The sequence below is a fragment of the Paenibacillus sp. 102 genome, assembly GCF_039549175.1.
GTDB lineage: Bacteria > Bacillota > Bacilli > Bacillales > Bacillaceae_G > Bacillus_A.
Window position 1 is genome coordinate 1 of the sequence record NZ_JBCGHT010000023.1, and the last position, 57330, is coordinate 57330.

Below are 57330 nucleotides of genomic sequence, written 5' to 3' on the forward strand. Positions count from 1 at the left end.
GAAAATCTCATCGTTATGAGAAAAAGACAGTCTTTGATATTTTGGGTGTTGTTTATGAGTATACCACTTCTACTCATCAGGTAGCATAGTAAAAAAATTGAAACCCGTCAGGGTTTATTTGATATGCTCACTTTTATAAAATCTATAAAAGATAATAATAAACTATATGAAAAGACCGCATTTTGTATGAAAATATACCTTAAGTTGATGGATGTGGGGTAGTACCACATGCCCATCAACCTTTTATTATGAAGTAACACCTGAACGTATTATATTATTGTTTTTTATTAACAGACATAAAAATGATTAATTTGTTTTATTGATAATTTACAAACGACATTATAAAATGTTTGTATATATATAAACTAAAGTGAATTACGTTTTATTTTATCGAAAGAGATAGGAAGTATTAATAACAATAAAATAATGGATATATCACCTACAAAGAGCTGCAAAAAGAATGGAACCAGTACGGAAAAGATACTTTCGTAAAAAAATTCAAAAAATAAGAATTATTTGTTCTTGAAGAAAAGTGACTAGAAAAGTTACAACCATATGGAGAATAAGGTTATACCAAAAAAGTCTTAAAAGGGGGACAAAATTATGGAGCAAAGAAAGTTTTCAGTAACACCTCAAGATCGAATGAATTATTTATTAGGTCTTTATTCTGCAGATCAACAAATTAATGTAGTTCTTTATTTTCCTGTAGGAATATCAAAGAAAATACTTGAACAATCAGTAAGGATAACGTTACAATTGCAGCCGGTTTTGAACAGCCGGTTTGTAGAAAATGATATTCCTTACTGGGAGGAACATTCATCTGCCACTAACTTACCTATTTGCCTTTTTGCAGAAGGAAGTAATCAAGAACTTGAAATAATGGCAATAGATTTTATTAAGGAACCTGGTGATCGTATTCAGGGGCCTATGGTTCAAACAAAATTATTACGAGGCACTACAACAGATATGTTAGTTGTGAAATTATCTCATCTATGTTCAGATGGTGCAGGGGTCAAGGAATATATTAATTTGCTTGGAGCAATTTATACTCAACTTTCCTTGGGACAATCTAAGAATCAAATTATAAAGGAATTTGGTGAGGGAAATGAGAGTTTTCGAGATCAATCACATGTATTCAAATATGCTGGAATATCGAACATAAAAAGCGCGTATCGTCCTAACCAAGAACAACAGGCATCGTTATGGTCTTTTCCATCTCAACCTAACAAAAATAAATCCCCTCAAATGTCCGTACGGCGGTTGAGCCATGAGCAATCTTTACGTCTAACCCAATGGACAAAAGCACAACAGGCTACCTTAAATGATGTAATCATGACTGCATACTTCCGAGCTTTATCACATTTCACTGTGTATGCAGAACCTCGCACCGCAGAAAAAATGATCGGTTTAACAATTGATTTACGTCGATATCTGCCTAATTATACAACTGGTGCTATTTGCAACTTATCCGGCATGGAAATGCCAGTGATTAAAATGGAGGATGATGAATCATTTAATCAGACTCTCGTTCGAATTAAACAATCAATGGATAAAATAAAGTCTCAAAATCCGGGTCTTTCTTCGGCAGCAGGAATGGAGCTACTGGCAGGTATGAAGCTATCTGTGGTGAAGGAAATGTATAATCAGCAATACGAACAGGCTTTACAGATGGGGATGGCGTTGCCATTACTGACAAATTTCGGGGTGATCGCTGATGAACCTATTCAGTTTGGTGAAGTTCAAGCTGAGGACGGGTATATGACATCACCCATTATGTATGCGCCATTCTTTTCAATGGGTGCAAGCTTTTATAATGGAAGACTTACATTTACGATTGGCTATCATACACCGGATACATCAAAAGAAAAGGTAGACAAATTTTTAGAAAGTGTTGTTAATCAACTATCATAAATAAAAGAGAATATAGCGCAAAAATTTCTAGCGGAATTGTATTTTAGGGGCTCGTCCCTATGTCCATCAAGCTAATATTTTGAAGTATCCCTAAAACGAAAATTTTATATCACTACAACAGTTATTTATGAGAATTTAGGTCATTTTTTTCGTTTTAGGGTATTCGCTTTTCTTAGCTTGATGTTGATGTAACGGAACCTCAAGTATGTAGAAATTTAAAAAAGTCCCTTAATAATACTTAAAGGGACTTTGCTCACACAAATGATCTGCACATCAATTCATTTTTGATATACAGATCATTTGTATGATAATTTTTATAAAAAATTACGGAATAATGAACTTACATAAATGCTTTTAAAAGTTCTTGAACTAATGGAAGTGCTCCACCTACAAATTTTAAAACTGCCATTGCGATTTCCATATTATATCCTCCTCTTTTGTTGTTGCTAAGATGTGATTTATCTTTATGTCTTTATTATAGTAAGCGCTTACATTTATAACAATACATTTCTATATGCAATATTGCATATTTATATATTTAGACAAAAATTAGGCCTCTATTAGTCATTCCTTAATGGTACTATAGCGAGGTGAGAGTCTTCAAGGGTTCTCCTTAATAGGAGGAAACGATATGGAAAGAGTGCTGCAAGTGATTGATAGTAATTTGAAACTCAAGAGCTGGGTTAAACAGGTACTAGCTGTAGGCGGAATGTTAGGGGTCTGCTACTTGATGTTATATGTTTACAGTTTCTTAGTTGTTATGTAAATACTATACAACTACACTAGTGGAGTCTTGCCTACAGTGGTAAGGCTCTTTTGTTGTACCTGAGGTGAACAAACTATTCACAATATCTCTCAGGCTTTTCAGGCTGATGGGCATGTGGTTCTACTCCGTAAACTTCTATGTAAAAGTTTACTTTCAATTAAACGAAAAAGAGTCTTATTAATTTAGGAGTACGGCAACATGCCCATCAACTTAAGAATTTTATAACGCCCCAAAACGAAAAAATGTACATTTTTTCGTTTTGGGGTATTTGCTTTTCTATTAACTGAATTTGAAAAATATCTGATTCCTTTATACCTAGAACTCTCATTTCATCTTTAAAAGTTCGCCAGGACGCAGCTTTAATGGATTTTGTACTTTTATCCCTTAATGTGTACACTCTTATGTACTGTATTTCCTGTTTCTCATTTCTTCCCACGTTGTCTTCCTTCGTTATTTTTGATTGATGTAATCATAATATCTTTTTAACGAAAGTTTAGATTTAAATCCTACTTGTTTTAAAATTTCTTCCTCTGAAACATGATGCTCAATAAGTCTTAAAATGAACGTGTTCCGTAAGTGTTGCGCTGAGATCCCTTTACGTAAATTTGCTCGAGCAACTTCAAGTCGAATCATTTTTTGAACAGCAATCTCTGTTAGGGCTTTCGGTGCATCGTTTTCATATGACCAATGATAGGTATTCCGAGTAAAATCGAAGGCTACGAATAAGGGCTCATTACTATGGTATTTGGGACGAACAGGTTCAGGAATGACCTTGTAATAGTTAAACAATCGTTTTTTATCATCTTCAGTTAAAAGGATTGTTCTTTCTATACCTGCTTTTTTTGATACTGAGATTGTATTGGTTTCAAAATGAACGTGCTTCATCTGTAAACTTACAAGTTCCTGTAAGGATAATCCATTATTAATGAGTAAATGTACAATAGAAATGTTGCGATCCATAAGTACGGAACGAACAGAACGTTGTTTTTCCGATAATTCTTCTAATGAAGTTAAAATAAACTTTAACCTTTTTTCTTCCTCTATTGAGATAAAGTCTCTATCACGTAACGCACGATTGGGTTGAATACTAAATTGCATCTCTTCTAACGGATTTGGCAGTTGTAAATACTGATACATTCTATTTAAGACAATATAGACACGATGCATTGTTTTATCAGAATACTGTCGTTGCTGTTTTAAATCATAGAAATACGCTTCATAATCCTTTGTACCAAGCGTCGTCCATATATTGCATGTAGGGAGTTTTTTAGATTTTTGCAACCAATGACCAAAGTCTTCAATATCATAAACATATCGTTTAATTGTGGAAGGCTTGCGTCCTTTATTTAATAAGAAAGAAGAAAAGTGTTGTACAGTATCTTGAAATTCTGTTGTTGGCATAAGCTTATCATCCTAATTTTTCTTTTAGTATATCAAATTTCACACATATTCCACCTACCCATTGGTCCCCCAAGAAAATATATAAATACAAAAGATAAGACCAGGAACTCGGTCTTATCTATGGCATAAGGAGAAACAATTAGGGTGATAACCTTCACTTTTTTATCATAATACATTAACTGTTAATTTTGAATATTATATCTAAAAATAGTAGTAATATCCATATTGAGAAATTTATCACTAATTTGTTTGTACAGTATCAAAAGGTACACCTTTTGGTAGGGTGGTTTTTGAGTAGAAAACATGGTACTAAAAGGTATGAAAATAATTTTAGGTTTATACCGAAATCAAAACACACCTTTAGGTACACATTAGCTATAAGAATTTAATGATCAATTTTACAAATTATAAAAAGTCATGAACTTAGTTTTACTTTCTATTATATACAAGTTGTTAGGGACGATATCATAGGCTAAAGATTGTTCCAAATATTCACTTAGAAATTTCTGATAAGTTAAAAAATATAACAACAAAACGTTTAAAATATGATAAAATACAATTACATTTGAAAAAGAGTAGTGGGTTCAAGTTGTTATTTACATGAACTCCAAAGAAAAAAGCCAAATTTTAGATAGATTTGGCTTTTTTCTTTTTATGCATTTGTAGCTAAAAATAGCATGGTCTTTAAATCCTTGTTAGGGGCAAGAATTTAAAGAAGAGTTTAGCTTAATTATGATTTTACATAAATTGCATATTATAGTAAATTGATATTGTTTATGCTAAATATTGTAAATATTCAGTAATTTAATTCTTATATTATTTATGCGCAAAGTCATAATTAGTGAGTTTTAAAAAAGATACAAAATGTTAAAATAATAAAACCCAGTGATATCAGTACGTGTGCATGATATCACTGGGTTTATATTTGGATATTTAACGGTGTGTTTTACAAATTGTAAAAAGATGTAAACTTAGTTTTACTTTTTACTTACGAACCGTCTAAAAAGTGAACAATCGTTTGTAAAAGTATACCTTTTTAAACGGTTGATTCATATCTCTGAAACATTGAAACATCAAGTTTATAAAGATGATACTAACCATTTTATAAACGTTTATATTTAACGAATACCTTTATAAACAAAATGGTATAATTGTGGTAACAAATGTAAGGAGAATATCAAACGTGACGAATATTTATGGATATATACGTGTTAGTACAAGAGATCAAAATGAACAACGCCAATTACATAAGATGATGGAACGAGGAGTGGAAGCTCACCGTATTTTTGTCGATAAAGCAAGTGGACGACATTTTGATCGTCCTCAGTATCAATTATTACGAAAAATATTGAGTACAAGTGATATTGTTTACATAGATGCTTTAGATCGTATGGGGCGTAACTATGATGAAGTAATTTCGGAGTGGAAATACATCACCAGGGAATTACAAGCTGATATTGTTGTTTTAGAAAATGAAACACTGTTTGATAGTCGAAAGTTTCGTGAGATGGGGGATATGGGCCGTTTAATGGAAGATCAATTCTTATCTTTGCTGTCCTATGTTGCAGATCAAGAACGTAAAAAAATTCGTCAGCGACAAGCTGAAGGGATTGCGGTAGCCAAATCTCAAGGAAAACATTTAGGTCGTCCTCAAGTGAACCTTTCGACCCTAAGTAAACAACAAATAAATACAATAGAAGAAACTCATTCAAAATGGAAGAGTGGGAAAATAACTGCTGTTATGTTTATGGAAATATTAGAGCTAAAGAAAAACACATTCTATAAAATAATGAAAGAATACGAAGATAAATTGAATTGAGTTGGCCAATGTCTAGTTCTTTTTTATATGTAACAATAACCTTGGAAAATAAAAAAGAAACCTGTTAAAGTAGAGGGATTTTTAAAGGCGGGTATTCAAATTGTTAATCGCTCACACAAACCTATAGGAGGGTAAACAAAACATGAAAACCGCGAGAATGTTTTCAATACTTGTTTATTTATTAAACAAAGATATAGTTTCTGCTGAAGAATTAGCCAATAAATTTGAAGTAAGTAAAAGAACAATTTATAGAGATATAGACGTTTTATCATCAATCGGTATTCCTATTATTTCTTATTTAGGAAAAAATGGTGGTTTTACTTTAATTGATAACTATCAATTAGATAAATTTACATTTAGTGAAGAAGAAAAGAAATTTTTACTAGAAAGTTTAACATTAAAGAATGAACTGTTTGATAATAATCAATTAGCAATTTTACAAAAAAAAATAGAGTTATTGAAAGAAAATAAAGAGGAGTCTCATTCTAACATCACAATATCATCATCTACATTACATCGAGAAACAATAGAAGAAGAAACAAAAATAAAGATTAAAGAAATCCTTTTTATAATGGGTGAAGGAAATAAAATCCGTATTTCTTATGTAGCACAAACAGCAAATATAATGAGCCGAATTATTCAACCTATAAAATTAAATTTTATGAATGGTAGTTGGTATTTAGAAGCCTTTTGTGAATCCAGACAAGCTTTGAGATTATTTAAATTGACTAGGATAAGAAATATGGAAGTAATATATGACAATACTAGAACTATTTATTCTGTGAAAAATGAACATCCAACGAATAAGGTACTTAAATTAGAAAAGATTGTATTGTTGTTTTCAAAAAATCAACTGGGTAAATTATACGATTTTTTTACTGAGGATGAAATAAAGGTACTTGAGGATGGGAACTTAAAAGTAACTTTTCATTATGATATCAATAAAAATTTACTGCCATTTTTATTGATGTTTGGCAGGCATGTAAAAATACTAGCCCCACTATGGCTTAAAAATGAATATAGAAATGAAATTGAATTTATTTATAAAAGCTGACAGGCTGTTGTCATATTATGAGTGCTATACTTTCCATATTAACTAATAGGAGGAAGTTTACATGAATATAGCAGTTACTGAAAAACGTATTTATGGAAAAAAATAAGAACAAATAATCAAAATACAGATGCGCTAATTAGTCTATGGGAAGAGATTCTTCGTTTAAATTTAAAAAGTGATGTATATGCTGTTTATAATAATTATGAAAGTGATTTTACAGGTGATTATGATTTGCATATTGGTACTGAAGAGAAAGTTATTGATGAAAGTCGTGTCATCATTCCAGCAGGCAACTATCATGTTGTAGAAGTAGATCATACTGATTCACAGGGTGTTTTTAATGCTTGGGTGGATATCTGGAAAAGTGATATAAAAAGAGCATATAAAACTGATTTTCAATTTCACTCTAAAGATGGTGGTATAAGGATATTTCTGTCGGTTGAATAATTAATAGTAAGCTGACTAACTAAAATGGAGGATTTGAACAGATGGATGAGAAAAATCGAGGCTTTTCAGATGCTGATCTCAACGGTCAAAATTCCTGGGTTTCCTCTGTCACAATTCATAGTGACCTTCTTGCCACTAAGGATCTTGTCTATAACCCATGGGGATTCGAGTGCTCTCAACCACGAATAGAAGCACAAAACGCTGGATATGGAGCCTATGTATTTAATTTAAACGCTCTTTCCATTAGATTTCGTGTTGCTAAAATCACTCCTACAAAGGTTGGGCAATTTGTGACTTTGTGGGAGCGAATTGGGGATGGACCGATTCAGCCATATGACATATCAGATCCAGTCGATTTGTTTGTTATTAGCACCCGTAAAGGGAACAACTTTGGGCAATTTGTTTTTCCAAAAGCCGTTCTATGTAATCAAGATATAGTATCCAATAAAGGGAAAGGCGGTAAACGAGCGATACGAGTTTATCCGCCTTGGGATAAGCCTACGAGCCGTCAGGCTCAAAAAACGCAGATATGGCAACTAGAATATTTTTTAGAAATACCTGTAAATACACCAATAGACTGTGTTCGTGCTCAAACGTTCTACAGTCTAAATCATTCGTATAAACTAGCTCACAAGCTAAACTAACAATCGATTCCTTAACTTTCAAGGAGCACGTGAACGATTCCATAAATAAAATTTTTAAGCTATCGTGGTGTATATAAATTTTGTTGTTTCTTTTAACAGTGCGAAATCTCTAAATCCGAGTGTTCACAAGGTGTTGGAGAGTAATGATTGTTAAAATAAGAAAGAAAACTTATATAGAATGAGAAAAAACTTGGTTTTCTATATGGATATGACGAATGTACAACTGGTTGTGTGATAGAAGATTCTAAATTAGGATTGAAGAAAAAGTTGTATAATAAGATAGATTTTAGAATGTTGTGTATGGTTGAAAGAATATCCAGCATGATAAGATAGCGTATACACTGTTTTTAGGAAATATGCATAAGATTTTTTAGGGAAGAAAAAGGAGTAGGATTAATGAATAAGTTTAAAATTCTTATTATTGAAGATGAAGAACGACTACGAAATGAACTTTGTGATTATTTGCAACATTTTGGTTATGAAGTAGACGCTGTTACAAATTTTCGGGATGTTCTTTCCTATATTAAAGTCTCTGACCCTCATCTTATTTTACTCGACATTAATTTACCCTATTTAGATGGGTACACCTTAAATCGTGAGATTAGGAAATTTTCTGATATACCGATTATCATTGTTACTAGTCGAGACAATGAAATAGATGAATTAATGAGTATGAATTTAGGAGCAGACGACTTTGTCACAAAGCCTTACAATCTGCAAATCTTAATCGCTAGGATAGAGAAATTATTAAAAAGAACCTACACGAATTACAGTTCAAATATTCTTGTGTATAGAGGAATGAAGTTTGATGTGGCTAAGGGGAATATTCAATATGGAGGGGAAGAACAAGTATTAACAAAGAATGAATTGAAAATTTTGCACTATTTACTGCAACATCAAGGAACTATTATCTCTCGTGAAAAATTGATGGAGTATTTATGGTCATCGGATTTATTTGTTGATGATAACGCACTTTCCGTCAATATGACGCGACTCCGCAAGAAGATTGAGCAGATGGGGATGGAAAACCCTATCGAGACAAGAAGAGGGCTTGGGTATTTATTGCCATGAGCTTAATGTCCTTTCTCCGAGAAAAAATAGTGTTCCTTCTTTGTAATTTTCTTCTATTCTTTATTTTTAGTATCATCCTTTGGAAAATTCGAATTCACGGAGGTATGATCTTCGTCGTATTCATCGTGTGGTTCTTCCCTCTCCTTCTTTCCTATTCATTAGATTATATAAAGAAGAGAAAATATTATCAGAGCTTAGTTCATTATCATCATTCATTAGATAAGAAGTATTTGCTTCCAGAGTTAATGGAACAGCCCACATTTTTAGAAGGTAGAATTGTCCAAGATGTACTCGAGGGTGCGAACAAGCAAATGCACGAACACGTCAATTGTTATAAACGAGAACAAAAAGCCTATCAGGAATATATTGAAACATGGGTGCATGAAATCAAAACACCCATTGCTTCTGCAAAATTGATTTTACATAATAGAAATTTAGATGAGGGAATACTAGAAGAACTCGATAAGACGGAACTTTTTATAGAGCAGGTTCTTTACTTTGCAAGAAGTAGCTATGTCAGTGAAGATTATTTAATTCGTGAGTTTCCATTAAAGGATGTTGTGACGAAAGTAGCAAAAAGGAATGCGAAGAGCTTTATCTATAAGAAAATTAAGTTAAATTTAGGGAATATTAACGAAATCGTATTTAGTGACACAAAATGGGTTGAATTTATTCTAAACCAAATTGTTACTAACGCCATTAAATATAGTAAACAAGAAGAAAGTGAGATTAAAATTTATACAACACATAATGAAAATAATATCGTATTAAGCATCAAAGATAATGGAATAGGGATACAAGAGAGAGACCTTCCGCGTGTATTTGAAAAAGGGTTCACTGGTGAAAGTGGTCGACTCTATAGCAAGTCAACAGGAATGGGTTTATATTTATGCAAGCGATTGGCGGAGAAGCTTCATCTAGGTCTACGTATAGAATCGGAATTAGATATTGGGACCACTGTGCACTTAGTTTTCCCTAAAAGTAAAGTTTTGTTAATGGAATCGTGATAACACGATTCCATTTTTTTAGAATTTTTTTATTAAATAGAAATCTTTCGAAACTGTAAGGTTCATGAAACCTAATGCAATATGAGATTTTCACTACTAATTATACAATGACATCATAAGAAATTTAGCAGAGAGATTTTTTAATCATGACTATCTAGCCTTATGTAAAACTGCATACTTTGATGTGAAAGGTCCACTGTTATCAGAGGATATAGTACAAAAGGCTTTGGTAAAATCCTTATATAAATACGACTCTATTGTTTTTAAAAGTAGCTTACAGTCTTTTGGGTTCTCTGTTTGGTTAATTATTTATAAGGGGTGTTTTACGTAGTTCCAGAGTGAAGCATGAGGTAGTATGGGAAGAATGGTTTTATACTGCGATTTGTTTAGAGATGAATAAAGGAGAGAGAATGTATGACTTCAATATTAAAAGTAGATCATATCGAAAAATATTTTGGAAATAAAGGAAATGTAACAAAAGCAATAAATGATATTTCATTTAAGGTAGAAAAGGGGGAATTCGTTGGGATTATGGGACCTTCCGGAAGTGGGAAGACAACCTTACTCAACTGTATTTCTACCATTGATAAAGTAACAACCGGTAAGATTATTATCAATAGTCAGGATATTACAACTTTAAAGGCAAAACATTTGGAGAAATTTCGCCGCGATGAATTAGGCTTTATTTTTCAGGATTTTAACCTGTTGGATACATTAACGGCATTTGAAAATATTGCACTTGCCCTTACAATTCAAGGAGCTAAACCTGATGTAATTTCATCAACAGTAAACGAAATTGCATCAAAACTAGAGATTACTTCTGTATTAAATAAGTTTCCATATGAAATGTCTGGAGGACAAAAACAGCGTGTCGCTTCTGCTCGTGCAATTGCAACCAATCCATCTCTTGTACTGGCAGATGAACCAACAGGGGCATTAGACTCCAAATCATCACGTTTATTACTCGAGTCGTTTGAGAAGCTGAATAAAGAATTAAATACAACAATTTTGATGGTGACGCATGATGCATTTTCAGCTAGTTACGCAAAGCGTATTCTCTTCATTAAAGATGGTAAAATTTTCAATGAACTTGTCAGAGGAAACGATTCTAGAAAAGAATTTTTTAACCGTATTATGGATGTGGTTACCTTATTAGGAGGTGACGCGGATGATGTATTTTAAATTATCGCTTCGAAACGTAAAACGTAGCTTTAAGGACTATGCCATTTACTTTATGACAATTACCTTTGCTGTCTGTCTTTTTTATAGTTTTAACTCGTTGTCTGCACAGCAGGTAATGTTTGATTTTTCAGCCAGTCAATCAGATAAGGTTAAACAAATAGTGGACCTCATTGGATTCGTTTCTGTCTTTATCTCGATTATCCTTGCGTTCCTTATTATTTTTGCGAATAATTTTCTCATTAGACGACGGAAGAAAGAATTAGGAATGTATATGACACTTGGAATGAGCAAATATAAGATTTCGAGAATTCTTGTCGTTGAGACACTCTTGATTGGTCTCATTTCTTTAGGAATTGGATTAGGTCTGGGAGCACTGTTTTCACAAGGTTTGTCCATCGTAACAGCAGAAATGTTTAAAGTAAATATAAAAGCGTATGAATTTGTTTTTTCGATGGATGCCATGCTGAAAACAATCATGTACTTTGGAATTATTTTTATTGTTGTGATGATTTTTAATGTGATTGTTATTAATCGTTATAAGTTAATTGATTTACTTACAGCTAGTCGAAAAAACCAGAAAATTAAATTGCAAAAAATATCAACAGCCATGGGGGTTTTTGTGATTGCTCTCATTACTTTGGGAACTTCTTATGGAATGATATTAAAGTATGGTTTATTCGCAAAGGGTTCTATTCTTTGGTTTATTATTGTGCTGGGATCACTAGGGACGTTTCTTTTCTTCTTTTCGCTTTCTGGCTTTTTATTAAATTTATTAAAACGCAATAAGAAAATTTACTTTAAAGGTATCAACATATTTGTGTTAAGACAAATCAATAGCAAGGTGAATTCCACTTTTGTTTCCATGACAGTTATTTGTTTAATGTTGTTTTTTACTATAGGGGTATTATCAACCGCCTTCAGTTACAAAAGTAGTTTAGAAAAAGAATTAGACTTGGCAACGCCTTATGATGCAAGCTTTACAATTTATCCCTCCGGAGAAAGCAAAGAGGACTTGACGGATAAATTTGATGTATTGAATGTAAAACAATATGGTGATTATGTCATCTTTAATAAATATACAACAGAAGAATCAATAAAATCTTATCTTAACGAATATGCAGATGAGAAATCTAAAAAAATTCTTAATTTAGATATGGGAATTCCCCTTGGTGTGATTAAGCATTCTGCTTATAAAGAATTGATGCACCTTCAGGGAGAAGAGCCCGTTGACCTAAAAAAGAACGAGGCGTTAATCCTTTATAATCGAAAGGATGCTCGAGATGCGTTCAAACGCTACACAGATAAGAATGAAACAATTAATATACGAGGTAAAGAATATCCGATCGCATCTAAAGGGTTCCAGTTTTTATCTATTGACACTAGTGCATCCAATATACCGTCAATGATTGTAGTACTGCCTGATCATGCTGTGACGGATATGCCTGTATGGGAATCTGTTATGAATATCCAATATACTGGATCATCTGAAAAAGCAGATGAAGAAATATATAACCTACAGAAAACATTCGACGAAAAAGAGGATCAAAATTTCTTCGTCTCTGCAGTAACTAAGACACTTGCGTACGAAGACAATATAGGACGTTCAACTATGGTTGTGTATATTGGTATATATTTAGGTATTGTGTTCTTGATTTCCAGTGCTGCAATTTTAGCGCTGCAACAACTGTCAGAAGCGAGTGATAATATAGAACGATATCATATGTTGAAGAGAATTGGTGTAACGCAAAAGGGAATTAACAAATCTATTTTTAAACAAGTTTTTATCTATTTCATGATGCCACTTTCATTGGCCATTATCCATTCAATATTTGGAATAAAAGTAGTGACTGATGCTATAGTAACTGCAGGACAAGCAATCGTATTGATACCATCATTGATTACGGCTGGAGTTATCGTTGTAGTATATGGAGGTTATTTCCTTGCTACCTATTCAGTATATAAGTCGATTGTTAAGTAGGATATCGAGAAATGGCAATCAACAAGGTAGTAGAAGGGAATGGAACCAATAGACAAACGTCAATGAAAGGGCAAGTGATTTAAATCATTTTGTAACCAATTCATTAAGTTTTTCATTCAAATATAACAAAAAAATAGAAAAAAGGTTGAAACAAATACAAAGGAGATACTATTATGAAAAAATTAGTAAGAATCGGATTAGCAGCAGTAATTTCATTAGGAGCACTATCAGGTTGTTCTTTACTAGGGAAAGAAAATGGTATCATTGCTTACGGAAGTGAACAACAAGTTAATACAGTAATCGATAAAAACAAAAATGATATTAAAGAAAAGAACACATATAAAATGAAGCTTACAATATTAGAAGATAAGAAAGTACTTGTAATGGATAAGAAAACTGGTGAAGAACTAGTTAAAAAAGGGCTATTAAAGAAAGTAGACAAAGATGATAATACAGAAGCAATTGATAAATTACCAGCTGTAACATCGGATCAAGGTGTATTATTTGCGAAAGAAAAAGTAGAGAATGTAACAATTGATGGAGCAAAATTAAAATATGACGGCAATACAATTATTGGTCACAATCGTGCTTATGCAGATATGTTTGCAATCGTTGATGATGCGGCATATGGAAATATGAAAGGCGAAGAGAAATCTGTAGGTGTACTGAGATATGATAAAAATCCTAAAAATGAATTAATTAACTATAAAGGAGCAGACAGGACACAACTTGTAGAAATTAAAAATTAAATGAAAAAAGCTTTGCGAAATTCGCAAAGCTTTTTCCTATTTATGGGTAACTTTCTTCATATCTGGACTACAAGGGGGAGGACAACATCACCATCAAGCTAACAAAAGCGAAATACCCCCAAAACGAAAAAAATGGGGGGTATCTTTGTTTTATATTTCCAACTCAATTTCTTTATTCATACAGAAAAACTTATATTTCTTCCCGCTATTACAGGAACAATCGTTATAAATATAAGCAATTGGTTCCTTAACGTACAGGGAACCGGTTAAAATATGTCTAAATTGTGTTTAAACGTACAATTTTCTTTTTTTGATATGGTGACCCCATGCCCATCAAGTTAAGATATCATAATACCCCCAGAACGAAAATTTTGTGCATGTTGCTCGTATTTATTGTTTGGGGATAACTCGTTCTTGTTAGCTTGATAGTGATGGGGTACAGCCAACAATGTAGATTTAAAATAAAGTTATGATGGTTATAAAAAGGCTGTAGGAATGGTGTGTAAAACCATACCACTAGTTAAAGAAAAAATATATAGGGTGGACCTTTTGAAATAGATATAATTACGTGAAAATTATAGTAAGAAGGGCAAGGAAATGTTTAATGATTTTAAATTTGTAGACAATCATCCGGTTTATATCCAATTAAAGGATCATTTGAAAAAATGATTATGAAATGCCAACTATTGGAGCATCTATAGAAAAGGAGAATAGTTTATGAAAATAGTAAATGATAGAGCCATGTTACGATTAATGCATGTAAATGATGTCGAAAGTTTATTTGCCATTGTGGAAGGAAATAAAGAAATATGGACGTATTTAATAGCTAAAATGGATAGCTATCAAGATATGGAGCAGTATGTTCAAGTAGCAATAAAAGGTTTTGAAGGGGAAGCTGATCTACCATTTGTTGTTGTAGATCAAAAAACGAATGAAATTGTAGGTAGTACACGTTTGTACAGTATTTCAAATGATAACAAAACGGTTGAACTTGGGCAAACGTGGTATCATCCAAGTGTACATCGTACAAGTATAAATACTGAGTGTAAGTATATGTTATTGCAATATGCTTTTGAAGAATTACATATGTTACGTGTGCAAATAAAAACTGATTTACGAAATGAAAAAGCACAGCGCGCAATTGAAAGGCTTGGTGCTGTAAAAGAAGGTGTATTGCGAAACGAGAGACAATTGCCAAACGGTTATGTACGAGATGCAGTTGTATATAGTATTATTGCAAGCGAATGGCCGGTTATAAAAGAACAACTATTACAAAAACTAGCTGTATATAAATAAGGAATTATGGTTAAATATATAAAACAATTTTAATCAAAATTTTTTCCAAACCAACAAAACGCGGATTTAGCCTTAGCGTACAATTTTCCCAGAATGATATGGTGACCCCATCGCTATCAAGCTAAGATAAATTTGTATCCATATAATCAAAAAAACGCTATTCTTTTTGTAGAAATATACAGTGGTCTGACCCCATTTGATGAGACAAAGAAAAAACACCTAGACAACATGTTTCCTATAAGATATAGGTGACATATTATCTAATTTTCTCTGAATCCGTTCATTATTATAGTAGTGGATGTATTCATCCACAGTTTGTATTATACTAGCATTATTCGATTGTTTTATATTTTGCGCATAGAATCCTTCGGATTTCAAATGAGAATGAAAGGATTCTATGAGGGCATTATCATGGCAGTTTCCTGTACGAGACATGCTTGTGATAATGCCTTTTTCTTTGGCATATGTTTGAAATTGTTTTGATGTATACACTTTCCCTTGATCCGAATGCAAAATCGTATCAATCACATTTCGCTTTCTTAAAGCCTCTTTTAGAGTATCTAATACAAGAGAAACATCCTGTGTCTCACCTATTTTATAACTTACAATTTCATTGTTAAACCCATCTATAATAGATGAGAAATAAAGAGTCTTATTGCCGAACATCAAATACGTGATATCAGTGAACCATTTTTCATTAGGCTTGGTAGCTTTAAATCTCCGTTGTATTCTATTTTTAGCTACCACTGGTTCATGACCGAGTACAAATATCTTTTTCTTTTTTCTAACTCGAGATAATACGTTGTATTTTCTCATGATACGTAATACTTTTTTATGATTCATTACGATGTTAAATTGATCACGTAGACAAGCTGTAACCCGACGATATCCATACCGATATTTATGATGTTGACATATTTCTATTACGGTTTTTTCTTCATGATTAGTTACTGTTTTCTCCTGCTTTTTCCAACGATAATAAATAGCACGTGAAATATTAAATATGGAACACAGTTCTGCAATTGTGAAAGTTGATTGCCATTCCTTTATCATTTTCATTATTTATTCTTTTCCTCCCACCTCCTTAAGATTTCTTGGCACTTTTCCAGCAATATAATCTTTGCCTTTAAATAACGTATTTCTAATTCTTTTTGTTCAAGTTCTGTTAACTTTTTTAAGCCTTTTCCATGTACAGATTGTCTTCCAATAGATTGTTCAAACCGATAGGTTTCGCCTTCACGATACCATTTCATCCAAGTTTTAATTTGAGCCATATGTTTAATTCCTAAGGTATCCATAATTTCTTTATTTGGGTGTTTTTGCCCATCCCCCGAAAAGGGGGAATAAGACAAAATATACCAATGGGATACTAAATAGGGGTAATGACAAGGTTACTGTCCTAGACCGCAAAGTATAAACATAGAGATTTATCACCTCTATGTTTCTTGAAATTCCCTCTAATTGATTGCTCGATAAAGAGAACCTTGCGATATACTGGTTCCTTCTACATTTCTCTGATGAAGTATTCTTTGCTATCAGGGGGCACCATATAAAAAAGAAAACGTACATTTAGACACAATTTAACCAGTTTTCAATACGTTAAGAAGCTGTTTATTCTATTTACCCTCATATTATCTAACTATGGTTTACATATGAATTAAAGCGGCAAGTCTGTTGGAGAAATATCAAAATCGTTTTTAAACAAAGAGCATCAAACTACGGAGTTGTCCATTTTCGTTTTAAAATATGAGAAAGTCAGGATATATGCCAAGCGAGCATATAAACCTGGCTTTTTCTTTTTGTTATATTACGAAAGTGTAAGGTAAATGTAAGGTGAACCAATGGCAGATAGTGTCGAAAAAGCGCAAAATAGGAACTAGAAAACAAAATGTAGGAGGATAAATATGAGCAAACCAGTAGTAAACGTAAAAAACGTCCAAAAAATATACGGTAAAAAAGACGAGAATCAATCACATGCCTTAAAAGGCGTATCGTTCTCGATTCAAGAGGGTGAATTTGTCGGAATCATGGGGCCATCTGGTTCTGGGAAAACAACTTTATTAAATGTAATTTCAACATTAGATAAAGCAACGGGTGGCATTGTTGAAATTGCAGGTACGGATATTACAAAAATGAAGCAAGGAGAACTTTCTGATTTCCGTTCTCAAAAATTAGGGTTCATTTTCCAAGATTTCAACTTGCTTGAAAACTTATCGATTTATGAAAACATCGCATTGCCACTTTCACTTCAAGGTGTTCCATCACGTAAAATTGGATCAAAAGTAGAAAAAGTAGCTGAAATGTTAGGGATTTCAACGATACTTCAAAAGTATCCATCTGAAGTATCTGGTGGACAAAAACAGCGTTCCGCAGCAGCACGTGCACTTGTACATGAGCCAGCTATTATTTTAGGAGATGAGCCAACAGGGGCGCTTGATTCTAAAAACGCAACGAGCCTTCTAGACGCAATGACAAACTTAAATGACGAACAAGGTGTTTCTATTATGATGGTTACACACGATCCATATAGTGCAAGTTACTGTCAGCGTATTTTATTTATTCAAGACGGAGAGTTATACAAAGAAATTCATCGTAATGATACGCGTGAAGCGTTCTATAAAGAAATTTTAGATGTGCTTGCAGACCTAGGCACACAAAAAGCATAAGAAAGAAAGTTCAGGTATGTTACTTAAGTTATCCATGTCAGGACTAAAAAGTAAGCTGAAAGATTATATCCTCTTACTTGTTGGTCTTATTATGTCGATTTCAATTTTTTACATGTTTCAAACGCTAGCAATGAATGAAGCATTTCTTGAATCTAATTCTACTATTAAGTCTATTGGATTTGTCTTTCAAGCCGGCTCGTTCTTATTAGCAATCATCACGCTCTTCTATATTTTATATACAAACTCTTTCTTACTATCACTTCGTCAAAAAGAGTTCGGTATGTATATGATGTTAGGAGCAAAAAAACACAAGATTACATTACTTATGTTTATGGAAACAATCATTATTGGCGTAGCATCTCTTGTTATTGGGATTGCAATTGGTGTAGGGTTCGCACGAGGGATTGTCCAGTTATTAATGAAACAACTTGAGTTTACTGGAGATGGCTATCAAGCATTTTATACTCCATCAATGACTGTTACATGTATTTTTTTCTTTGGACTATTTGTGTTATCAGCAATTATGAATAGTATTAAGTTATTACGTATTTCAGTACTACAACTTGTACATGCAGATGCGCAAACAGAATGTGTTACGGTTAAAGGAAAATTGACGGGAGTAGTTGCATTTCTTTCAATTATTTTACTAGGTATTGGTTATACTTCCATGTTTTATATGGAAAAGTTAAAAGAAATGGGAATTATTATTGCGCTAATTACGATAACAGCAGGCACTTACATGTTATTTGGATCGGTCCTCCCACTTATTATTAAAAAGCTAAAGAGTAATAAAAAACGCAATGAAAAAGGACTTAACGCCTTTACATTTGCACAATTAAACTTCCGTATTAATAGTTTAACAAAAGTATTAGCGACAGTAGCGATGCTAGTGGCGCTTGGAGCTGGTGCAATTTCAGGCGGTATGGCCTTTAAAAATAACGTTAAGATTATTGTAGACGGGTTTAATATTTATGATGTAGCCATTCACAATCCAACAGCTGAAGAAAAGAAAATATTAGATGGTATTGCATTTAAAGGGAAACATGAATACCGCTACAAAACAGATGAAAAGTTTGTTTATTATTTAAAAGAAGATTTAGAAAATAATCTTCCATTAATACCAAATGGTGTAGGTAAAGAAAATTTTGGTAAATTTAAGGAAATTTCTGAAGAATTTCCTGTAGGTACTATTTTGAGAGATATGAAAGAAAAAGATGCGAATGGAAAAGTACTTTCAAAGAAATGGAATGATGCTTTTAAAATGATTCAACCAATATATATATATATATCCTAATAAAGCGATTAAAATTGTTGATCAAAGGATGTACGATGGTATAAAGGCTAAAGAAGGTATTGCATTCCTTGGAAAAACAGATGATTTTGTAGCGTACACAAAGGAATGGAAAAAACTTGACGAGTTGCAACTAGATAAATACAAAAATATCAACAAAGAGACACTTGAGACTAAATATGCTTCTTATGAAACGCTATATGGCTCTGCCATCGGAACTACATTCATGGGCTTCTTCCTAGGAATCGCTTTCTTAACAATGATGGCAAGTTGCTTAATGTTTAAAACCCTTTCCGGTGCATCAAAAGATATTACGCGTTATGGAATGCTTCGTAAAATCGGTGTTCGCCGCGAATTATTAGCAAAATCCATTTATAAAGAGTTATTCTTAGTATTCTTATTCCCAGCAATTGTGGGTATCGCTCACGTATTAGTTGGTATGAATATGTTCGGAGTTTTCTTGGTTGATCCATATTTCTGTATTTGGGTTCCAATTGTTATTTTCATAGTCATTTATACGATTTACTACTTTATTACAGTTCATTTGTATAAAGGAGTTGTTCTTCCGAAAGAAGAATAAGAAAAATGACACCTGTCCCTGTAATAGCGGAAAGAAATATGAATTTTGTTACATGAATGATGAAATCCAATTAGATATATAAAAAGAGATACCCCCATTTTTTCAGTTTGGGGGTATCTCTTTTTCGTTAACTAGATGGGATTCAAAAAAACAAACCAGTGTACCCCGATGAAATATCGAAACACAGCTGGTAGTGTTGATTTAAAATAAAGATTGATAATTTGTAAAAAAGTTTGATAAAAAGATCTATTTTGCAGAGTATCTCTTTCTTCAACAATCGGGTTATTTAATTGAATAAGACTACACAAAAAGTCGCTTTCCCTCACGTAAGGAAAGCGACTTTTTAGATTGATCTTTCCCTTGTTATCAAGCTTTTTACTTTAAGTGCCTTTGACTAATTTTGAAAATGTTGTTGACTATTCAGTTGAACTGTATTACGTTATTATTAAGTTTAACTATATAGTCGAACTGAATAGAGGGTGAGGATATGAAACATAAATTATTACCGTTGTCTGAAACCATGCATTATATTTTATTAGCTATGCGTGAGCCACTCCATGGCTATGCCGTAATGCAGAAGATAGAAAAGATAAGTAACGGTACTGTTATTTTAGCAGCTGGTACATTATACGGTGCGATTGAAAACTTGAATAAGCATGGTTGGATTAAACCTGTTGGAGAGTCAGGTCGGAGAAAAGTTTATATGATAACTGCAGAAGGAAGCGCCATTTTGAAAATGGAACAAAACAGGTTATTGCATATTTTATCCCTGTACGAAGGAAGTGAATCGAATGAAGAAATTTAGTAAGATGTTTTTTGATATTGAAAAAGAGGAGCAATGGCTGAACGAGCAATTACAAAAAGGCTATCGTTGTACAAATATTAGTGGATTAGGAATATACACTTTCGAAAAAACTGACAAGAGATATATTATACGACTTGATTATCAAGATTATTTACCTAAGAAAAAGTTGGTTGAATACAAAGGGATATATGAGGATTTCGGTTGGAACTATATAAAGGGGCCCTGGCTTAGTGGAATACGGTATTGGCAAAAAGAAGATGATGATCAAAATGAAATCTTCTCGGATCGCCAATCAAAGGATAATCATTATAAAAAATTAATGGATTATTCATTTTGGTTGGTTATGCTGTGTTTAGCTTATTCTTATATGTTTTACAAGGATTCGGGATTATATCATGAAGGTCTTTGGAGTATGAAAGGTTCATTATTTTGGAAGGCATTTTTATTTGAAACTCCATTTGTCCTTTTGAAGTTGTCTTCCACACTTCTGTTTGTTTTTTTTGGTATCAATTTCTATAAAACTTATCGAAAGTATTCAATGTTAAAAGAAAAATAAACGTTTTTTAAATTTTCCAGAATCGGGTGCTTTTCCGAAGTAACGATAAAAGCCCAATTTCTCAGCATTAAAACTGAGAAATTGGACTTTTTTATATTTACATGTAGGTGTACCGCCAGCATTTCGGAAAAAAACCACGCTAAGAATTTTCGATCCATTTTAACGCTGATTTAAATTGTGTTGTATTAAACAGCCTTAGCGTTCTTAAAATCACTTATTTTCATGTTGAAATCTGCTTAACGTGGTTTTTTCCGTTTTGCGGTCTGTACCCCTAATTGTCCTTATCTTATTTAAAAATCCACTACAAACAAACTCCATGAATGCCAATGGTATATATATAAACCACAACTTCAAAATAGCCTTTGTTTCCTCTTTATTATTTGACACTCTCACATGCCCCCTTGGTGATATCAAATTTCCTATTCTTTAATCTAACCCTTCACATTATCTAGGAATCTCTTTTTTTATTAATTAATATATAATATTACAAATATATTAAAACATCCATAAATTTATTCATGAGAATATATATATATATATATTAGAATGATAACTTTATACTTTGATAATTTCAACAAAAGGAGGAAATAAATTGTTTAAAAAGTTTTTTGCAGTAATATTAACTTTATTTTTAGCAATATTATCTTTTAATGCAATTACATTCGCAGATGAAACTGGTGTAAAAGAGCCTTTAGATAAATGGTTCTATGCTTACAATGAAGCTTCTTTTACGTCTAAAAAATCAAATAATGGAGATCAATTTGCTCCACAAAAATCACTTCTTGTAAAAGAAAAACGTGCAGATGGCTGGTGGAAAGTAGTTACTTATGAAGGTGATAAGTGGATTAACTTTACTGGAGAAAATAAAAACATAGATAAGCCATATATTACTTTTAGTGAGCCTAAAGTTTCTTCTCAAAAAGGAAACAATGGTGAACCCATTTCTCCACAAACTGTCACTGTAATAGACGGACAAGAAGATGGATGGTTAAAAATTAAAACAAATGAAGGTGACAAATGGATTTATCCAAATACAGAAGCAATTAAAGTAGATACAAGTTTCTATGCTTACAATGAAGCTTCTTTTACGTCTAAAAAATCAAATAATGGAGATCAATTTGCTCCACAAAAATCACTTCTTGTAAGAGAAAAACGTGCAAATGGTTGGTGGAAAGTAATTACTTATGAAGGTGATAAGTGGATTACGTTAGATGGAGAATCGAGGTATTTTGATAAACCGTTTCATGTATATTCTGAACCATCATTAACTTCGCAAAAAGGGAATAATGGACAGCCCTATAACCCCACAACTATTAAAGTAGTTGACGGAAATATAGATGGTTGGTTAAAGGTTCTAACAAATGAAGGTGACAAATGGATGTACCCAGGTATAATTGAGACGATTGCAATTAATAAAAATTTCTATACATACAATAAACCTTCATTTAAAGCCGATAAAGGGAATAACGGAAATCAATTCGGTCCACAAAAATCACTTCTTGTAAGAGAAAAACGTGAAGATGGTTGGTGGAAAGTAATTACATATGAAGGTCCTAAATGGGCTGCATTATGGGATCGTATGTTTACCGAAAAAAGAACCTATAAAGGTTCTTTTTTTATTAAACTTAATTAGATTTTACAATTACGGATGATACTTCATCATTCCAAGTTCTAGCTCCATCCCCCATACTAACATCCGTCAAATTAATGTACTTACCGTTATTTACAATCGCAAGTGCACGTCCTTGCGCGTTACTATGTTCATAGATTGTTGTATAGTCCCCATAAGGGTGAGTAAGTATAGAAGACACGACATCATTATTGGAACCACCAAAATTAGCCACAACAACTGGGTTTCGACTTGCGTTTACAGTGAATCTTGCACCTTTCAAATCATTATCATAATAAAATGTTGAATAGATTTGTGCTAAGGGTTGAATATTATAATTTTTAGGAACAGGATGTGTCTTTAAATAATTTTCAAAGTCAGTTTTATTATCAAATCCTATAGTTGTTTGTTGCCCATTAAGTCCCTCTGTTAGCACTTGATAAGACTTTTCCGGAGACTCCGCGTGTGCCTGAGGGCTTAATACACCAAATAACATTGTTCCTGCTAGTAAACCTGTAGAAAGTACACTTATTCTACGTTTCAAATTTCTCACTCCTTTTTAAATTTAGTTGCAAATTTATCTTACACCCAATTTGATATTTTTTGTATATTTGTAAAATTTTATCAACATATAGACTTTATTGGAATAACAAGATTCAAATCTGTTAATTTAAATTGTAGAATTAGTGGACAAAGGGTGCTCCCCCATGCCCATCACGTTAATATTTTGGAGTATCCCCAAAATGAAAATTTTATTACTTCATAATAGTCTATGTATATCCTATTCCGTTTTTTTTCATTTTAGGACCATTCCAAAAAACAGATAGAATTCAAAGAACATATTGAATTCTATCTGTTTTTTATTTTTTTACATAAGAAACATTGAGGTCACTTATACTCTTTCCAGTCGGAGGGTTTACTTAAAACATCATCATAACAGAAATAAAACTTTTTATTTTAGTCAATATACAAGTAATTTTGATGAGCTTTCCTCTAACAAACTAGAATTATAATTAGGTGCTAGTACAATGTTTGTACATGTTCCTGTACCTGAGAGGTATTTGTACCTATGTTTTAACCCTGATGGAATAAATACAGATGCGGGGCTCTCAATTATTTGCGATTCTCCTTCAATTTCAACTTCACATATGAGACCAGTGCCATCTATTCTATTCCCCCAGAAAATAAAAGTACTATCACAATGATGAGCGTGAGTATCTACATGTCCTTCTAAAGTCTCATCCATATGTGTGTCGTAAAATACACGTTGTATTACATAAAATGAAGCACGTTCATCAGTTCTATAGTCGGGGTTTGTGTAGTAATGGAACAGAAACGGCAATAACACTTCAAACCCCTTATATATTTTATTTTTCTTCTTCTATTTTTATCAATGGACGTAAAGCTCCGTTTTCAACTTCTTCTGGTAAATGAAATGAATACCTTCCCACAATATTTATATGTTCATGTCCTACCGGCGAGAGCCTTTGTATGTCTTCTTTATCAATTTCTATATTATTTTCTTGTATGGCATCAAGAGCGGCTGCCATATATGGAGTATTCCATACGACAATTGCATTGACAACGAGACCTAATGCTCCCAACTGATCTTCTTGCCCTTCACGATAACTTTGATATAAAGTTCCCTTCTTTCCATACATCAATGCTCTTGGCAAACTATGACGAGATTCCCCCCGGTTTAATTGTGTTAAGATTTTTCGTCGATATGTTGGATCTGTAATAAAAAGAAGATTATGTTGAGTTTTAAAGATTCTACCGAATTCACCAATTGCTCTACCTAACGTCGTCGGTTTTCCACCGCGTTGTAAAGCTTGAATCAACTGTGTTGGATTCACTGTTCCAAGTTGAAGAGAACCCGCAATCCTCATAAAATCATCCCAATAACGAACAATTAAATCTGTACGAATTTTATGTCTTGAAATAGCGTTTAAATCGCCGTAGTCAGCAGTGCCATCTATTCTCCAAAACCCTGATGAACCGATATCTGCTATCCTTGGACTAAACTGATACCCTAAAAGAGCGAATAGACCAAATATAATGTCACTATATCCAGCGGTATCTGTCATAATTTCCTTTGGTTGCACTTCAGTAGATTGTTCTAAAACAAGCTCTAATAGTCGTAATGAATCTCTGATTGTACCAGGAATAACAATACCATGTAAGCCAGTAAATTGATCACTTGTATAATTATAATAGGTTACGCCACGTCCCACTCCAAAATACTTTGGATTTGATCCTGAATGTGCCGCTTTGTCATGCGTAACAAACCGAAGACGGGGTACAGCCGAGATACGTGTAAAAATAGGTCATATACTCACTTTTATTTCCAATCATTCTTCATGCTTGTCTCTCCTCTGTATAAAATAGCTACCTACACTTTTAGTTTAGGGAAAAACAAACAATAAAAAAAACAGGATTGGCTGCAATTTTATATATACGAATAGCTACTTTGCGGTCTACAGCAAGAACCCTGTGATTAAGCGAATAAAAAAGAATTCAAATTAACTCCAAACAACACCTCGCCTCTCGTATTCCATTCTATATTCAACGGCAGCTGCAATTTTGGGGCTTGCGAACCTTTCCGTGATCCAAAGTCCCAAATCAAGTCCTGAAGTGACTCCTCTTGCAGTGATAATATTCCCTTGATCAACAATTCTGTAACGAAGAAGCTCTGCCCCGTATCCAATAATTTCATTCTGCGCCAAATAGTGCATTGTCGCCTTTCGGCCATTCAATATACCGGAGGCAGCTAATAGCATACCTCCTGTACAAACTCCAGCAACGATCGTTCCTTCGTTGTGCATCTCTCTAATCATTTCGGTCAGGGTTCCAAGTTCTGCTTGCTTTCGTGCCCCATGTTCAGCTTTATGATTCCAGCCACCACCAGGTACAATTAACAGATCTGGACGATTATCCATTCGTAAAAAATCATTTAGTTTAACCGTAACTCCAAACGAAGTAGTAATTTCTTGTTTTGGTTCACTTGATATTAGTTCAACCGTAAATGGAGCCCCTTCTTCTATCGCTCTTTTGAGTACCTCAAAAGGTGCGAAAGAGACAAGCTCTCCGAAGCCGTCAAACAATACAATTTGTATTTTCATTTTTATTACACCTCATTTGCTTTCTTTTGTGAATCGTAGACATATAAAACGATTCGGCGATTATGTAATTGATTTACAAAAAACCCCTCATCCAATAGAAGAAGCAATACCTCTATAGGTATAATATGTAATAGGTGGAAATAAAAGTAATCCTATGACCTATTTTTACACGTATCTCGGCTGTACCCCTTTTTGATATGGTGAGGCCATTTAGAAAACTTTGCAACAGAACCAAGTTATTGCTAAAGACGGTTTGAATTGGAATTTTACTACATTTTTTCTTTTTAGTCTTGTATAATAAAAATAACGATATTCATATATTTTTATATTAAACAATCGAGTAGGGGGAATAAATGATATGTTAGATAAATTAAAAAATCATTTTAAAGATGTAAATTTAGTATGTTCACAATGTGGTAAAACAATTGAACATGGTGAACGATTTGCAGCTTCTTTAATATTACCCGAAGACAAAAAAATGCCTGTTGGACAACTAGATAAAGTATTAGCTAAGATAGCAAACGAAATTTTATGTAGTAAATGTAGATAATATTGAAACGGAAGCGAATCTTCACTATTCCCTTGCCAAAATTATCAAATTTAATGGGTTTACAAAATGGTTATTCTTCGGAGGAGATGGAATTATTGCAGAAAATCATCGGGAAAGACAACGGAAAATTATAAAATACAATCATCTAATTGCAAATTGTGTCATTTTTTATAACGTTTTTCAACTTACTTCGTATCCTGCATGAATACATCCAAGAAGGAAATGAATTAGACGAAGAAGTACTATCTGATTTAAGCCCATACCTTACCTTTCATATAAATCGATTCGGGAAATATAGATTGGAAGATAATCGTCAACCACCTGATATCCAATTTGATATGGACATTTCACCTAATGAATTAAAAGCTGCAAATTAAACAAAAATAGCCACAGTCTATTTATAAATAGATTGTGGCTATTTTAAGTGGCCCCAAAAAGAAGGAATCGTTGCCGTGCCCCAAATAAGAGCATTATTTAGTACAATAGTGACTGGAGAATAAATTTAAAATTACAAGAATCCCTGCAGAATAGGGGAGCAGGGATTCAGAGGTAAGGAAGGCTATTTTGTATGTGTCGAAACGTGTCGTTTTCAACAAGTTAATAATACCACCAATTTTCAAAAGCTCATCATGTTAAATGTGTCTGAATTGTATATAAACTATGTATAAATTTAAACAAAAGTGTTATTTGAGAAGAAAATAATAGCAGAAATGCTAAGTATCTAACATTTCTGCTGGTAGTTTATCCATTTTTATTACGGGAGTTTTTCGACTGGCTACTAGAAGAAATAACTCCTCCAAATAAAGCTAAGCAAATTGCAGCCCAGGTTCCCATTGACATAAAAAAAACCTCCTATTTGAACAAAACCCTTATTTGAGAGAGAGGGAGAATGAGAGATGGAAAATACAAATGAAATACAAAAACTAGAAACGAAGCGCTTTTTACTAAAAAAACTAGATTTATATGATTTAGATAGTTTATTTAAAATCTATTCAGATCCTCAAACAACTACATATGTACCCAGAGAAGTCCACAAAACTAAAGATGAAACTCGTGTTTTATTAGAAAATATGATCGAAACAAATAAAGAGGATAAATCTTTCATATGGTCTATCCTTTCTAAGGAACATCAGAAAGTGATTGGCACTTGTGGTATTTGGAAACTACTACATAATAGTGCTTCTTTAGGGGCTGTTATTGGTTCGATGTACTGGGGGAAGGGAGTTATTGTTGAAGCTTTAGAAGAATTAATAAAATTTGGCTTTCAAGAATTAGATTTAAATCGTATTGAAGGAAGATGTGATGTAAGGAATACAGCTTCTGAACGAGTTATGCAAAAGTTAAAAATGACATACGAAGGGACCTTAAGACAAAGCATAATAATTGATGGTATGTATTGCAATTCAAAAGTATATTCTCTTTTAAAGCATGAATACGATAAGGTCTGATTTCTTTAGATAAAATAATTTAACAAAAACGTTATTTTGTACGGTTTTAAATCTATGAGAAAAGGACCAGCTACGAATAGCAGGTCCTCTCCAAGATGGCAAAGAGTAATTCTTACGGTACTCTTTGTTCATATAATACACGAATATTAATAATAATTCTAGGTTTTGTATATTGAGAAATAAAGTTTTAGTGATTCTAAGCAAAAGGAGGCTGAAAAATGGGTGTTTTAACAAACTTAAAAGAATATGCAGTCTACAAAGGTGAACCGCTAGTATGTATCGGGACCATACAGGAATGCGCTCAACATATGGGAGTACTTCCTGAAACTGTTCGTTATTACACAACGCCAGCTTATCAAAGGAAGTTAGCGAAGCGAAAGAGAGCAAGAAATTACTTAACTGTTACGAAACTTGAAGAAGATTAATATAAAAATTTCATTTTAAACAAAAGAGCAGCTAGCAAAAGCTAACTGCTCATTCCAAGGTATCTCCAAAAGGGGGACGGAGAAAGAAATTTAAATGAGTTTCGGCTAATAGCCTATCTACAGTATTGACGGAATATTCATTAAATAATCATAGTGGTAATTTATTATTTGTTTTAACTTAAGGCTGGTTCCAAAAAAGTGACATACCAACAAAATATAAAATTATTAAAAGGAAAATTGCTATGAAAATAACTAAAAAAATCTTTTTCATCAGTAGACCTCCTTTATGAAGAATATTAACATTTATCCAGAATTTGAACAAAATAATCCTTTGATAGAGAAATGATAAAGATACACAACGGTTAGTAGAAAAAAGTTATAAAGTATAATTAACAAAATTGAATCTTACAGAAAAGGGGAATAAAAAATGTTGAAGTTACAAGGTAAATACAACGAAGCAAAAGTGTTTACTAATAATGTTGAAGAAACTGCTGCAGGTCAAATCATTGATCTTTGCAACCAAGAATTTGTGAAAGATAGCAAGATTCGAATCATGCCAGATACACATGCAGGAGCAGGGTGCACCATCGGAACAACAATGACAATTCAAGATAAAATTGTACCTAATCTTGTAGGAGTAGATATCGGATGTGGTATGGAAGTTGTAGTGATTGATAAGAAAAAAAAAGAAATCAACTTCGATCAATTAGATGAAACGATTCGTAAATATGTTCCAAGTGGGTTCAGTATTCGTGACAAAGAACATAAATTTTCAAAAATGATTGATTTCGATGGTGTGAGAGCGCCATTTACATTGCAACGTGCTCAAAAAAGCATTGGGACCCTTGGTGGCGGAAACCATTTTATTGAGCTTAATGAGGATGATAAAGGTAATGTATATATTGTCATTCATAGCGGTTCCCGTAACTTAGGTAAACAAGTAGCAGAATATTATCAGAACTTCGCATACGAGCAACTTATAAACGTTAAATCCATCAAAGATGAAATTATTGAACACTTAACAAAAGAAGGTAGACAAAAGGAAATACACGAAGCCTTACGTGGAATTAAGAAGCCTAAAATCCGTAAAGAATTAGCTTATTTAGAAGGTCAAGAATTTAAAGATTACATGAATGATATGAATATTGCTCAAAAATATGCTGAATTAAATCGTAAAGCGATGATTGATGAAATTGTTATTAGAATGGATTGGGAAGTAACAGATCAGTTCACCACAATCCATAACTATATAGACATGGAAAATATGATTCTACGAAAAGGAGCTATTTCTGCTCAGAAAGATGAACGAGTTGTTATTCCAATCAATATGAGAGATGGTTCAATTATCGCGTTCGGTAAGGGTAATCCAGATTGGAACTTTTCCGGTCCGCATGGAGCAGGTCGCATTATGAGCCGTAAGAAAGCTAAAGAGACACTTAACATAGAAGACTTCAAAAATACAATGACTGATGTTTGGACTACATCTGTTGCAGAAAGTACTTTGGATGAAGCTCCGATGGTATATAAATCAATGGATGAGATTGTTGAGAATACAAAGGAAACGATTGATATTAAACACATTATCAAGCCAATTTACAACTTTAAAGCTAATTAAAAGGAGGAATAACAATGGGCTTAGGAAACGATTTTGGTGCAAAAAATTCAAAATATCTGGAAGTAATCTCCCAAACTTGGACATGCTGATACTAGTACTCTAAAAGAGGACGTGATCAGTATGAAAAAGAAAAATCTATTCAAGTGGAAACATTATTAACTTGATATTATTTTATTAACCGTAAGATTGTACCTGCGGTACAATCTCAGTTTTCGTGATTTAGTCGAAATGATGGAAGAACGCGGGCTATTTATTACTCATACAACCATCATGCGCTGGGTTCATCAATATGGTCCTAAATTAGATGAGCAATTAAGGTGTGTCATCTTAAGTCAACCAATGATTCTTGGCGAATCGATGAGACGTATGTGAAAGTCAAAGGTCAATGGATGTATCTATATCGTTCCGTTGATTCAAAAGGAAATACGATTGATTTTTATTTAAGTAAAACAAGAGATCAAAAGGCTGCAAAGCGTTTTTTCAAGAAAGCTTTGCGGTCTTTTCATATTTCAAAGCCCCGTGTTATCACAGTAGACAAGAACCCAGCCTATCCTATGGCAATTGAAGAGTTGAAGAAAGAGAAAAAGATGCCCGTAGGCATCCAAATAAGGCAGGTGAAATATCTTAATAACATTGTGGAACAAGACCACCGGTTTATTAAAAGACGAGTTCGTTCTATGCTAGGATTAAAGTCATTTAAAACAGCAATCTCTATATTGAGTGGTGTTGAAGCCATGCATATGATGAAAAAAGGGCAACTTCACCGACAGGTGAAGTCTATCCAAAATGAAGTTGAATTTGTACATAACTTGTTTGGAATTACATCATAATCTGGAATTGAACAGACTATGTAAGTTTTATGTCTCTATTAAATGATTTTTGCACCAGAACCTTTAATAGACCTTATTTGAAACTTTTATTGCTACAACGAACAAAACTTTCTCAATATTATTTTGCTTAATAACTATATTCATCTGCTTTCCAATCCATTACAATAATTTCACGTCGAAAATATGTGAATATTCTCAACGTTTAAATCATGTATATATTATGGGGTTACCATGGAAAAGGATGTGAAATGTCTAATAAAAAATAGTATTTTAGGATGAAATCAAAGATTTTAAAGAAGAAAAAGTAGTTTTATTATCCTCAGGTGGCCTTGATAGTATCTTACACTTAAAAAACTAGATCTTGAAGTACATGCATTCATAGCTGCTATGGGGCAAGGAAATGTATTTTTTAAATAAGTTAACCATTTATGGAGGGGAATATGAGCGAGCAAATTTATTACTGGTCTCCTATTAAGCATTGGGAGAAGTTGCATAATGAAATTTTGATAGGAGAAACGAGATTTACAGGCGTTCTATATGATTGGTTTCCTGAGTTTTACTTTTTAACTCAAAAAGGTGTGACGATTAGTGAGCTAGTAGAGCGCTTTTCGTTAGGAAATGAAGAAGAAACACAAAAAATAGTTGAACTTATGATAAAGAATCGGGTGTTAGTAAGTAACATATTAAATCCGAGAGAAGTATTTTCCACACAAGAAAAAATTTTTCCGAATCCATATAACGAGCAAATTCGCTTCTCTAAGGAGGATCTAGATAAGTATATCACTGAACAATTAAATCGAACCCACCCTGCTGTACGGTCAACCGGAATTAAACTTGAAACAAAAAATGGGCTTCCTACTATGATAAGGGAACGTAGATCTTGTCGCAAATTTGATATGGAAAAGTCTGTTTATTTTTCGAAATTTTCGGATTTATTATCCGCTCTAAAACAAATTAAAGAAGACAAAATATACTATCATTACGCAAGTGCGGGTGGGCTCTACCCAATTGACATCTTTGTCTATGTAAAACCAAAACGTGTAGAAGGTATGAAGGCCGGCTTTTATTATTATAGTCCATCAGAGAATAGTCTTTTGGTTGTAAATAACATTGACCAGGTAATCAAAAGTGATCATGAGATAATTAATCAGGAGTTATATAACCAGTCTGCCTTCTCGATTTATCTAGTCTATAATGCGAACGCTTCCATTCCGAAATACGGTTCAGATGGATATTTATTTGCTTGTATTGAGTCAGGCATCATCACCGCTACCTTAAATATGGTGGCTGAAACATTAAATTTAGGAGTTTGTTCCGTTGGTCATATGAAATTTGATGATATTCATCGCTTTTTAAGTTTGGATAACCATCAAGTATTTCTCCATGGGCTTGAAGTTGGCTTGAAAATTAGCGAATAGATGAAATTAATATTAGGGGGCTAAAGATGAAAATGCACATTAAAGATCGAAGTTTGATTCATAAAAATAAAGGGGTAGAAGCTTTTTGGAAGGAGCAATTACCTTCCGATGCACTCGATTTTTCTTTATTTAATAGCGGTTATCAATTGAATAAAGATAACCCATGCGAGCATATTCAAGTCATAATGGATGCAAAACTTAGTCAAAGTATACAAAAAGTAAGTAAGTCTCAGGATTTACTTTTATTTAGCTGGTTACAGGCAGCTTTAAGGGTTTGCTTGGCACATTATACAGATCAAGAAAGGATTACAATTGGGATTCCTATAATCGAAAAAAATCACGAACAGAGCGAGAATCTTAATAATTTGCTTCCTATAGGAAGTGAAATCCATCCGCATCACACCTTTAAGAAAGTAGTAAATCAGGTTGAACAAACGACTTTATTCGGGTATGACAATCAGAGCTATCCACTCTCTGAGTTATTTGCGAAACACCATTCAACTCCTTTTCAAATCGTTTTTGGGATGGAAGGATTACATAATAAAAGTTTGATAGAAGAATGCTCAGAGAATAATTTAGCCATCTGGATACAAAGAAAATGGAATGAAATACATAATGAATTTGAGTTTCAAATTTCTTGCAAGTCTCATTCGTTCTTTTCTTTGCAACAGTTTGCAAATTCTTATCTTTATGTTTTAAAGCAAGTGTTGAGAAATCCTAATTTACCTGTAAAAGAAATTTGTATCGTTTCAGAAGAAGAAAAAGAATTGCTAGAAGGATTTACTCCAGTTCAGATGGGCGTGGATTTGTCTCAAACATTTCAGGATTTGTTTGAGGAGCAAGTGTTGAAAACCCCGGATCAAATCGCTGTAATTTGTAATAATCAATCTTTGACATATAGAGAGTTGAATAAGAAAGCAAACCAATTGGCTTCTATTCTTCAAAGTAAGGGTGTATCCAAAGAAAGTGTTATTGGACTTATGGTTGATCGATCTTTGGAAATGATCATTGGTATGATGGGGATTTTAAAAGCAGGAGGAGCGTATCTACCAATCGATCCTCACTATCCAAGTGAACGAATCGAATATATGTTACAAGATAGTCAAGCAAAATGTTTATTGAGCAAGCGAACAGAGTTAGAATTATTACAATTCGCTGGTGAGGTGCTATATCTTGATGATGAACATCTCTTTCGAGGTGAAGGAAGCAGTTTAGTTCGCGAAAGTGGACCGCACGATTTGGCTTATGTTATTTACACATCAGGATCAACAGGAAATCCAAAAGGCGTAATGGTGGAACAGAGATCTCTTGTCCATTTTTTAAGCGTTATGAGAGACAAAGTAAAAGATAATCAAGTATTCTTATTTCTTGCTAGTGTTTCTTTTGATATTTCTTTGTTAGAAATATGCATCCCTTTAACTCAAGGTTCGAAAGTAGTCATCGCTACAGAGGAACAGTTTGCAACAAAAGAATTGGCTCATTTAGTCAAAAAACATAAGGTGGATTTATGGGAGTCAACCCCATCACGAATGGAAGTAATTTTGAGTGACTCAGAAGGAGCGAATTTTTTAGAAGATTTAAAGACCATTTTGTTAGCAGGGGAAGCATTTTCAATTGATTTGGTTGAAAAAATTCGAAGCATAAGTGACGCGAGAATTTTAAATATCTATGGTCCCACAGAAACAACCATTTGTGCAGCAGTAAAAGATTTAAGCACTGCCAAAGAAGTGACGATTGGACATCCTAATCCCAATTATCGCTCTTACATATTGAATAAGTATGGTCAATTGAAACCTTTTGGAATGCCGGGCGAACTCTGTATTGCTGGCGCGGCGGTGGCCCGGGGGTATCTTGGTAAATCTAAACTGACAGATGAAAAATTTGTCCCGAATCCTTTTGTGGCAGGGGAAATGATGTATCATACGGGTGATTTTGTTCGATGGTTGCCTAATGGAGAACTTGAATATCTCGGTCGAATGGATCATCAAGTGAAAATTCGGGGGTATCGGATTGAATTAAGGGAAATCGAAGCTCAGTTAAGGAAATATCCAGAGATAAGCCGAGCTATTGTTGTTGATCAGGTTTATGGAAACAGGACCTTATTAGCCGCTTACTATGTATCGGATAATAAGGTCCCTTTTGGAGAGCTCAGAAAATATCTAAGCAATAAATTACCTGAGTTTATGATTCCTGAAAAAATGATTCAGGTAGAAGAGATTCCATTAAATCCAAACGGAAAAGTAGATCGGAAAAGGTTATTAGATTTAACTCAAACAGATTACGTGTCTATTCCATACGTCGCTCCACGAAATGAAATTGAACAGAAATTGGTACAAGCATGGGAAAAAGTTATAGAAATTGAGGGAATCGGTATTCATGATAATTTTTTTGCTTTAAATGGAGAGTCAATTAAAGCACTACAGATTATTAACTTATTAAGAAAAGACCATTTGAAAATAAGTACAACGGATTTTTTCAAACATCCCACGATTGCTCAACTTAGTTCTTGTGTAGAGGTAGAGCATAAAGAAGAAATCTTAGATAATATACCAAATCGTGTTAAAGATTTGTCCAAACCATTTCCCTTAACAGAAGTTCAGACAGCTTACATGTTAGGACGGAATTCACAGTTTGAATTAAGTGGTATTTCACCTCAAACGTATTTTGAATATGAAACAAAATTGGATATAAATCGTCTTTCGCAAAGTTTTCAAAAGGTAATTCATCGCCATCCAATGTTACGAGCTGTAATTTTGCCAGAGGGAAAACAGCAAATCTTACAAAATGTTCCTGATTACCAGATTGAAATAGAAAGTCTCGTTGGTTTAGATAATAGGAAACAAAATGTTCGCTTGCAAGAAGAACGTTCACGAATGACTAATCATGTATTTTCTTTGGGGCAATGGCCTTTGTTTGAATTAAAAGCCTTTCTTTTAAAAGAAGACACTTATTTATTATGTTTTCGGTATGATGCTCTATTGATGGACGGAGCAAGCATGAACATCGTTGGACATGATTTGTTACATTATTATCACAAACCAGATCAAAGGTTGGAATCTCTTTCATTTGATTTTCAAGACTACATGTTTATTTATGACGAAATGGAACAAAGCAAAGAGTATAAAATAGCAAAAGATTATTGGACAAGTAAGCTCTCAGAATTTCCGTTCGCTCCTTCTTTGTTATTAAAAAAAGAGTCGAATGAGGTTGCTACCCCTAAGTTTCAATCACTTACTAAGGTTTTGAACAAAGAAAAATGGACGAAGTTAAGGAAACTAGCACAAGAGAAAGGAGTAACTCCTTCGGCCCTTCTTTGTACAATATATGGAGAAGTGTTGGCATATTGGAGTAATCAACGTCGATTGGCAATAAATCTGACTGTATTTAACCGTTATCCAGTTCATGAAGAAGTAGAGCAAATTGTGGGAGATTTCACGTCACTCATCTTGTTGGATATGGATGTGAATCCAGAGCAATCTTTCTTTACTAGAGTGAAACAAACTCAATCAACTTTATTAGATGGACTTGAACATCGGCATTACGATGGAGTTAACTTTATTCGAGATTTTACACGATATCACCAAATGACGCCCAAAGCGGTCATGCCAATTGTTTTCACCTCGATGTTAGCAGGGACGGGTGCTTTTGCTTGGGAACAGCTTGGTTCTCTCCGCTATATTCACGCTCGGACTCCGCAAGTGTATTTGGATAATGTGGTAATTGAAAAAAATGGAGAGCTATTAATTAGCTGGAACTATGTAGAAGAATTGTTTGATGTTGATGTGATGGAAGCGATGTTTTCTCAATTTGTTAGTTTGTTGGAACAATTGGTGAAACAAAGTAACGTAACCTCTTTGCAAATGAAAGAATCGGATCAAATTTTAATTGAGCAATACAATCAGACAGTAGAAAAAATACCTTCGACTACTCTGTATCAATTATTTACAGACCAAGTAAAACGTACGCCGGATCAAGTAGCAGTGGTCTTTGAACAAGAATGGTTAACTTACTCAGAGCTTCATAAGCGCTCAAATCAAGTTGCGCACTTCTTGCAAGAACAAGGGATTGGTTTAGGTGACAAAGTTGGTCTTTTGGCACAAAGGCGAGTTGATACGATTACTAATATGATGGGGATTTTAAAAGCAGGAGCTGCTTATGTACCAATCGATCCCGATCATCCACTAGATCGACAAACATATATCTTAGAAAATAGCTCATGCAAACTTTTATTAGAACCTAGTCTTTATGAAGAGAAACATTTAGCATTATATACAACAGAAGATCTGCCTTCCATTGCTAGTCCGGAAGATCTTGCCTATATTATCTACACTTCAGGAAGTACTGGAAAGCCAAAAGGAGTAATCATTTCTCACAAAGCGGTTGCAAATACTATTCAAGATATCAATCAAAAATATCAGGTAAATGAAGACGATCGCATTATCGGTATCTCTTCCATGTGTTTTGACCTGTCTGTATACGATATTTTTGGAACGTTAAGCACAGGTGCAATGTTAGTAATGATTCGTGATCCGAGAGACATGCAAGAACTAATCCGTACGGTCGAACGCAGAGGAATTACAATTTGGAATACAGTACCTGCAATCATGGATTTGGCATTGGATCAAGTAGGTTCTCATTTTGAAAATTCTTCCTTGCGTTTGGTTTTACATAGTGGGGATTGGATTCCACTCTCTTTACCAGAAAAAATAAACCGACATTTCCCGACTGCGGAAGTAGTCTCACTGGGGGGAGCAACAGAAGCATCAATTTGGTCAATTTATTATCCAGTCGAACAGGTGGAAGCACATTGGAACAGTATTCCATATGGGATGCCTTTGGCAAACCAAACGTATTATGTGTTGAACTATGAAAAGAAAATGTGTCCTGTTGGTGTGATTGGTGATTTATATATTGGGGGAATGGGCCTTGCCAAAGGATATTTGAATGATGAACAGAAAACAAACGAGGTATTTGTGTCACATCCGGACCTTGGTCTTATTTACAAGACAGGAGACTGTGGCAGGATGCATCCTGAGGGGTATATTGAATTTTTAGGACGTCAAGATTATCAAGTGAAAATTCAAGGATATCGAGTAGAGTTAGAAGAAATCGCCCATTGTCTTCTCACTTACAAACAAGTCGAACAAGCTGTAGTGATTGATCAGGCAGATGAGAATGGGATAAAATTTTTGGTCGCATATGTGGTAACTGAGCAAAATATCAGTACAACAGAACTACGAAAATATTTGCGAGGTCACTTGCCTGAGTACATGATTCCTTCTTATTTTGTTTATTTGGAAAGATTGCCCTTGACTCCAAATGGGAAAATAGATAGAAAAGCGCTCCCTGCTCCGGAAAAAGAAAAAAATGAAGTATTTATTGCTCCAAAAACTGATATGGAAAAATTATTGACCAGCGCATGGCAAGAAGTACTCAAAGTAGACCAAATCGGTGTTAATGATCATTTCTTTGCCTTAGGTGGAGATTCGATAAAAGCTATTCAAGTTTCTGTTAGACTTTATAGGCAAGGATTTGAGTTAGAACCAAAAAATCTATTTTCGTTTCCTATATTAGGAGATATGGTTCATTTTGTTAAAAAGCTAGACCATCTTTCAAGTTCACAAACAGATGATGTAAACCAAAAGAAAGAAAATAAAGTTACATCACGAACTGTTAGAGATAAACAATTTAATCAACATACACTTAACAAAATACGAGAAAAAATGCCGGATATGAAAATAGAACGAATTTACCCATTGGCACCGTTCCAACAAGTTATTTATGAACATGCTGTAACTGAACCTGATACTAATGCATATTTTGAACAAACAATTTGGACACTTGAGGGGAAACTGGATATTGATCTCTTTATTCAGTGTTTTCAACAATTAGTTGATCGTCATGATTCTTTACGAACGATAATTGTGCAAGATGAGCAAGAACAACCTTGGCAAGCTGTACTACATGATGTTCAAATGATTTCAGAGGTAAAAAGCTTGATTGAGCTGAAGAAACAAGAGCAGCAAGAATTTTTAGACCAGTGGATGAATGAAAATTTAAGTCGAGGATTCAAAAATGATGAACTCATGATCCGTCTCTGTATATTTCAACTAGGGAATGATGAGTATAAGGTAGTTTGGAGTTCTCATCATTTATTGTGTGATGGTTGGAGCGTCAGTATTTTGTTAGACGAATTATTCCAACTCTATGAAACAATAAATGCGAGAACTACAGTGGAGTTACCTACAGTAAAACCTTTTCAAACATTCATAGACTGGACTTTAGCGCAAGATCATGAGAAAGCAAGTCATTTTTGGCGGGATTATTTATCAGGATACAATCGAAAAATCAGTATTCCTAAGAAGAAAGTACCAACTCTAAGTGAAGGGTTAAGTTTCACATTTATGGATTTAACGTTAGATAAGGATTTGACCAATCAGTTACAGACATTTGTAACCAAACACAATATAACTATGAATTCGGCTTTACTAGCTGTATGGGGAATATTGCTTGGTAAATACAACGGAATGAAAGAAGTAGTATTACCTAATCTAGTATCAGTCAGACCTCCCGAACTGGAAGGGATTGAAAATATGTTTGGTCTGTTCACAAATGTTTTACCTATCCGACTAATATGGACAGAAACACAATCTTTTGTGGACTTCTTGCAAAAAGTACAACTAGAGACATTGAAATGTAATGAGTATGCATACTATTCATTTGTTGAGATACAAAAACAAAGTGAGTTGATTAATCAGTTAACCGACCATCTTTGGGTTTTTGAAAACTATCCAACCAACCCAGCTATCTTTTCTTCAAATGAGAATAGAAATTTTGCCATCACAGATTACCAAGTCGTTGATGAACCGCATGTAAAGTATGGAATTATGTGTTTTCCTGAAGAGAAACTTACAATAAAGTTTGGATATGATCAAAATGTATATGAAGCGGAGCAAGTACAGGAAATATTAAGTCACATTCATAAGTTAATCAAAATGATCATTCATAATCCAACACAGACAATCGGTGCTTACAAATTATAAAAAATGAAAAGGCGAGCAAGAACTCGCCTTTTTAAATGGAATAGGAGTGAACCAAATGACGGAAAACCTGCAGTTATCAACCGAAGAGATGCGTCAGTTAGGATATCAAGCGGTTGATTTAATTGTTGATCATATGAATCATTTAAAAAGTAAACCAGTATCCGAAACGATTAATAGTGATATTTTTAGAGATAAGCTAATTGAATCGATTCCAGAAAACGGATCCAATCCGAAAGAGCTTCTTCATTTTCTTAATAGCAATGTGTTTAGTCAGATTACTCATGTGGATCATCCTCATTTTATGGCTTTTGTGCCAGGTCCTAATAATTATGTTGGAGTAGTAGCAGATTTTTTAGCAAGTGGGTTTAATGTATTTCCCACAGCTTGGATAGTAGGTGCAGGTGCTGAACAAATCGAATTAACGACAATTAACTGGTTAAAATCAATGTTAGGATTCCCTGATTCGGCTGAAGGGCTATTTGTAAGTGGAGGTTCCATGGCTAATTTGACTGCACTTACTGTAGCGAGACAGGTCAAGCTTAATAATGATATCGAAAATGCGGTTGTGTATTTTTCCAACCAAACTCATTTTTCTGTAGATCGGGCACTTAAAGTATTAGGGTTCAAACATTATCAAATTTGCCGAATTGAAACAGATGAATATTTACGAATTTCAGTTAGTACTTTAAAAAAGCAAATAAAAGAAGATCGACTAAAAGGGAAAAAACCATTCTGTGTTATTGCTAATGCCGGAACAACTAATTGCGGAGCGGTTGATTCCCTCAATGAATTGGCTGATCTTTGTAATGACGAAGATGTATGGCTACACGCAGATGGGGCCTATGGTGCTCCAGCAATTCTTAGTGAAAAAGGAAGTGCCTTGCTTCAAGGAATTCATCGTGTCGATTCCTTGACGTTAGACCCGCACAAATGGCTTTTTCAACCTTATGATGTAGGGTGTGTACTCATTCGAAATAGCCAATACTTAAGTGAAACGTTCCGTATGATCCCAGAGTATATCAAGGATACGGAAACTAATATAGAAGAAAAAGTGAATTTTGGAGAACGTGGAATTGAACTTTCTCGCAGATTTAGGGCATTAAAGGTATGGCTTTCTTTTAAAGTGTTCGGCATCACAGCTTTTCGCAATGCCATTGATCATGGCATTTTGTTGGCTGAACAAGCCGAAGAGTTTTTAGAGAAAGAAAAAGATTGGGAAGTAGTAACACCTGCCCAGTTAGGAATTGTTACCTTTCGTTATGCCCCTTGTTATTTAGCATCTACAGATACAATCAATGAAATTAACAAAAAGCTAGTGGAAGACATTAATCAAAGAGGATTTGCTATGCTAAGTACGACTAAATTGAAAGAAAAATTGGTAATTCGACTTTGTTCCATCAACCCAAGGACGACAACAGAAGAAATGCTTCAAATCATGATGAAAATCAAAGCACTTGCAGAGGAGGTAAACACATCGTATAAACATCTTATATCTGTTTCTCACCCTTAATATACCGGGTTTGACCAATTTAAAATCATTTTTTAGGTAAGTTTTACATAAGACTGAATACAAGTTATATTGGCACCTACTGTAATAAATACACTCCCTTATTAATATGAGAGTGTATTTATTGTTAAGATAATAGAATGCAACCAAGAAATTGATTAGGCTGTTCTATATTATATGTTGTACTTCTAACGCATTAAGAACTTAATTAATGATATACGGTTCTAATACACTTCTTTTGTACCGGTACAGTTACTGTAAATGTAAATTTTTAGCATGCCCCATAAATTTTACAATTAACATATACTACTTTAGCTTTTCATTTTAACGAATTATCCGAAAGAATTCTCCTTCCTCAAGCGTGTGCAGGGCGATAGCCCAACGATAGGTGGGAGATAAATTTCGGTTTGGCGTAGCTAAAAAGCACTTAATTTTGCTTTTTATTTTTTTGTTCTGATATAATCAGTCTTATAAAATAGAAAGGTTGGTATAACAGTGAAATTAGATAGTAATAATCATTCAGTGTTCCTATTGTATTATCACCTTGTATTAGTCGTAAAATACAGAAGAAATGTATTTGATAATGATATGTCAGACTATGCAAAAGACATGTTTGTACGGTTATCTGGGAAGTATAATATAACATTGGTAGAATGGAATCATGATGTTGACCATGTACATATCTTATTCAAGGCACACCCGAATACAGAAATGACAAAGTTCATCAATGCATATAAGAGTGCAAGTTCTCGATTAATAAAGAGAGACTTTCCTCAAGTGAAAAAGAAGCTTTGGAAAGAAATGTTTTGGTCAAGAAGTTTTTGCTTGATTACTACAGGTGGATCACCACTAGACGTAGTAAAGAAATATATTGAAAATCAAGGCGAAAAGTGAGGTGTAGAAAATGTTGAAAGCATACAAATATCGTATCTATCCAAATAAAGAACAACGAATGTTGTTTGCAAAAACTTTCGGATGTGTTCGGTTTGTATATAACAAGATGCTTGCTGATAGAATCGAATCTTATCAAGAATCACAAGATAAACCTGATAAATCTATCAAATATCCTACTCCTGCACAGTATAAAGCTGATTTTCCGTTTCTAAAAGAAGTTGATAGCCTTGCGTTAGCGAATGCCCAACTGAATTTGAACAAAGCATATGCTAACTTTTTTCGTGATAAATCCGTTGGATTCCCTAAATTCAAAAGTAAGAAAGATAACCACCGTAGTTATACAACGAATAACCAAAAAGGAACAGTTTGCATTGAGAACGGTTATATCAAGCTGCCAAACTTAAAGACATTGGTAAAGATTAAACAACATAGACAATTCTTTGGATTCATTAATTCCGTTACAGTTTCTCAAACGCCTACTGGTAAGTACTTTGTATCGCCTTTGGTAGAAGAAAATGAAAAAACATTCCCAAAAATCGATACAAAAGTTGGTATTGACGTAGGATTGAAAGACTTCGCGATACTGTCTAATGGTATAAAATATGAAAACCCTAAATGGTTGAGAAAGCTTGAAAAAAGATTAGCCTTTCTGCAACGCTCTTTATCACGCAAAAAGGAGGGTTCAAACAATCGAAACAAAGTTAGATTACAAGTCGCAAGACTTCATGAAAAGATTGCTAATCAACGTAATGACTTTCTTCACAAGATAAGTAATGAAATCACAAACGAAAATCAAGTAATTGTGATTGAGGACTTGAAAGTGAAGAATATGAAAAGGAATCACAAGTTAGCCAAAACAATCAGCGAAGTATCTTGGTCTAAATTCAGAGAATACCTTGACTATAAAGCAATATGGAAAGGGCGTGATTTGATAATCGCACCTAAGAATTATGCAAGTAGTCAACTATGTTCTGGCTGTGGCTATAAAAACAAGGAAGTCCAGAATCTAAACCTTAGAGAATGGACTTGTCCTGAATGTAATAGTCATCATGATAGAGATGTAAACGCAAGTATCAACTTACTAAAACTAGCCATGTAATTGGTATTTTCTTTAGGGGCAGGGACTGCCCTTATAGCTTGATAAATATAGATAGCTAATAAAAGTATCTACTTCCCAAGAAGCCCCCACTTCAAACAGTCCGTAAGGACGTTAAGTGGCGGGTAGTTCACCTGAAATCATTTATGGAGAAAAAAGTAAACGAAAAATTACAATGGATGAATATAGAGAATTATTATATAATCTGTTTAACATTGAATTATAAATATATGAAATGCCGATTCTTATTTAGAATCGGCTATTATGTTTGAAATGTAAAAACACTCACAAATGTGTACTATTTGTGAGTGTTTCTTTTGTAAAGAGATTAAGCCTTTACCTTAGCTACTTTTTTGAAACCAGTCTTTACTGCTTGTATCATTTCATTCACAGCGTAAATAGATACGTCGGCATTTGGATTTAATCCCTCGAACCAGTGATAGGCCTCAGGATATAAATGAAATTCAACATCAACACCAGCTTGCGCAAGTTTGGTTACATAGGTTAATGTTTCACTACGGAATGGATCTAATTGACCAACAAATGTGTAGGTGTATGGCAAATTACTATAATCCTCTGCTCGAGCAGGGGCTGCATAAGCAGGAATATTATCCGTTCCATATATTTCTCCTAAATACATTTTCCAGCCAGCTTCATTTGTCTTTTGATTCCAAACAAATCCTCCTTTAATTTCATTCGTAGAAGGTGTATTATTTCGGTCATCAATCATTGGATAGAGTGGCATTTGGAAACAAATAGAAGGATGTTGTCGATCGCGAGCTAATAATGTCAATGCTGCTGTTAGTCCACCACCAGCGCTTGCCCCTGCAACACCAATTCGATTCGAATCAATGTTTAATGGCCCTGCATTATCAGCAATCCATTTTAATGCTGCATAACAATCCTCAATTGGTGCTGGATAAGGATGTTCAGGAGCTAAACGGTAGTCTACAGAAACGACCACACAGTTGGCTTCTTTTACAAACCTCATACAAGTATCATCATTATCATCTATAGACCCTAAGATATAGCCGCCACCATGTATCCATAACAAGACAGGTAAGGATTCATCATTTGATTTTGGGCGATAAATTCTTAATGGTAATGGATTAGCATCAGGTCCTACAATGACTTCATCTGTTAATGAAAGGGATTCATCAACAACGGTAGGTGGTCTCATTTGTGATATACCTTCTCTAATTGCTTGCAAGTTCTCTGGGCGTAAATCGAGATCTTGAAACATTTCTAATCCTGGTAATAACTCTGGATTTACTCGGTTCTTCATTTTAACACCTCTATTTGTAATTGTTTTCAAATAAGTGAAGTGTATTCTAAGTAGTTTAATTGTGATAAAATCATCACAATTAAATTGTAAAGTAGATATGTTATAATAGTCAACAGAATATTCGAAAAATAAATCTTCTTTTAAGCTGAATGACAGGGTAGCTGCTCTAGTCCGCAGGCCTTTTCCTATTAAAAGTAAATAAAAGTTTTTGGGGATTTTATAAGGTGTTCTTGAAACTCGCTATATCTAAAATTATACTATTTATTGAATGAATTTAGCGAGATGAGGGAGAAAATTGAAAAGAAATTGGAATGAAGAAGAACTCCCGTTGGAACGCTTTTTAGAGCTTCTTCCTGCGCTCAAACCGCGTTACTATTCTATTTCAAGCTCTTCGCTCGTTGCACAGGATCGTATAAGTATTACGGTCGATGTTGTTAAGGAACCTGCATGGAGTGGACAAGGAGAATATAAAGGTGTCGCTTCTAATTATTTAGCTCAGCGCCAAAATGAAGATGAGATTACTTGTTTTGTTCGAACTCCAGAATCACGTTTTCAATTACCTGAAGACCCAACAACACCAATTATCATGGTTGGACCAGGAACTGGAGTTGCACCATTCCGTGGATTCTTACAAACGCGTCGTGTTCAAAAGCAAAAAGGTGTTAACTTAGGGGAAGCGCATCTGTATTTCGGTTGTCGTCATCCTGAAAAAGATTATCTCTATCGTACAGAACTAGAAAAAGGTGAAAAAGATGGCTTAATATCTTTACACACAGTTTTTTCTCGCTGGGAAGGACATCCAAAAGCATATGTACAGCATTTAATGAAACAAGATGGAGCTAATTTAATTTCGTTATTAGATAAAGGTGCTCACCTTTATCTATGTGGTGATGGAAGTCGAATGGCTCCAGATGTAGAAGATACTCTTTGTCACGCATATCAAGAGGTTCATGAAGTCAGTGAACAAGAGGCAAGAAATTGGTTGGATCAGTTACAGCTTGAAGGACGATACGGAAAAGATGTTTGGGCTGGAAACTGAACTTATACTCCCTTTTACAAGATACCGAAGCTAATTGTGTATAAGATATATTTGGACATGCATTTGTCCGTTGGATGTTATTGTTGCCAGCCCATGAAGATGAACACTTAACTCAGACATTGGAGGAGATTACGATGAATCAAGATCCAATTTTACAAAAAGCAATAAATAAATGGGAAATATGAGCCATGACTCCTCTTTCCGAACGGCTTATGAAGCTCGTGAGAAAGTGCTTTTAGATGAGCAAGCTAAAATAGCCCATGCGAGAGAAGAAGGATTAGAAAAAGGCATTGAGTAAGGAAAAATCCAATTAATTTGTGGTAAGTATAAAAATGGTATGCCGTTTGAGGATATTGCAAAATTCACTGGTCTCAGTACAGAAGAAGTACAAAAACTATTATTATAATATGTATCATTACAAAAGCTTTGCGAAAGATCTCGTAAGGCTTTTAATTATTGCATTCGCATTTTGAGAGAGGAGTCTTCTGCTGGAAAACGATACAGCAGATTATGAAACCGTAACATTTAACATTAAATTTGTTCACAATTTAATACTTTTTTTCTGAGATATTTTGCTTTTGAGACAATTTATATATATTTCATATTATATTTTTACACGAAAACCAACTAAATTAATTCGTCATCTATTGATAGTGAGTAAGTTAACGCAACCATTGTGCAATATTGTGACATCGGATATCTTGATATTTAGGTACAGAAACATTTTAAAGATAAAAGAGCTTAATACAAAAACTAATATCAATGTTATTCCACCCAATTATACCCACATTTGTTTCTGTACCTTATTTGAGACCATACAAAAATCTTTTCAATGAGGAGCACCTCACATCTATCAACTTGAGAAAATAGATAAACCCATTAAGAAAAATCTTTCCATTTAAAATCAACACTCAAAATACCAATGGGCTGTTCGTTACTCATATAGTTTTTTGCGGAAACTACTTCCGGTTTGCGAAAACAAACAAGATTGTTGTAATACCCAAATGCTCGGCAAATTATTGGACGTACTGAATGAATACCGCAACGATCGTTTATTTCGTCATAGAAAATACATGTTCCAAAATATCGTTGCTGACTTTTTAAATCTAGGCGTTTTTTTGTAGGCATCGATTTTATCTTCTTCTTTATTCTTTTAAATTCTTTTTCTGTAATTGGAACGGGACCGCAACACATTCCTTTGCAACCATTACAAGGTAAAATTTTCATTTAATCATCTCCTAAAATAAGTAATTGTTATAATTAATCCAAAAATAAGGGTTTTCTAGTTCAACAACCAAAAAGAGAGGATTTCATTTTATATTCAGTGAGTTTGGCTTGAATTCTCCTTTCTTATCGTTTTGGAACAACACAAAAAGGTCTTTAGACGCACTTGAAGAAGAATGCTCTTCAAGTGGTTCAAAGACCTTGACCTGCTATTCAAATAGAATACCCGATGTCATTTTTTCTAAAAAAAGTATCTCTATTATTATTTTAACAGATTTATCATAATATTAAAACGAAAACCAGATTAAAAGAGATTTCTTAAACATAATTTTTAATTACCCCACATCCATCAACTTAAGCATTTAGGCTATTTTCAAATTTAAAAGCACGTTACTATTTTCTTATGTTAATGAGAAAGGGTGACGTGCTTTTTATGAATATGCATCAAAAACATGAATTATATTTATTTGCTGAAGAGTTATATTGCTATATGTCTCCCGATGTACTGAATCAATTAGCTATAGAAGCAGGCGGAATGAAACGAAAGCGTAAGTGCCATGGGCACCATTTTTTATCTTTGTGTGTATTGGTAAATCAACAAATCGCTACTACCTCTCTTACTCAACTTTGTAGTCAATTAGAAACTTCAACAGAAATTTTATTAAGTCTCGAGGGACTGAATCGACGGTTTAACTCGGCTTCTGTAGTCTTCTTTCGAAATGTATTTACTACACTTCTACAATTTCTCATTCTCTTTCTGCTTACTTTGAGCGGATTCGCATCCTTGATTCTACAACCTTTCAACTTCCAGATCGATTTGCAGCTACTTATCCTGGTGCCGGAGGATGTAGTCATAAAGCTGGTGTGAAAATTCAACTAGAGTATGATTTGTTGAGTGGAGAATTTTCTAATGTAAAAATTGAACCTGGAAAACGAAGTGATCAGGCATATAGTGAGACTCGAACAGGCGTGACACAAAAGAATGAGCTATATATCCGTGACTTAGGATATTTTCGTTTACAAGACTTTAAGTCTATCCAAGATAAGCAAGGATATTATTTATCACGTCTTAAATTGCCCACTAAAATATATAAAAAAGAATTCGAAACAGTGGTATTTAAAACAAAACCCGCTCAATTGAAACCCGTCAGGGTTTATTTGATATGCCTACTTTTATAAAATCTATAAAAGATAATAAAAAACTATATGGAAAGACCGCATTTTGTATAAAAATATACTTTAAGTTGATGGGCATGTATCTTACTCCTTGTAAATTTGAAATAGGAATTTCCCTTCTTCAAACGACTCACAAAAATGCTAAGGAGGGGTCATTCATTCCATTGATTTAATTCCATCATTTCGAATTTCTCTTTACCATCAATTCTAAGTGGTGAAATGAATTCTAACAGATTTCCATCCGGATCCTCAAAATATATTGCAGCGTGGGCATGTGGATAGTTAGGGAGTACTAAAGGTTGGCGTTCGGGTGAGAAATGAAAGATATCTACTACATCCACACTCCGTTCTTTTAACCATGCTTTTGCTTTTTTCATATCTTCGAGGTCAATTTGAAAGGCAACATGACGAATTGAAACGTGGTAAGGGATTTGTACTTGACTCCCTTCCCATAATCCCAACCAACTTTTCCCCTTTTCAATCCAAAAGAAAGCTAGGTTCTCTCCCATAGAAGCCAATTCGAGCCCTAAATTTTCATAAAATTTAATGGATTGTTCAAGGTTACTTACAGGTAAGTGACCTTCATAAATTCCTTTAATCATTTAACATCCCTCCATAACCTAATTTGATGCTTTCTCTTTTTATAAACTCATTTTAACTGTATTATTATGATTTTTTATCATTCGAAAGTTGGAGATTTTTTTTGTAACATTTGAGTGATGTAAAGCATTGAGAAAGTTTTTATGAGATTTACAACTTAACTCTAGGATTATATAATTTGTTCTATGTAAAAAAAGTTTACTCAAGGAAAGAAAATTAGATTTGACTAAAATAGGAGGTTGTTATGAGTCAATTAAAAAACTCTATAGCTATTATTGGTAGTGGTGCAGCAGGTGTTTCATTATTACATTATCTAACAGTAAATCTCAGTAAAAGTAACGAATTAAAGCCCCAAATAAGCATTACTATATATGAAAAAGAGTCTTCTATTGGTCCAGGTGTTGCTTACCAAGATGATTCTAGCTCATTACTATTAAATAGAGATTCTAAGCAGATGTCTGTTATGGTGGATAAACCTAATCATTTTTGGGAGTGGTATAAAAGTAAATACAGAATGATTTTTGAACAAGAAGAATTTCTTCCTAGAAGCTTGTTTGGAGAATATTTGAAGAATGTTTTTGAAAAAAGTATTCAAAGGGCTTTAAAGAAAAATATTAGAGTTAATATTAAATATAACGAGGTAGTAAATATATTAAAAATGGATAAAAACTATATTGTTACGACAAGTGATGAGGAAACGGAAGAGTATAATCAAGTTTTATTATGTATAGGAAGCACAAGATTAAATGATTTTTACAATCTGAATGGGAAATCACAATTTATTTATAACCCTTATCCATTTAAGGAAAGAATATCATTTATACCAAAGAATGCGGAAATTGCTATTTTAGGATCTAGTTTAACAGCTATAGATATTTGTTTAGCTCTTAAAGAGAATGGGCATGTGGGAAGGTTAGATATGTTATCTAGGAGGGGAGAGCTGCCTTCTGTTAGAGGAGAAATTGAACTTTATAAGCTTAAGTATTTGACTCGGGATTCATTAATTCAGCTTCTTTTGAGTAGAGATGGGAAAATTACATTAAGAGATATTGCCAGACTCATAAAAGAAGAGTTTGATGTACTGGACTTAGAGTGGAAATATATATTTTTACCTAATTATAAAGATACAGATATAAAAAAAAGATTAGAAGCAGAGATAAGAAATAGTAAAATACAGGGATCATGGCAATCTATATTGTTAGCAATGAATGAAATAATTGAAGAGTACTGGCATTTTTTAAATGAGAAAGATAAAAAAGTATATCTTGATAAGTATGATAGTATCTTTCAAAGTAGAAGAAATCCCATGCCTATAACTAATGCGATTAAAATACTAAAATTGATGAATGATGAGCAACTATTAATAAAGAAAGGAATTACCAATATTAATTGTCAAAAAGACCATACATTTTGTGCACAATTCAATAATGGGGAATATGTAATGTATGATTGGATTATTAATGCAACTGGACCTACTAAAAATCTAAACAAATTATGTGGAAGCAAGTTGGTTGAGTCCTTAATTAGAGATGGTTATGCAGTAACTGATACTTATGGTGGATTAAAAACTGAATTTAGCTCAGGTACTTTAATTGGAAAGAATGGTGAATTGAATAAAGGTTTAAGAGCGCTAGGGCATATAACTTGTGGAACTTATTATTATACAAGTTCAATGGAGATGATTGCAAAACACGCTAAAGCGATAGCGGAAGATATTTCTGAGTTAGTTAATCAATCTCTAAGGAAGGATCGGAAAGTCGCGAATTTAAATTAAACAGGGGTCATAAAAATGAAACATAAAAATCAATCTTTGCTTATTTTCATTTTGATTACGCTTGTATGTATCCCTCAAGCTTCCATTGGGCTGTATATTCCTTCTTTACCACATATGGTTGAGGCTCTACATACAAATAGTAATGAGTTACAATTTACGCTAAGTATATATATGATTGGGTATGCTTTTTCCACATTAGTATGTGGTATCTTTTCAGATAGATATGGGAGGAAACCTGTTTTATTAGCTGGTTTAAGTATTTATTTAATTGCCACGATTATTTGTTTAATAGCTAGTAACGTATATATGTTAATTATCGGCCGTTTTTTGCAGGCTCTTGGTGGATGTTGTGGAACTGTGTTAGCTCGGGTAATCGCAAAAGATACTTTTGCAAGTAAGGATCAAGTTCGAATATTAACGTATTTATCGACTGCGATTGCTATTACCCCAGCAATTGCGCCCATTCTTGGTGGCTATTTAGAAATTTACTTTACATGGAGATCTGGTTTCTTAATTCTAAGTTTTATCTCTTTAGTGTCCTTGTTACTTTGTATGTTCGGATTAAGAGAAACAAATGTACATAAGGACTTAAGTGCCACGAATTTTTCGATAATAGTGAAAAATTACAAATATCTTTTAAATCATAGGTTATTTTTGACATATAGCATATCTATAGGTCTTGCATGGTGTGCTTATTATTCTTTTATACAATCATCTTCTTTTGTATTTCAAGATATTTTTAAAGTAACACCTATTGTATATGGTGGTATGTATGCAATAGTAATTTTAGGTTATATTGTAGGCACCACATTTACTAGAAGGTATTCTAATAAGATTGGAATCGATAATGTAATTATGTATGAAAGCTTATTGGCGCTGGGGGCAGCAATAGTAATGTTAGTTGCTATGTATGTTAATAGTAGTGCAGTAATAGGGATTTTACTGCCTATGGCTATACTTATGGTGGGAGTTGGTGGTATTTTTCCTGCTTGTCAAGCGGCGGTTATGCAGCCTTTTACGCATATTGCTGGAACTGCGTCTGGATTGTTTTTCTTTATCCAAATGATTTTTGGTGCAATTTGTGGATTGATTCTTGGCAGCTTTCATGTTCATTCTCAAGCGCCGATGATAGTTACAATTACTTTGTCGTGCAGTTTATTAGTTTTAGTTTTTTATTCACTCGTTTGGAAGGGTTCTAAACATAGTTCACATTATAGTGCGAAGAAGTATACTGAATGCAGGCAATATAAAGAAAAAAACTAGCTTATTTTTGAATTATTTTTCATTAAAAACTAATATCTAGATATGTAACCCAAATAAGTTAAGGGAAAAATCGATTACTTGATTCTCCCACAATACTGATTAGAACAAAAGCATTAAGATTTTAGTGTAATAGTGCAAAAAATTAAAAGGCTATAAAGTGCTTTTAAAAAGTACTTTATAGCCTTTTTGATACTGTATAACGCGTATGATTAGGATGAATGTGAATATATAACTGGAGTATGAGAGTTTATTATTGTTGGTATAGTTTGAATCACTATCTATTCCATGTTTAGCTAGTTTTGTTAATTTATAATATCGAATGTTTATTTTGGTTTTGCAATACCCTCTACTTGAGTAAATGTGTTTTTTATGCTGATATTATTCATCTTTTGTAGATTAATAATATCAGCATGTTTAAGACTTAAAGATTAATTACAAGTGTATGAAATTTTTGCATCAAAACATACAGTTTATTGTTTGATGGCTTTTAAAATCTCCTGGTATTTCCATGATTTTGAGCTACCTGATTTGATTTTATTTGCTAATTCATTAGAGTAAGTTGTTGTTGCTGCTGCAAATTTATTACGATCCCACTGATGGTCTTGAGCGATTTGTTCATCTGACAGATTATAGTATGAATAAGTTACTCGTCCTTGTACATCTGGAATTGGATCGTCAAAAGTTGTATCAAGATGGTACCATTTTCCTTCAATTTTCACTTGGTTCCAAGCGTGTGGTTGTCCATTCCCAGTTCCTGTTACAATATGATTTTCTACTCCAGCCTCTTTCAACAATTGATATGTTAATAATGCATATCCTTGACAAACAGCAGAACGATTTGCTAAAGCTTCATATGCTGTATAAGCTTGGAAAGAAGTATCATAAGAGACATGTTTTACAACATAATCATGAATTGCTTTTACTTTTTCATGTTCATCCATACCAGCTTGAACAATGGAACTGATAATGGATTTCGCTTGTGTCCTCACATAGTTCGTTTGTTCTTTAGATTCACGGTATGTAATCTTTAATGTAAACGTGTAATTTCCTGGAATACCACGAATGGAGTATTGTGTATTTGCGATATTGTAATTTAAGTATTCATTAGATTCGACTGCCTTGTCGTATTCTTTAACAAGTGTATCCATAACCTCATTAATATTAGAGTTTTTGGATTTGTATGTCATCGTTATATTTTCTTCTTGATTATTAATATGTTTTTTTATTTCATTCTGAAATGCGTCTAACAGTTGCCCATCAGGTCTTGCAATATTATTTGTAGATTCAGCATTTGGGTTCCAAACACCATTACTTTCTAAGTAATATTTTTTACCATTATCTTGAATCCAGCCTGTTTGCATAGCGCCGCTGTTGTTGAAGTAGTACCAAGCGCCGTTAATAGCTTGCCAGCCTGTTTGCATAGCGCCACTTCCGTTGAAGTAGTACCATGTACCGTTAATAGCTTGCCAGCTTGTTTGCATAGCGCCGCTGTTATTGAAGTAGTACCAAGCACCGTTAATAGCTTGCCAATTTGTTTGCATAGCGCCGCTGTTGTTGAAGTAGTACCAAGCACCGTTAATAGCTTGCCAATTTGTTTGCATAGCGCCGCTGTTGTTGAAGTAGTACCAAGCACCGTTAATAGCTTGCCAGCCTGTTTGCATAGCGCCACTTCCATTGAAGTAATACCATGCGCCATTAATGGACTGCCAGCCTGTTTGCTTCATGCCGTTTACATTGTAGTAATTCCATACCGATCCAGTTTGTTTCCAACCTGTATCAGCATTTGCATATGTAGCCGCTGTTGACCCCATAATTGATAGACCAACCGTCATAGCTAAAATTTTAATGTTCTGTTTCATTGATTTATGTTTCCCTTCTTTCGACCTATTTATCTACCAAGTATTAATATTGAGGGCATTGCAAAACTAAAGTAAACATTTGATATTATAAATCAATAAAACTAGCTAAAAATGGAATAGATAATTTTTTAAACCATACCAACGAGGCTGATACAGCCCTTTGCTTTTTCATTTAAACTGATGTTCAATTTTTCTATGTTCTTCGGTTGTTTTGTAAGTTTCTTGGCTAATATAGCTCGTATCAGCGACTAAAAATAACATTTAATGAGGTGTATAAATTTTCAAATAGCAAAAGTGTTGTTTAAAAACTACTGATTAAATATAGTTACATATGAGTTGGTTTTGAAGAAATTTGTTTTTGTTCGCTTAATCTAACCTCGTTATGACAGAAGTGGTATCCACAATCATATAATTATAACAAAATAAATAATTATATTTTATGCAATATTGCATAAAAAAACAATTGCAAGTTTTGTTATTTCTAAATATAATAAAAATACAAAACGCTAAATTTTCTGAAAATAAATATGCAAGAACATAAAGAGAGATAAGATACAATAAAATGTGTACAATCCATTAAGTTTTGTAAATTATCACTTTAAAAGTATATTTTACTAGTAGATAGTATTTGACTTTATAGAAATCAAATATAATCATTATTTGCACTTTAAATTTTCTGAATAATTAAATAAATATTAACAGCAAGCATAATCAACATGAAAGAAAATTATCCTTAAAATTTGATGAATGGTGGGAATAAAATGAAACGTAAGATGTTAACAAAATGGTTTGGTTTTTTAAGTTTAATCATTATGTTGCTAGGAGTTTCTGTTCCACAAGCAGCAGCCGAGATCATACAACAAGAAAAATTTCAAATGGACTGGAGTTTTATAAAATTCAGAGATGGGGAAGTAAAAATAAAGTCAGATTTTCTTAAAACATCACAACAAGATGTTGCATATTGTTTATCACCTAAATTAGATTCACCTAATGGAAATGACCTTCCTGAAATCGGTAAAGAAAATGATTTAGTGTACCGAGTATTACTTTACGGATATCCTCAAAAAACACCAGCAGAGTTAGGAGTTTCTACAAAGGAAGAAGCTTACTATGCAACCCAATTAGCTATCTGGATTGCAGCTGGAAAATTTGGAATTGCTGATATAAAACCACAAAATCAACAAGTCTACAATCTTGTGAAAGATTTGGTGGAAAAGGCTTCTAAGGGGACTGAAGTTCAGGAAACATATTTTGAAGTAGTGCCTACTGAACAACAAACATTAAAACAAAATAAGAACTATGTTGAAACAAGTTTATATATGATTAAAACGAATGCAGTTAATGGTAGATACTCTGTTCAAATTGAAGGAGCATCAGAAGGAGTTCAAATAAGAAATGAAAAAGGTGAAAAGAAGAACGAATTCACGATAAATGAAAAATTTAAGATCGTGATTCCTAAAAATGCGACGACTGAAGAGTTAAAACTAAAAGTAAATGCGAAATTGCAGAATTTACAAGCTGTTACTTTTGACGGTAAACAAAAAGTCCAAAATACAACTGCATTATTACTAAAAAATATTGAAAAAAGTAGTAATGGTATAGTAGTAAAAGGGAAGTCGTTAGGGTTCATTGAGATTAAAGAGAATGAACAAATTGTAAAGCATACTGTACAAGATAAAAAGGTCATAGAAGAATTAAAAGTTACGAAAGTAAATGCTACATATGAAGGTCCTAAAGAAACTTTTAATGTTCAAAATGAAGATGCAAAACTGCAAGTTGAAAATTCTGAAAATATAGAAAATAACAAACAATTCATTCTGCCATCAACAGGAGCGAAATTTTCTATGATGCCATTTGTAGGATTAGGATTTATTGTTTTAGGGTTCTGCATATTAACAATAAGAAAAAAATCATAGTTTAAAACATAGAAGCAGTAAGGGGTATGTTTTCACATCAATGTAAGCGTTAACAAAGATGTGATTGTGAAAGGATAGGTAGACAAAAACAATGAGAAAACCTAGTAACTATTTCCATTTGTAAAATAGTCAAATCATGGAAATAAATTCTATTTGCTCGATATTTAATATAGGGGATATGGGAAGTAATGCTGTGAGAGAGGAAATATTATTTTCGTCACGGAACTGAGAAGATTCCATTTCTAGATCAGGAGTGGTTAATAAATGCCCTGTAAATAGTCATATAAACAAAGGGAGAAGAGTGATAAACATTCTTCTCCCTTTGTTTGTAATTAGGGTTAGCATTATATTAATAAATATACGCTGCAGTGAACTGCTGGATGAACAATTCACTTCTAAGATTATTATTTATGAGTTCGACATATATATTAAGTTGGAAGACTTATTTTTTCCATTCTGTAAGTGTAACATCCCATAGTAATGCATCAGTATCGATAAACTTGATACAAAGGTCATTTGCTTTATCCAACTCTATTTCAAAAGAACTTTTTGATGTAGATATGTTTTCTTGAGAAAATTGAATTGTTTGTACATCTTTTCCATCCACAGAAATAATTATCTTTCCGGAACGCTTTCTAGCACCATCTGGAATACCAAGATAGCCTGAAACTTTTACATATTTACCCTTTAGTAAGTATTTAAATTGCTGAAAATTAGCTCCATTACTACTATACATATTTAAATTAGGTGCAATTTTTTTATGAGCAATTTCAAAGCTACGGAAATTGTTATCATTCGGTGTATATTCATTTGTTTCTTTTAGTTGATTTAGTCCTATAATAGTTCCGTTTTTGAGAGATTGTTGTTGCTTTTCTAATGATTTGTTAATTTCACCTACAATAACGATTAATCCTAGAGTTAGGATAGATGCTGTTACGCAAGTAATAATAAATTTTTTAAAAATAGTTTTTGAACGGGATCCTATTTTATATGCAAAAAACCCTATTGTTGCACCCATTGCGTTCACAATTACATCATCAATGTCAAATCCTCCAAGAAAAGTTAGCATTTGTAAAACTTCTAATATAAGGATAAAAATGCAAAATGAGGTGATGAATCTAATGAAGCTACAGCGATATAGCAAAGGAATCAGCACTCCAAAAGGTATGAACGCAGTTAAATTCCCAAAATTAAAAATCCATAGGTTAAAGTCTTCTTCACCTGTCATATTTGGTAATCCTAAAGGGATACTAGTCGGAATTAGTTGGTATTGATATTCATAATTAATATATTTTAATCCCAGCCTATCAAAACCAAGAAACATAAAGTAAAGAATTAGAATTGAATAGAACCCTAATATTGTGAGGGCGATCTTACGATGTTTACCTTTGATAATAAAACCTCCTATTACTCAAGAATAATCTTATTACTTTTTATTAAATATTTATTTTTAAATATAATAATAAAAACATATTAATATAAGTAGTAATGATGCATCAACAAAAAATTTAATTTACAAAAAAGTAAAATTGATAAAAAGCAAACAATAAAACCCTTAAGATAATAGAAAAAATCTCCAACTTAATCCAATGAATTATACAAAGTGGCGACTTTGGTAATGGAAGAACTAGACTTAGAATTATCCCTTATATATATTCACTAAATATTATTATTTCTAACAATAAATTAATCTCTAATACCATCATTTTCTTAATATAATAAATGGAAAATATAGACTTATATATTACCATCCCTTATTTTATATTTACTTTCAGTAATATAAGTTTTTTATGCTCAGTAGCAATCTCTTTCGTTTTAATCACTTTTCTTAGTCATTATTAAACTTTTATTATATTTTATTTGTTTTTTCTTGCTTCCTTGTTAAAATAGTAGTTTGGTTCATACAAAACTAAATAACTAATAAAAGGAGTATTATCAGGAAATGTTAAAAAAAACCGCAGCAATTTTCCTAGCATCTAGTATAATTTCTATTCCTCTAAAGGGAGGCGCAGAAACTATACCAGCTTACAAACCAGTAATTAAAACGAATGAAAGTGGGACGCTATCTACTCAATCTGGATGGGTCCAACAAGAGGGTAAATGGTATTATTTCAATTCAGATGGGACAGTAAAAAAAGGTTGGTTACAAAATAATAATAACTGGTATTTTTTAGATTCAAGCGGAGTCATGAAAACGGGGTGGGTGTCTGATGGTAGCGCTTGGTATTATTTAAACACTAATGGAATGATGCAAACAGGATGGCTACAAGAAGGAAGTATATGGTACTACTTCAATGGAAGTGGAGCAATGCAAACAAATTGGCAGTCAATTAACGGTGCTTGGTATTACTTCAATGGAAGTGGAGCAATGCAAACAAATTGGCAGTCAATTAACGGTGCTTGGTATTACTTCA

Annotated in this window: 38 protein-coding genes and 10 pseudogenes; 37 read left to right on the forward strand and 11 right to left on the reverse strand. The window is 33.4% G+C overall.

The genetic code is table 11. The features are described 5' to 3' along the window. The first annotated feature begins 603 nt into the window (after positions 1-603). The gene (locus tag AAIE21_RS25960) at positions 604-1911 is read left to right on the forward strand and encodes a condensation domain-containing protein (RefSeq protein WP_343269360.1); all 1308 of its coding nucleotides are present in this window, start codon (positions 604-606) and stop codon (positions 1909-1911) included. Positions 1912-2542: 631 nt separating this feature from the next. After that, complete coding sequence (locus tag AAIE21_RS25965) at positions 2543-2677, forward strand: hypothetical protein (RefSeq protein ID WP_343269361.1); 135 nt, start codon at positions 2543-2545, stop codon at positions 2675-2677. 450 nt (positions 2678-3127) lie between these two features. Here AAIE21_RS25965 and AAIE21_RS25970 read toward each other — a convergent pair whose 3' ends face one another. Then, entirely contained in the window at positions 3128-4078 is a 951-nt protein-coding gene (locus tag AAIE21_RS25970) for a tyrosine-type recombinase/integrase (protein ID WP_343269362.1), read from the reverse strand. 1183 nt (positions 4079-5261) lie between these two features. On the opposite strand from AAIE21_RS25970, the gene AAIE21_RS25975 reads away from it, so the two are divergent. The 10 genes from AAIE21_RS25975 (at position 5262) to AAIE21_RS26020 (ending at position 15325) form a co-directional block, all read left to right on the forward strand. Then, positions 5262-5897 (forward strand): recombinase family protein, encoded by a 636-nt coding sequence (locus AAIE21_RS25975; RefSeq protein ID WP_343269363.1) that lies wholly within the window; start codon positions 5262-5264, stop codon positions 5895-5897. Positions 5898-6039: 142 nt separating this feature from the next. After that, positions 6040-6951 carry a helix-turn-helix transcriptional regulator gene (locus AAIE21_RS25980; RefSeq protein ID WP_343269364.1) on the forward strand — a complete coding sequence of 304 codons (912 nt, stop codon included), beginning with the start codon at positions 6040-6042 and terminating at the stop codon, positions 6949-6951. A 231-nt stretch (positions 6952-7182) separates the two neighbouring features. Continuing rightward, positions 7183-7398, forward strand: coding sequence for a hypothetical protein (locus tag AAIE21_RS25985; RefSeq protein ID WP_343269365.1), 216 nt, complete (start codon positions 7183-7185; stop codon positions 7396-7398). A gap of 41 nt (positions 7399-7439) precedes the next feature. Next, positions 7440-8042, forward strand: a complete 603-nt coding sequence (locus AAIE21_RS25990) for a MepB family protein (protein ID WP_343269366.1) — start codon at positions 7440-7442, stop codon at positions 8040-8042. Between the two features lie 396 nt (positions 8043-8438). Then, positions 8439-9113, forward strand: coding sequence for a response regulator transcription factor (locus tag AAIE21_RS25995; RefSeq protein ID WP_343269367.1), 675 nt, complete (start codon positions 8439-8441; stop codon positions 9111-9113). Positions 9114-9217: 104 nt separating this feature from the next. Next, positions 9218-10120, forward strand: a complete 903-nt coding sequence (locus AAIE21_RS26000) for a sensor histidine kinase (RefSeq protein ID WP_343269368.1) — start codon at positions 9218-9220, stop codon at positions 10118-10120. A 414-nt stretch (positions 10121-10534) separates the two neighbouring features. Beyond that, positions 10535-11302 carry an ABC transporter ATP-binding protein gene (locus tag AAIE21_RS26005; RefSeq protein WP_343269369.1) on the forward strand — a complete coding sequence of 256 codons (768 nt, stop codon included), beginning with the start codon at positions 10535-10537 and terminating at the stop codon, positions 11300-11302. Further along, a complete protein-coding gene (locus AAIE21_RS26010) occupies positions 11289-13280 on the forward strand; it encodes an ABC transporter permease (RefSeq protein ID WP_343269370.1) in 1992 nt (663 codons plus the stop codon). Before AAIE21_RS26005 ends, AAIE21_RS26010 begins: the two co-directional genes overlap by 14 nt. Before the next feature lie 173 nt (positions 13281-13453). Continuing rightward, entirely contained in the window at positions 13454-14029 is a 576-nt protein-coding gene (locus tag AAIE21_RS26015) for a lipoprotein BA_5634 family protein (RefSeq protein ID WP_343269371.1), read from the forward strand. 717 nt (positions 14030-14746) lie between these two features. Further along, positions 14747-15325 (forward strand): GNAT family N-acetyltransferase, encoded by a 579-nt coding sequence (locus tag AAIE21_RS26020; RefSeq protein ID WP_343269372.1) that lies wholly within the window; start codon positions 14747-14749, stop codon positions 15323-15325. A 219-nt stretch (positions 15326-15544) separates the two neighbouring features. Here the strand turns inward: AAIE21_RS26020 and AAIE21_RS26025 are convergent. Beyond that, positions 15545-16680, reverse strand: a protein-coding gene (locus tag AAIE21_RS26025) for an IS3 family transposase (protein ID WP_481858717.1) whose coding sequence is annotated in 2 segments (ribosomal slippage) — positions 15545-16387 and positions 16390-16680 — 1134 coding nt in all. Because the reading frame shifts where the segments join, the coding sequence is not laid out codon by codon here. Positions 16681-17229: 549 nt separating this feature from the next. On the opposite strand from AAIE21_RS26025, the gene AAIE21_RS26035 reads away from it, so the two are divergent. The 6 genes and pseudogenes from AAIE21_RS26035 (at position 17230) to AAIE21_RS26055 (ending at position 22856) form a co-directional block, all read left to right on the forward strand. Then, positions 17230-17991 (forward strand): ABC transporter ATP-binding protein, encoded by a 762-nt coding sequence (locus tag AAIE21_RS26035; RefSeq protein WP_343269375.1) that lies wholly within the window; start codon positions 17230-17232, stop codon positions 17989-17991. A gap of 16 nt (positions 17992-18007) precedes the next feature. Then, positions 18008-19862: pseudogene (locus tag AAIE21_RS26040) on the forward strand (FtsX-like permease family protein). Then, complete coding sequence (locus AAIE21_RS29695; protein WP_481858715.1) at positions 19840-19944, forward strand: SEC-C metal-binding domain-containing protein; 105 nt, start codon at positions 19840-19842, stop codon at positions 19942-19944. The pseudogene AAIE21_RS26040 and the gene AAIE21_RS29695 overlap by 23 nt, the downstream one beginning before the upstream one ends. 405 nt (positions 19945-20349) lie before the next feature. Beyond that, a complete protein-coding gene (locus tag AAIE21_RS26045; protein WP_343269376.1) occupies positions 20350-20667 on the forward strand; it encodes a PadR family transcriptional regulator in 318 nt (105 codons plus the stop codon). Beyond that, positions 20654-21223 carry a DUF2812 domain-containing protein gene (locus AAIE21_RS26050; RefSeq protein ID WP_343269377.1) on the forward strand — a complete coding sequence of 190 codons (570 nt, stop codon included), beginning with the start codon at positions 20654-20656 and terminating at the stop codon, positions 21221-21223. The genes AAIE21_RS26045 and AAIE21_RS26050 overlap by 14 nt, the downstream gene beginning before the upstream one ends. 592 nt (positions 21224-21815) lie before the next feature. After that, positions 21816-22856: a hypothetical protein gene (locus AAIE21_RS26055; RefSeq protein WP_343269378.1), complete on the forward strand. Its 1041-nt coding sequence runs from the start codon at positions 21816-21818 to the stop codon at positions 22854-22856. Here AAIE21_RS26055 and AAIE21_RS26060 read toward each other — a convergent pair. The 4 genes and pseudogenes from AAIE21_RS26060 to AAIE21_RS26075 form a co-directional block, all read right to left on the reverse strand. Beyond that, complete coding sequence (locus AAIE21_RS26060) at positions 22849-23376, reverse strand: hypothetical protein (protein WP_343269379.1); 528 nt, start codon at positions 23374-23376, stop codon at positions 22849-22851. The genes AAIE21_RS26055 and AAIE21_RS26060 overlap by 8 nt on opposite strands. Positions 23377-23793: 417 nt before the next feature. After that, positions 23794-24213, reverse strand: a pseudogene (locus tag AAIE21_RS26065) (2-isopropylmalate synthase); the annotation flags it as partial. After that, a pseudogene (locus AAIE21_RS26070) lies at positions 24200-25129 on the reverse strand (Tn3 family transposase); the annotation flags it as partial. The pseudogenes AAIE21_RS26065 and AAIE21_RS26070, both read right to left, overlap by 14 nt. A gap of 225 nt (positions 25130-25354) precedes the next feature. Further along, the gene (locus AAIE21_RS26075; RefSeq protein ID WP_199668931.1) at positions 25355-25954 is read right to left on the reverse strand and encodes a DJ-1/PfpI family protein; all 600 of its coding nucleotides are present in this window, start codon (positions 25952-25954) and stop codon (positions 25355-25357) included. A 358-nt stretch (positions 25955-26312) separates the two neighbouring features. On the opposite strand from AAIE21_RS26075, the gene AAIE21_RS26080 reads away from it, so the two are divergent. The 12 genes and pseudogenes from AAIE21_RS26080 to AAIE21_RS26140 all read left to right on the forward strand — a co-directional run. Beyond that, entirely contained in the window at positions 26313-26504 is a 192-nt protein-coding gene (locus tag AAIE21_RS26080) for a hypothetical protein (protein WP_343269380.1), read from the forward strand. 31 nt (positions 26505-26535) lie between these two features. Continuing rightward, positions 26536-26881: pseudogene (locus AAIE21_RS29700) on the forward strand (Tn3 family transposase); the annotation flags it as partial. A 519-nt stretch (positions 26882-27400) separates the two neighbouring features. Next, positions 27401-27952, forward strand: coding sequence for a GNAT family N-acetyltransferase (locus AAIE21_RS26095; protein ID WP_343269382.1), 552 nt, complete (start codon positions 27401-27403; stop codon positions 27950-27952). A gap of 218 nt (positions 27953-28170) precedes the next feature. Next, complete coding sequence (locus tag AAIE21_RS26100; RefSeq protein ID WP_343269383.1) at positions 28171-28377, forward strand: hypothetical protein; 207 nt, start codon at positions 28171-28173, stop codon at positions 28375-28377. A gap of 427 nt (positions 28378-28804) precedes the next feature. After that, on the forward strand, positions 28805-29992 hold the full coding sequence (locus AAIE21_RS26105) for an RtcB family protein (RefSeq protein ID WP_343269384.1): 1188 nt from the start codon (positions 28805-28807) through the stop codon (positions 29990-29992). Positions 29993-30157: 165 nt separating this feature from the next. Then, positions 30158-30822 (forward strand): annotated as a pseudogene (locus AAIE21_RS26110) (IS6 family transposase). A 440-nt stretch (positions 30823-31262) separates the two neighbouring features. After that, positions 31263-32240 carry a SagB/ThcOx family dehydrogenase gene (locus AAIE21_RS26115; protein WP_343269385.1) on the forward strand — a complete coding sequence of 326 codons (978 nt, stop codon included), beginning with the start codon at positions 31263-31265 and terminating at the stop codon, positions 32238-32240. 32 nt (positions 32241-32272) lie between these two features. Continuing rightward, complete coding sequence (locus AAIE21_RS26120; protein ID WP_343269397.1) at positions 32273-39283, forward strand: amino acid adenylation domain-containing protein; 7011 nt, start codon at positions 32273-32275, stop codon at positions 39281-39283. 55 nt (positions 39284-39338) lie between these two features. Then, a complete protein-coding gene (locus tag AAIE21_RS26125) occupies positions 39339-40793 on the forward strand; it encodes a pyridoxal phosphate-dependent decarboxylase family protein (protein ID WP_343269386.1) in 1455 nt (484 codons plus the stop codon). A gap of 492 nt (positions 40794-41285) precedes the next feature. Then, the gene (gene tnpA, locus AAIE21_RS26130; RefSeq protein ID WP_343269387.1) at positions 41286-41684 is read left to right on the forward strand and encodes an IS200/IS605 family transposase; all 399 of its coding nucleotides are present in this window, start codon (positions 41286-41288) and stop codon (positions 41682-41684) included. Positions 41685-41694: 10 nt separating this feature from the next. Then, positions 41695-42783 carry an IS200/IS605 family element RNA-guided endonuclease TnpB gene (gene tnpB / locus AAIE21_RS26135; protein ID WP_343269388.1) on the forward strand — a complete coding sequence of 363 codons (1089 nt, stop codon included), beginning with the start codon at positions 41695-41697 and terminating at the stop codon, positions 42781-42783. A gap of 133 nt (positions 42784-42916) precedes the next feature. Next, positions 42917-43006 (forward strand): annotated as a pseudogene (locus tag AAIE21_RS26140) (arylamine N-acetyltransferase family protein); the annotation flags it as partial. A 102-nt stretch (positions 43007-43108) separates the two neighbouring features. Here the strand turns inward: AAIE21_RS26140 and AAIE21_RS26145 are convergent. Then, a complete protein-coding gene (locus AAIE21_RS26145) occupies positions 43109-44065 on the reverse strand; it encodes an alpha/beta hydrolase (protein ID WP_343269389.1) in 957 nt (318 codons plus the stop codon). Positions 44066-44384: 319 nt separating this feature from the next. Between AAIE21_RS26145 and AAIE21_RS26150 the strand changes: the two are divergent. Continuing rightward, positions 44385-45104 (forward strand): annotated as a pseudogene (locus tag AAIE21_RS26150) (flavodoxin domain-containing protein); the annotation flags it as partial. 56 nt (positions 45105-45160) lie between these two features. Next, positions 45161-45510, forward strand: a pseudogene (locus tag AAIE21_RS26155) (Rpn family recombination-promoting nuclease/putative transposase); the annotation flags it as partial. Positions 45511-45983: 473 nt separating this feature from the next. Here AAIE21_RS26155 and AAIE21_RS26160 read toward each other — a convergent pair. Beyond that, positions 45984-46331 (reverse strand): YkgJ family cysteine cluster protein, encoded by a 348-nt coding sequence (locus AAIE21_RS26160; protein ID WP_343269390.1) that lies wholly within the window; start codon positions 46329-46331, stop codon positions 45984-45986. Between the two features lie 430 nt (positions 46332-46761). On the opposite strand from AAIE21_RS26160, the pseudogene AAIE21_RS26165 reads away from it, so the two are divergent. Beyond that, positions 46762-47489: pseudogene (locus AAIE21_RS26165) on the forward strand (IS4 family transposase); the annotation flags it as partial. Positions 47490-47656: 167 nt separating this feature from the next. On the opposite strand, the gene AAIE21_RS26170 reads toward AAIE21_RS26165, so the two are convergent. After that, positions 47657-48106 (reverse strand): VOC family protein, encoded by a 450-nt coding sequence (locus AAIE21_RS26170; RefSeq protein WP_343269391.1) that lies wholly within the window; start codon positions 48104-48106, stop codon positions 47657-47659. A gap of 242 nt (positions 48107-48348) precedes the next feature. Here AAIE21_RS26170 and AAIE21_RS26175 point away from each other — a divergent pair, with 242 nt between their 5' ends. Together AAIE21_RS26175 and AAIE21_RS26180 are read left to right on the forward strand one after the other, a co-directional pair. Next, a complete protein-coding gene (locus AAIE21_RS26175; RefSeq protein ID WP_343269392.1) occupies positions 48349-49878 on the forward strand; it encodes an FAD/NAD(P)-binding protein in 1530 nt (509 codons plus the stop codon). Positions 49879-49893: 15 nt separating this feature from the next. After that, positions 49894-51141, forward strand: a complete 1248-nt coding sequence (locus AAIE21_RS26180; protein WP_343269393.1) for a multidrug effflux MFS transporter — start codon at positions 49894-49896, stop codon at positions 51139-51141. A 470-nt stretch (positions 51142-51611) separates the two neighbouring features. Here AAIE21_RS26180 and AAIE21_RS26185 read toward each other — a convergent pair whose 3' ends face one another. Beyond that, on the reverse strand, positions 51612-53000 hold the full coding sequence (locus AAIE21_RS26185; RefSeq protein WP_343269394.1) for a transglutaminase domain-containing protein: 1389 nt from the start codon (positions 52998-53000) through the stop codon (positions 51612-51614). A gap of 761 nt (positions 53001-53761) precedes the next feature. Between AAIE21_RS26185 and AAIE21_RS26190 the strand changes: the two genes are divergently transcribed. Next, complete coding sequence (locus tag AAIE21_RS26190) at positions 53762-54916, forward strand: thioester domain-containing protein (protein WP_343269395.1); 1155 nt, start codon at positions 53762-53764, stop codon at positions 54914-54916. A 442-nt stretch (positions 54917-55358) separates the two neighbouring features. Here the strand turns inward: AAIE21_RS26190 and AAIE21_RS26195 are convergent, their stop codons facing one another. After that, positions 55359-56240 carry a VanZ family protein gene (locus AAIE21_RS26195; protein WP_481858716.1) on the reverse strand — a complete coding sequence of 294 codons (882 nt, stop codon included), beginning with the start codon at positions 56238-56240 and terminating at the stop codon, positions 55359-55361. A gap of 618 nt (positions 56241-56858) precedes the next feature. Here AAIE21_RS26195 and AAIE21_RS26200 point away from each other — a divergent pair. Further along, positions 56859-57330 (forward strand): annotated as a pseudogene (locus AAIE21_RS26200) (glucosaminidase domain-containing protein); the annotation flags it as partial.

Excerpts from the sequence above, each read along its gene's own strand:
- AAIE21_RS26160 (WP_343269390.1), bottom strand. The coding sequence starts at position 46,331 with ATGAAAATTTTACCTTGTAATGGTTGCAAAGGAATGTGTTGCGGTCCC.
- AAIE21_RS26100 (WP_343269383.1), top strand. The coding sequence starts at position 28,171 with ATGGGTGTTTTAACAAACTTAAAAGAATATGCAGTCTACAAAGGTGAA.
- AAIE21_RS25980 (WP_343269364.1), top strand. The coding sequence starts at position 6,040 with ATGAAAACCGCGAGAATGTTTTCAATACTTGTTTATTTATTAAACAAA.
- AAIE21_RS26015 (WP_343269371.1), top strand. The coding sequence starts at position 13,454 with ATGAAAAAATTAGTAAGAATCGGATTAGCAGCAGTAATTTCATTAGGA.
- AAIE21_RS26035 (WP_343269375.1), top strand. The coding sequence starts at position 17,230 with ATGAGCAAACCAGTAGTAAACGTAAAAAACGTCCAAAAAATATACGGT.
- tnpB (WP_343269388.1), top strand. The coding sequence starts at position 41,695 with ATGTTGAAAGCATACAAATATCGTATCTATCCAAATAAAGAACAACGA.
- AAIE21_RS25965 (WP_343269361.1), top strand. The coding sequence starts at position 2,543 with ATGGAAAGAGTGCTGCAAGTGATTGATAGTAATTTGAAACTCAAGAGC.
- AAIE21_RS26105 (WP_343269384.1), top strand. The coding sequence starts at position 28,805 with ATGTTGAAGTTACAAGGTAAATACAACGAAGCAAAAGTGTTTACTAAT.
- AAIE21_RS26195 (WP_481858716.1), bottom strand. The coding sequence starts at position 56,240 with ATGTTTCTTGGTTTTGATAGGCTGGGATTAAAATATATTAATTATGAA.
- AAIE21_RS26075 (WP_199668931.1), bottom strand. The coding sequence starts at position 25,954 with ATGAAAATACAAATTGTATTGTTTGACGGCTTCGGAGAGCTTGTCTCT.
- AAIE21_RS25970 (WP_343269362.1), bottom strand. The coding sequence starts at position 4,078 with ATGCCAACAACAGAATTTCAAGATACTGTACAACACTTTTCTTCTTTC.
- AAIE21_RS26190 (WP_343269395.1), top strand. The coding sequence starts at position 53,762 with ATGAAACGTAAGATGTTAACAAAATGGTTTGGTTTTTTAAGTTTAATC.
- AAIE21_RS25990 (WP_343269366.1), top strand. The coding sequence starts at position 7,440 with ATGGATGAGAAAAATCGAGGCTTTTCAGATGCTGATCTCAACGGTCAA.
- AAIE21_RS26010 (WP_343269370.1), top strand. The coding sequence starts at position 11,289 with ATGATGTATTTTAAATTATCGCTTCGAAACGTAAAACGTAGCTTTAAG.
- AAIE21_RS26045 (WP_343269376.1), top strand. The coding sequence starts at position 20,350 with ATGAAACATAAATTATTACCGTTGTCTGAAACCATGCATTATATTTTA.
- AAIE21_RS25995 (WP_343269367.1), top strand. The coding sequence starts at position 8,439 with ATGAATAAGTTTAAAATTCTTATTATTGAAGATGAAGAACGACTACGA.
- AAIE21_RS26005 (WP_343269369.1), top strand. The coding sequence starts at position 10,535 with ATGACTTCAATATTAAAAGTAGATCATATCGAAAAATATTTTGGAAAT.
- AAIE21_RS26170 (WP_343269391.1), bottom strand. The coding sequence starts at position 48,106 with ATGATTAAAGGAATTTATGAAGGTCACTTACCTGTAAGTAACCTTGAA.
- AAIE21_RS25960 (WP_343269360.1), top strand. The coding sequence starts at position 604 with ATGGAGCAAAGAAAGTTTTCAGTAACACCTCAAGATCGAATGAATTAT.
- AAIE21_RS26145 (WP_343269389.1), bottom strand. The coding sequence starts at position 44,065 with ATGAAGAACCGAGTAAATCCAGAGTTATTACCAGGATTAGAAATGTTT.
- AAIE21_RS26050 (WP_343269377.1), top strand. The coding sequence starts at position 20,654 with ATGAAGAAATTTAGTAAGATGTTTTTTGATATTGAAAAAGAGGAGCAA.
- AAIE21_RS26185 (WP_343269394.1), bottom strand. The coding sequence starts at position 53,000 with ATGAAACAGAACATTAAAATTTTAGCTATGACGGTTGGTCTATCAATT.
- AAIE21_RS26080 (WP_343269380.1), top strand. The coding sequence starts at position 26,313 with ATGTTAGATAAATTAAAAAATCATTTTAAAGATGTAAATTTAGTATGT.
- AAIE21_RS26095 (WP_343269382.1), top strand. The coding sequence starts at position 27,401 with ATGGAAAATACAAATGAAATACAAAAACTAGAAACGAAGCGCTTTTTA.
- AAIE21_RS26180 (WP_343269393.1), top strand. The coding sequence starts at position 49,894 with ATGAAACATAAAAATCAATCTTTGCTTATTTTCATTTTGATTACGCTT.
- AAIE21_RS26120 (WP_343269397.1), top strand. The coding sequence starts at position 32,273 with ATGCACATTAAAGATCGAAGTTTGATTCATAAAAATAAAGGGGTAGAA.
- AAIE21_RS26000 (WP_343269368.1), top strand. The coding sequence starts at position 9,218 with ATGATCTTCGTCGTATTCATCGTGTGGTTCTTCCCTCTCCTTCTTTCC.
- AAIE21_RS26125 (WP_343269386.1), top strand. The coding sequence starts at position 39,339 with ATGACGGAAAACCTGCAGTTATCAACCGAAGAGATGCGTCAGTTAGGA.
- AAIE21_RS26020 (WP_343269372.1), top strand. The coding sequence starts at position 14,747 with ATGAAAATAGTAAATGATAGAGCCATGTTACGATTAATGCATGTAAAT.
- AAIE21_RS26175 (WP_343269392.1), top strand. The coding sequence starts at position 48,349 with ATGAGTCAATTAAAAAACTCTATAGCTATTATTGGTAGTGGTGCAGCA.
- AAIE21_RS26115 (WP_343269385.1), top strand. The coding sequence starts at position 31,263 with ATGAGCGAGCAAATTTATTACTGGTCTCCTATTAAGCATTGGGAGAAG.